Genomic DNA, 54,063 nt, shown 5'->3' on the forward strand with positions numbered 1-54,063 from the left:
CGTTGTCGCCACCGGTCTCAGCGGCCACCCCCGGGGCTGCGGTCGTAGCGTCGCCGCCGTCGCCCCACTGCCAGTCGGCCACTTCGGGGACGTCGGCACCGTGGGTGTAGGCGTAGGCGCGGGCACGCACGCGGGCGTCCTCCATCTCCTGGCGCAGCAGGGCCTGGGCGGTGCCCAGCCCCTCCACCCTGTCAATCACGTCCATCACCAGGTGATAGCGGTCGGTGTCGTTGCGCATCAGCATGTCGAACGGGGTGGTGGTGGTGCCCTCCTCCTTGTAGCCGCGCACGTGGATGCGGCCATGGCGGTCGTGGCGGTAGGCCAGGCGATGGATCAGCCACGGGTAGCCGTGGTAGGCGAACACCACCGGGATGTCCTCCCCGAAGATCCCGTCGAAGGCCCGCTGGGACAGCCCGTGCGGATGCTCCGTGTCGTCCTGAAGGCGCATCAGGTCCACCACGTTGACCACTCGCACCTTCAGGTCCGGCAGCTTCTCCCGCAGGATCTTGGCGGCAGCCATGGTCTCGATGGTCGGGATGTCCCCGGCGCAGGCGAGCACCACATCGGGCTCCTGGCCGGCCACCTCGGTGCCCGCCCATTCCCAGATGCCCAGACCGCGGGTGCAGTGGGTGATCGCGTCCTCCCGGCTCAGCCACACAGGGTTGGGCTGTTTGCCGGCCACCACCACGTTGACGTACTGCTTAGAGCGCAGGCAGTGGTCCATCGTCGACAGCAGCGTGTTGGCGTCCGGCGGCAGGTACACCCGGACCACCTCGGCCTTCTTGTTGACGATGTGATCGATGAAGCCCGGGTCCTGGTGGGAGAAGCCGTTGTGGTCCTGCCGCCACACGTGCGAGCTCAGCAGGTAGGTGAGCGAGGAGATCGGGGCGCGCCACTCGATCTCGTTGGTGATCTTCAGCCACTTGGCGTGCTGGTTCACCATCGAGTCGACGATGTGGATGAACGCCTCGTAGGAGGAGAACAGTCCGTGCCGGCCGGTCAGCAGGTACCCCTCCAGCCAGCCCTGGCACTGGTGCTCTGAGAGCATCTCCATCACCCGGCCCGTGGTGGCCAGGTGCTCGGTGTGATCGTGGTCCTCGAACTGCGCGTTCCACTGCTTGTCGGTCACCTCGTAGACGGCCTGCAGCCGGTTCGAGGCGGTCTCGTCCGGGCCGAAGATCCGGAAGGTCTCCATGTTCTGGGCGGTCACGTCCCGCAGCCAGGTGCCCAGTACCCGGGTGGGCTCGGCGATCGTCGCGCCCGGGGCCTGCACATCCACCGTGTAGTCGCGGAAATCGGGCAGCCGGAGGTCCTTGCGCAGCACCCCGCCGTTGGTGGCAGGGTTCGCCGACATCCGCAGACTGCCCTCCGGGGCCGTCGCGGCGATCTCGGCTCGCAGGGCGCCGTCCTCGTCGAAAAGCTCCTCGGGCCCATAGGAGCGCAACCAGCGGTCCAGATCCGCCAGGTGCTCATCGGTGTCGCGTGCGCTGGCCAGGGGAACCTGGTGGGAGCGCCAGGAGCCCTCGGTCTTGTGCCCGTCGATCTCCTTGGGCCCGGTCCACCCCTTCGGGCTGCGGAAGACGATCATCGGCCAGGCAGGTCGCTCAGTGGTCCTGCCCGCCTTCGCGTCCTCGGCCGCCTGCTTCTTGATCGCGGCGATCTGGTCAAGGGCCTCGTCCAGCACCTCGGCGAAACGGCGGTGCGTCTGGATCGGGTCCTCGTCATCGAAACCCCCGGTGAAGAACAGCGGCGTATGACCGTAGCCTCGCATCAGGTCGGCGAGCTCGTCGTCCCCGATGCGGGCCAGCACCGTGGGGTTGGCGATCTTGTAGCCGTTCAGGTGCAGGATCGGCAGCACCACCCCGTCGGTGTGGGGGTTGATGAACTTGTTGGAGTGCCACGAGGTCGCCAGCGGGCCGGTCTCGGCCTCGCCGTCACCGACCACGGTGAAGGCGATCTCGTCGGGCCGGTCCATCATGGCCCCGTAGGCGTGGGAGAGGGCGTACCCCAGTTCGCCGCCTTCATGGATCGAGCCCGGCGTCTCCGGGGCCACGTGGGAGGGGATACCGCCGGGGAAGGAGAACTGGGTGAACAGGCGACGCAGCCCGTCCACGTCCTGGCCGACTGCCGGGTACACCTCGGAGTAGGTGCCCTCCAGATAGCTTGCCGCCACCAGCCCGGGGCCGCCATGGCCGGGGCCGGTGATGTACATGGCCTTCAGGCCGCGCTGACGGATCGCGCGATTGGCATGGGCGTACAGGAACGTGAGCCCGGGCGTGGTGCCCCAGTGCCCCAGCAGCCGCGGCTTCACGTGCTCGCGCTGCAGAGGCTCGCGCAGCAGCGGGTTGGCCATCAGGTAGATCTGGCCGACCGAAAGGTAGTTGGCTGCGCGCCACCAGGCGTGGATCGACTCGAGCTCATTGTCACTGGGAGCCTTCGGCGCCGCATCGGGCCAGGACGGAACGGTGGACATGGTGCCTCCTCGGTGCTCGACGGTGCGAGCTGGACGATGCCGTGCCTCCACAGTAGGACGATCCGCGGGCCGCAAAAAGGGACCAGCACTGCGAAGAGGTGATCCGGGCCGTTCCGGTCGGGGCGAGCGGAAGGGGGGGGCCCCCCCCCGCCGGGGGCCGCCCGCTCAGGCTGTCAAGGCCGGTCCGGTCTGGTCAGAAGGCGGGGATCACGGAGCCGTCGGTGTAGGTGTCCAGGATGAACTGCTTGACCTCCTCGGAGTGCAGCAGCTCATCGAGCTTCACCAGGGCCTCGTTGTCCTTGTCGGCCTCGCGCACCACCACGAGGTTCGCGTAGGGGCTGTCCTCCCCCGGCTCGAGGAACAGGGCCTCCTCCTTCGGGTTGAGCCCGGCCTCCAGGGCGTAGTTGCCGTTGACGGCACCGACGGCGAAGTCACCCAGGGAGCGGGGGATCTGTGCCGCCTCCAGGGTGGTGAAGCGCAGGTTCTTGGGGTTCTCGGCGATGTCGGCGGGGGTGGCGGAGACGATGTCCACGCCCTCGGTCAGCGTGATCAGCCCGGCGGACTCGAACAGGGCCAGGCCGCGGCCGGTGTTGGCGGGGTCGTTGGCCACGGCCACCTCGGCGCCGTCGGAGATGTCGTCCAGCGAGCTCAGCGACTCGGAGTACAGGCCCATCGGCTCGATGTGCACGCCTTCGAAGGCGTGGAACTCGTAGCCCTTCTCCTCGACCTGCTGCTCGAGGAAGTTGGGGGTCTGGTAGAAGTTGGCGTCGATCTCGCCGTCGTTCAGGGCCTGGTTGGGGATCTGGTAGTCGGTGTACGGGGTGATCGACAGCTCGAGCCCGGCATCGGCGGCCAGGTTGTCCTGGACGTACTGGAGGATCTCGGCGTGGGGCTTCGGGGAGGCGCCGATGGTGATGGTGGTGACGCCGCCCTCCTCCGTGGGTCCGTCGGAGCTGGTGCCTCCCGCCCCGCAGGCGGAGAGGGTCAGCGCTGCCAGGCCGGCCGAGGAGGCGAACAGGGTGCGGCGGTCGATGCGGGTCATGGGGTCCTCCTGTGTGGGGTGTGTCGGGGTCGGGGTGCGCTCTGCGCGAGGGGCGGGAGCGCTCAGGTCGTGCGGGGGGTGGGGCGTGCAGGTGGGGCGGGCGGGGCAGGGCCCTGTCGGGTCACCGCTTCATGTCGTCGCCGTCATGTCGTCACCGGCTCACGGCACGGTGGTCGACGGCGCGCGCCAGTGCCGTGCCCGCACTCTGCAGGGCGATCACGATCAGCACCAGAATCACCACGGTCGCGATCATCACCACGTTGTCGTAGCTCTGGTAGCCCATGCGTATGGCGAGGTCGCCCAGGCCCTTCCCGCCGACGGCGCCGGCCATGGCGGTGTAGCCGATCACGGCGATCGCGGTGGTGGTGAGGGACCCGATGATGCCGGGCAGCGCCTCGGGCAGCAGCACCTGGCGGATCACCTGGAAGCGGGTGGCGCCCATCATCCGCACCGCCTCGATCTTCCCGGCGGCGACCTCCTGCAGGTTGATCTCGATCAGCCGGGCAAGGAACGGGATCGCCGAGATGGTCAGGGCGAACATGGCGGCGTTGGGGCCGGTCACCCGGCCCACCACGAAGCGCGTCACGGGGATCAGGGCGATGATCAGGATGATGAACGGGAAGGAGCGGCCCACGTTCACGGCGAAGCCCACCACGCGGTTGATCCAGCGGGTGAGGCCGTGGGGCGAGCGGGAGGTCTCGAACAGGGCGACCCCCAGCGGTACCCCCACCAGGGTGCTCAGCAGCATCGTCCCGGCGGTCATGTACAGGGTGATCAGGGTGTTGGACCACAGGCTGAAGTTCGAGTCCCAGGTGGTGAACACCGGGTTGGTGAGGATCTCGGTCATCGGCGTGCCTCCGTTGCCACCACGCCGGCCTCGCGCAGATCGGTCAGGAACTGCTGCAGCCCGGGCCGGGTGATCGGTGTGCCGTCGTGGTTGCGCAGGGCCAGCTGCACGCGCCCCACCTGCACGCCGGCGATGGTCTCGATGGTGCCGGCCACGATGGTGGCGCGGGTGCCGTAGGTGGCGGCAAGGTCGATGAGGTCCTGCGTGGTGCGCATCCGGGAGTTGCCCCCGTAGTCGCAGTCCACCATCACGTCGTCCACACCGGTGGGGGCCGGAGGCAGGGGGATCAGCTCCGAGGCCAGCGGGCCGGTGGGGTCGCTGGCCACCTCCAGCAGGCTCCCGGACTGCGCCACCGTGCCGTTCTCCAGCAGCGTCACCTCGTCGCACACCTCCCGCACCACGCTCATCTCGTGCGTGATGATCACGACCGTGATGCCCAGCCGTGAGCGCAGGTCGCGGATCAGCTGGAGGATCTGCCGGGTGGTCGAGGGGTCCAGGGCGCTGGTGGGCTCATCGCACAGCAGCACCTTGGGCTCGGCGGCGAGGCCGCGGGCGATGCCCACCCGCTGGATCTGCCCGCCGGAGAGCTGGGCGGGGTGATTGTTCTCGCGGCCCTCCAGGCCCACCAGGGAGACCAGCTCGGCGACGCGCTCGGCACGGCGCGCGGCGGGCATCCCGATGATCTCCAGCGGGTGCGCGATGTTCTTGGCGGCGGTGCGGGAGTCCAGCAGGTTGGCCTGCTGGAACACCATGCCGATTTCGCGTCGAGCCGCGCGCAGGGCGGCCCCTTCCAGCGCAGCGATGTCCGTGCCGTCGATCTCCACGCGGCCCGAGGTGGGCTTCTCCAGTCCGGTCAGGCAGCGGATCAGGGTGGACTTCCCGGCCCCTGAGCGACCCACGATGCCGTGGATCGATCCCTTCCCGATGTGCAGGTCGATCCCGCCCAGCGCGACGACGGGGTCTCCCCCGCTGGGCGCGGGGAAGACCTTGGTGAGGCCGTCCAGAGTGATCACCACGGCAGTGAATCATCGGGTGCTCCCCGGCCGGTAGCGCGCGTTCATCCAGCGACATATTCGCGGCCGGCGAGCCTCGCGGTGATGTCGCAGCTCACACAGCAGCGGGGGTGCGCTCAGGCGCCGCTGCCCTCGGCGAAGCTCGCATCGACGATCGTGGACACGTCCAGCGGCTCGCTGGAGGTGATCTGCCCGGCCTCGATCCACACCTGCTGCATGTTCTCCAGCTGGTCGGGCTGCGGCGCGAGGTCCGGCAGGTAGGAGTACATCGGGGAGGCCTTCAACACCTCGATGTCCTGCCCCAGGGTGTCGACGAGGATCTGGTAGACCTCGTCGGACTGCTGACCGTCGTCGGAGAGCTCCTGCGCGCCCTTGGTGAGGGCGGTGAAGAAGGGCTGGGCAAGGTCCGATCCGATGAAGGTCTCGGAATAGGTGACACCGGTGCCGGTCACGCCCTGGGCGGGCACCGCGAGCGGGGATCCCACTCCGGCCTCCTCGATGGAGGTGGAGAAGGGGGCCGACGGGGTGGCGGCGTCCACCGAGCCGTTGGTCAGGGCCGGCTCCTGGTCGGGGGTGGAGAGGTTGACGACCTCGACGTCGTTCAGGGTGAGGCCGCCCTCCTCGAGCATCGCCGCGAGCAGGTAGCCGCCGGTGGCGCCGGGGCCACCGGCCACCGCGATCTTGCGGCCCTCGAGGTCCGCGACGGAGCTGACGGAGCCGTCGTCGATCAGCTCCTGGCGCACCTCCAGGGCGGTGGGCGAGTTCTTCGGGTCGCCTGGGGAGATGCCCATGGAGCCCACGATCTTGAACTGCAGGCCCTGGTTGAGGGCATTGAACATGCCGGCGCTGAAGCCGGCGACCATAACGTCGAGCTGGTCGTTGGACAGCATGGGGATGCCGTCCTGGCCGGACTTCAGCGGCACCAGCTCCAGGGTGATGCCCTCCTCCTCGAAGAAGCCCTTGGCGTCGGCCACGTACAGCGGGGTGAACAGGGCCGAGGGCAGGTGGCCCACGCGCACGGTGCCGCCGGCACCGCCGCCACCACCATCGTCGGAGCCCCCGTTGCCGCCGCCGTTGCCGGAGTCCCCGGTGACGGCGGGGCCGCAGGCGGCCAGGGTGAGGCCCGCGGCTCCGGCGGGCAGGAGGGAGAGGATGGTGCGGCGTCGCATGGGGTGCTCCTTCATCGGGGCGGGGAATGGGGGTGCGGCAGTGCGGGGATAGGTCGGGGTCAGCGAGTGCGGCGCCAGGGCAGCAGCAGCTTCTCGGAGTGGACGATGAGCGAGGTGAGCACGGCGCCGATGATGCCGATCACCACCAGGCCCACGTACAGCTTCTCCGGCAGGAACAGCTGCCAGGAGTTCCAGATCAGGTAGCCCAGACCGGTGGTGGAAGCTCCGGTGAACTCGACGGCGGTCACCACCACCACGGCGGTGCCGGTCGCTGTGCGCAGCCCGGAGAACACAAAGGGCATCGCGCCGGGCAGCACCACGAAGCGGAACCGGTCGAAGCCGGTGGCGCCGTAGGCCGTGCCGGCCTCCAGCAGCTTCTTGTCGATCGCCCACACGCCGGAGACCGCGGCGATCTGCATGACGAAGAACGTGGTGATGAACACGGCGATGATCTTGGGCAGCTCGGTGGGACCGAAGATCATCAGCAGGATCGGGAAGATCGCGATCTTGGGCAGCGGGTACAGCGCGGAGAACAGCGGCCCCAGCGCTGCGTTCAGGGCGCGGGAGGAGCCCATGAGCAGTCCGACGGCGATGCCGCTGATCGCACCCAGTCCCCCGCCCACCAGCAGGCGCATCAGGGTGGGGCCGGTGTGCATCCACAGCTCGCCGCTGCGGGCCATCTCGATGCCGGCGGTGAGGATCCGGCTGGGGGGCGGGAAGAAGCGCGGGTCGATGATGAGGGCACGGGCACTGATCTCCCACAGCAGCACCAGCACGATGGGGGCGCTGATGGACAGGACGAGATCGCGGGTGCTGAGCGCTCGGGCATGCCTGCGCTGGGCCTGCGCGGCCTCCAGCGTGCGCTCCTCGCGCCGGCTGAGTGCCGCGTCAGCGGTGTCAGCCTGCGGACTGCGGGCAGGGGCCTGCTCGTGGGAGGCGCTCATGCGGTGGCCTCCTTCGTGCCGGCGCCGCCGGCCAGGGCGTCCTCACGCAGCGACTCCCAGATGTGGGAGCGCAGGCGGGTGAACTCAGGGGTGGCCTCCACGCCGATCGAGCGGGGGCGGGCGAACGGCACCTCGATGTCCTCCTTGAGGCGGCCGGGGCGGGGGGTCATCACGATCACCCGGTCGCCCAGGATGAGTGCCTCGTCGATGTCGTGGGTGACCATCAGGACCGTCTTGCGCTCCTGCTCCCACAGCGTGACCAGCTCCTCCTGCATCAGCATGCGGGTCTGGGCGTCCAGGGCGCCCAGCGGCTCGTCCATCAGCAGCAGGGGGCTGCCGGTGGCGAAGGCGCGGGCGATCGCCACGCGCTGGCGCATGCCGCCGGAGAGCTGGTGGGGGTAGGAGCGGGCGAAGTCCTGCAGGCGCACACGCCGCAGCCAGTCCTCCGCGATCCGGTCGCGCTCGGCGCGAGACGTGCCCATCATGCGCAGGCCGAAGGTGATGTTCTCCCGCACCGTCATCCAGGGGAACACGCCGTGCTCCTGGAACACGAAGGCCGAGGGGATGGGGTGCTCGGCTCCGGTGACCTCCACGGTGCCGACGGTGCGCTCCTCGAGCCCGCCCACGATCCGCAGGAAGGTGGACTTGCCGCAGCCGGAGGGGCCCACGACGCAGGTGAAGGAGCCCGGCTCCAGGGTCAGGGAGAAGTCCTCGAGCGCCCACACCGGGTCGGAGCCGGAGAAGAAGACCTTGGAGACGTCCTCGGCGACGACGGTGGCCCGGGCGGCATCGGCCTGCCGGGCCGTGTCGGAGTCCCGGCCGGCGCGGGAGTCGTCGGTGGGCGACGGAGCGGCTGCCATCGGAACTCCTCGGCAGGTCGTGACGGGATGATCGGGAGGATGACCGGGCGGGTCGATCGCCCCACTGTAGATCCGGGAAACGCCCCTGACCGCACCTGACCAGTCTGTGGACAAATATCCCAATAACCGGACAGAGGGGGTGGGGACCAATGCGGCACCGGAGCCGCGCCCATCCATGACATCTCTCATCGCCGGGTCGTGAGAAACGCACATGAGCTGGTGAAACAGCGCCCTACTGGAGAGGTGCGCGGCTCGGAAGAGTAGGGGCCATGAACACGACGAAGATGAGCCTCACCACCTCGACCCGGGCGCGCGGTTCCGGCTGCACACCGGCCACCTCGACCCCCACACCGGCCACCTCGACCGCCACACCGACCGCCCGGGAGTCCACTCGCCCCGCACGCACCAGTCCCACCGCCGATCGCGGCGTGCTGGGCGATGTCATGGGGTTCCGCCCCTCGGCGACGCTGGGCCGCGAAGTGTTCGCGATCGCGATCAACATCGTGATCGTGCTGGCCGTCGCCATCGCCGTGCAGCCCCCCGTGCTGGCCTGCGTCGTGGGCGGAGTGATCGTGGCCGTGATCCTGGCGGCGCGCCTCGCGGCCGGCTTCGCCACCGAAGGCTACGCCGAGCAGCTGAAGGGAGGGCGCTGACATGACTGCCACGACGACCGCACGGGACCTCACCACCGCGCAGGACGCCACTGTCCATGGCATCCATGGCTCGACCTCCGGCACCGCCGCACCGCGGGAGACGGTGATCCGCGTCGAGGGCCTCGAGCGCCGCTACGGCCGGGGCCGCGACAGCCATCTGGCCGTGGCCGGGATCGACCTCGAGATCCGCCGCGGCGAGCTGTTCGCCCTGCTGGGCACCAACGGCGCCGGCAAGACCTCGACCCTCGAGGTGCTGGAGGGCCTGGCCCGGCCCACCGGCGGCACCGCGAGCGTGTTCGGCCTGGACCCGTACCGGGACCGCCGCCATGTGCGCCCCCGCCAGGGCCTGATGCTGCAGACCGGCGGGTTCCCCACCGATCTCACCACGGCGGAGGCACTGCGCATGTGGACCTCCACGCTGTCGGCCCCGCGCCCGGTGAGCGAGGTGCTGGCGCAGGTGGACCTCGCCGACCGCGCCTGGACCCGCATCTCCTCCCTCTCCGGAGGGGAGGTGCGCCGCCTGGACCTGGCCTGCGCCATCGCCGGCGAACCCGAGCTGCTGTTCCTGGACGAGCCCACCACCGGGCTGGACCCCGAGTCACGCGCCCGCGCCTGGGAGCTGATCCGGGCACTCAAGGAGAACGGAACCACGATCGTGCTGACTACGCACTACCTCGATGAGGCCGAGACCCTCGCCGACGAGCTGGCGATCATGCATCGCGGACGTATCGTGCGACGCGGCACCGTCGAGGAGGTGGTGGCCGGCCACCCTGCGACCATCCGCGCGACCCTGCCGATCGACGCCCCGGCCGACGTCCCCGCTCTGCCCGTGATCCATGGCTCCAGCACCCGCGACCGCAAGGGCCGGCTGGAGATCACCACCGACCGTCTCGAGGATGACCTGCTGGCCCTGCTCAGCTGGAGCCGCGAGCAGGGCGTGGAGCTGTCCGGTCTCGACGCCCGCGCCGCGAGCCTGGAGTCCGTGTTCCTCGAGATCGCCGGATCCGGCTTGGAACCCGGCGAGACCCCGGCCGCCTGACATCCCGCCGCCCCCACGCCTGTGCGGTCAGCGCACCCGCAGGCGGTCCCACCTCCAGAAGGAACAGTCCCCATGAGCACCCCCACCCTCGACCCCGCGACCACCCCGTCCACGCCGACGGCCCAGCAGGCCGCCACCGCCCGGTCCCGAGCGACGAGCCCCCGCCGCGCCCCCCGCCTGCTGGGCCTGGCCCGCGCGGAGCTGACGCTGCTGCTGCGCAATCGCATGCAGCTGGTCACCGCGCTGCTGCTGCCCCTGTCGGTGCCGTTCCTCTACCTGCCGCTGGCGCGCCAGGGCGGCACCCGAGAGGCGATGGCCTCGGGCCTGGGCACCATGTTCGTGGTGGCGCTGCTGTTCGTCGTCTACTACAACCTGCTCAGCTCGTACGTGGCCCGCCGGCAGGACCTGGTCCTGAAGCGCCTGCGCACCGGTGAGGCCTCCGATGCGACGGTGCTGATCGCCACGGCGGTGCCGGCCCTGCTGATCGCCTTCGTGATGATCGGTGTGATGGGTGCGATCGCCGCTCCGCTGCTGGACCTGCCCCTTCCCGCTCGTCCCGGGGTGCTTGCGATCGGCCTGGTGCTGGGGGCGGCGGTGATGGTGCCGCTGGCGCTGGCCACGGCGAACATGACGCGCACCGTGGAGGCCGCCCAGGTGACCTGCCTGCCCCTGATGGCGGTGCTGGTGATCGGGGCGGGGGCCGCGATCCCGCTGCAGATGATGCCGGACTGGTTCGGCCGACTGGTCGCGCTGGTGCCCTCGGCCCCGATCACCGCGTTGGTGCGCCTGGGCTGGCTGGGTATCGATGCCGAGGGCGCTGCGCTGAGCACCGCCGAGGTGTGGACGCAGACCACCCAGCAGACCGGGATCCTGCTGGTGTGGCTGGTCCTCGGCATCCTGTTCGTGCGCAGCCACTTCCGCTGGGAGCCCCGTGGCTGACCTCCGGGTGCACGGCGGCACGAGGATGCGGCCGGTGCGCACCCGCCGCTCAGAAGGGCGGCGGCGTGCAAGACCTCATCCCTGTGCCCTCGTGCGGATCGGTGCAGTCCGGCCCGCAGTCCTCCTCGGGTTCATCCAGCAGCCCGCTGCGGAGGGCGGCCGCCATCTGCAGATCGGTGCGGTACGCCTCCCAGGACTCCTGGAGCGCCTGGGCCATCACCGGGGTGAGCAGATCCCGATTCGGGCAGATCGACACCCGCAGGCCGCTGCCGCGCAGTTCCCAGTGGGTGGTGCCATCGGGACCGCGAACCGGGTCGATCAGGCCTTCCGTCTTGAGGCGATGATGGGTGAAGCACAGCAGGTGCAGGTTCTCCACGCAGGTGGCCCCGCCGTTCTCAGGATCGGCGTGGTCGTACTCCTGGATGTGGTCGGCCTCGCTGGCATCGAGCGTGGGGCGGGTGCAGCCGGGAACGGCGCACACCGGGTGCTGCAGGCGCAGGTGTTCGAGCATTCCCGTGGCGGGACGGTACGTGGTCGCCTCGATGGGCAGGTACCGGCCGTCGACCGGATCGGTGAGGATGCGGTGCCAGACGGGCTCGCCCGCAGCCAGCCGCCTGGCCATCTCCGCCGGGATCGGGGTGAGGCCGTCCAGCACTGCCGGGGTGTCGGAATGACCGAGCAGTGTCAGGAACGGGACGGTCACCTGCATCCGGAATCGCGGCGCGGGGACCTCGACCCCGCCGGTGTCCAGCACGCTGCGGGTGAGGATCGCGTAGCGCAGCTGTGCCAGGCTCAGGGGGCTGCCGGATTCGTCGGCGGCGCCATCGATGTCGAAGGGGATCGGTGCACCGGCGGCCAGGGCCTTCCGCTGTGCGTTCTGCACGGCGCGGGCGCCGTTGTCCAGGCGGCGCGCGAGCGCGAGGATCTCCGGGACCGGGCCGGTGATGCGCAGGCAGGCGGTGCCATCGTCGATGGGGGACCGCTCCAGGGCGACATCCCGCAGATCCTGAGGGCGGGCGACCCCCTCGCCCTCGCGGACCAGCCATGCAGCCAGCAGTCGCAGCTCGCGACGGAACCGTGCGACGGGGATGGAGGCGAGGTCCCATTCAGAGACCCGCGCGTCGACCTGCGCCTTCTGCTGGGGTGTGAAGTCCCGGACGGTGCGCAGTATCCGATCGAACCATTCCACCGGGAGATCGCCGCTCTCCAGGCAAGCGAGCAGCCGGGGCAGCTGATCGACCGCGGTGCGGGCGGCGCGCAGCAGGGAACTGGCCTTGTCCCTGGTGGTGCGCAGGGCGATCCCCACCAGGAGGCCTGCTTCCTCGCGCTCCCCCGGTGGCTCGCCCGGCTCCGGCTCCGTCCACATCGGCGCGATCTCGCGCAGCAGCCGGGCGTGCTCGACGGACCTCCGGCGCTCCTGCGCGATCAGGCGGCCCGCCGCCGATGCCTGCGCCGAATCAGGGTCGATGCCGAGCCTGTCGGCCAGGGAGTCGGTGGTCAGGGGCTGGCGCGCTGTCACCCTCGCGCGCGGGGCCCGGGGCTCGTCGGGGACGCCGCGGACCCGACGCCCACGTGGAGCGCGGCGCGGCTCCTCGACCAGCCGGCCGTTCTCCCAGCGATGCACTGGCACTGCGCTCCCCTCCCTTCCGACGTCGACGTCGATCGATGTGAACCACGCTACGGAGGGGGTATGACAAACGAACCTCGCCGACCCGCTCCCCCACGACGCACGCCGTCACCGCCATGGAAGGATCGACCCATGACCACCGCCTCCCGCCCGTCTTCGGTGTTCTTCTGGTACACCGCGACCTCGGCGCTGGTCCTGGTCGCAGGCATGCCGGTGTTCGCCCTGTTCGTCAGCTGGGTGGAGCCCCCCGATCTGCCTGACCACCCCTTGTCCGCCGCCCTTTTCGTGCTGCAGACGGCCCTCTCCACCGCCGCGGCTGCGTGGTGGCTGGTGCGCTGGCGCGACGGTCTGCGCGATCGGCCGCTGCCCCGGCGGGCGCATGTGGCCGCGGCCGCGCCCGCAGTGGTGGCCCTGGTGATGCTGCTGGCGCGCGCGATCTCTCCCGCGGCGCCCGACGAGCAGGACCCCATGGTGATGATCAACCTGATCACCGTTCTGTCGGGTCTGGTCACCGTGCACATGGTGCTGCGCTGGTGGACCGCGATCCTCTCCGCTGCAGCCCTGACCGGCATCGCCGTGCTGGCCGGGCTCCCCTTGCCCGTCGCCGCCCCGATCGGATCGTTCATGCTGGCGATCGTCATCGGTCTGCGCAGCTCCCTGTGGCTGCTGGAGCTGGTGGACGGCATCGACCGCGCCCGGCAGATGGAGGGCCTGCTCGCACTGGCCGAGGAGCGCCTGCGCTTCAGCCGCGACCTGCACGACGTGATGGGCAGGGACCTCTCCTCGATCGCGGTGACCGCGGAGCTGGTCACCCAGCTGGCCGAGCGCGGTGACCCGCGCGCCGCCGAGCACGCCAGGTCCATCTCCGCGATGGCCCGCTCCTCCCTGGCCGACGTGCGCGCCCTGGTGCGCGGCTACCGCGACGTGGACCTCGCCTCTGAGCTGCAGGGCACTCTGTCGCTGCTGCGCTCGGCGGGGATCCGCACGCATCTGCGCGGCGAGGTGCAGGACGTCCCCGCCGAGCATGCGGAGGCCGCCACCTGGGTGCTGCGGGAGGCCGGCACCAACCTGCTGCGCCATGCCGACGCCACCGCGGTCACCATCGAACTGGGGGCCGGCGGGCTGACCGTCACCAACGACGGCGCTTTGGCCGTTGCGGCCGATGGGGGCCAGCCCGTCACGGAAGGTGCCCAGCCCGTCACGGAGAGCCCCCGCCCCGTCACGGAGAATGCCCGGCCCGTCACCGAGGGCACCGGTCTGCGCGGCCTGCGTGAGCGCATCGGCCCCGCGCGTGCCCTCAGCGCGCGTCGGGAGGGCGAGTCCTTCACGCTGGCCCTGCACTTCGCGCCCGGGACCGGCACCGCATCGACCCCCGGCACCATCGACCCGGCCGAGACCGCACCCACCCCGTCCGATGGAGGACCCCGATGACTCCCAGCACCCCGACCACCCCCGACAGCCCGCTGCGCGTGGTGCTGATCGACGACGAGAACCTGATCCGCTCGGCCCTGGCCACCATGCTGAGCCTGGAGGAGGACATCGACGTCGTCGCCCAGGCGTCCTCGGCAGCCGAGGGCATCCGCGCCACCTCGGAGCACACCCCGGACGTCGCCGTGGTGGACCTGCAGCTGCCCGACGGGGACGGCCTGGAGATCTGCGCGGCCATCGCGGAGCACTCCCCCGCCACACGGTGCATGATCCTCACCTCCCACGCCCGCCCCGGCTACCTCAAGCGGGCCCTCGAGCAGGGGATCCTGGGGTTCCTGCCCAAGACCACCTCGGCGCCCCAGCTGGCGGAGGCGGTGCGGGCGGTCGCCGCGGGCAGGCGGGCGATCGATCCGGAGCTGGCCGCGGAGACCATCTCCTCCGGCGACTCCCCGCTCACGCCGCGTGAATCGGACGTGCTGGAGTACGCGGCCGACGGCGCCAGCATCGACCAGATCGCCCGGCGCGCGCATCTGGCCGAGGGCACGGTGCGCAACTACCTCTCCAACGCGCAGGCGAAGCTGCAGGCGTCGAACCGGCACGAGGCCGTGGCCATCGCCCGCAGGCACGGCTGGATCTGAGCGCCGGGGGCGGGGCGACCGGCGGCCTCCCCGCCTGCGGGATCAGCCGCGTGCCGCCTGCGGGATCAGCCGCGTCCCGCCTGCGGGATCAGCCGATGAAGATGCCGTTGCCCGGCCCCAGAGGAATGTCCAGGTAGAAGAAGACCGCCAGGATCGCGGCCCAGAAGATCCAGAACGGCACCACGAAGGGCAGCATGCGGGCCATCAGGGTGCCGAAGCCGGCATCGGGCTGGTAGCGGCGCAGCATGCCCAGCAGCACGATCATGTACGGGTTCATCGGGGTGATCACCTGGGTGGCGGAGTCGCCCACGCGGAACGCGGCCTGGGTGAAGGCGGGCTCGTAGCCGATCAGCGCGAACATCGGCACGAACACCGCGGCCATGATCGCCCACATCGAGGAGCCCGAGATGATGAACAGGTTCAGGAAGCTCGCCAGCAGCATGAAGCCGACGATCGCGGGGAAGCCGGTCAGGTTCGCGCTCTCCAGGCCCGCGGCGCCGGTGACGGCGATCCAGGAGCCGATGCCGGACCAGTTGAACAGGGCGATGAACTGGCCCAGGATGAACGCCAGCACCAGGAACGGGAGCATGTCCTTCAGCGCGTTGGTCATCATCGCGACGGCATCCTTGGTGGTGCGCAGGGTGCCCACCACCCAGCCGTAGATCGCGCCGACCACCACGAAGTAGATGAACACGATGAACACGATGGAGTCCAGCAGCGGGGACTTCGGCAGGAAGCCGCCCTCCTCGTTGCGCCACGGCGAGCCGGAGGGCAGCACCGCCACCAGCAGCACCGCGGTGAGCACCACGGCCGCCAGCACCGCGATCAGCAGGCCCCTGTTCTCCTTCGGGTCGAGCTCGGCGCGCATCTGCTCGGCGTCGGCACGATCGGTGGCGTCGGAGTCGGTGGCGATCTCGTCGCGCGGGATGCCCTCACGGACGATGCGCGGCTCCAGGATGCGGTCGATGATGAAGCCGGCCACGATGCCCAGCACGATCGAGGAGGCGATGTTGAACCACCAGTTCGAGACCGGGTTCACCGGATCGAACTCGTAGCCGGGCAGGGCGCCCATCACGGAGGTGGTGATGCCGGCGAACAGCGCGTCCAAGCTGGTGGGGAACAGGTTGGTGGAGTAGCCCGCACCGGCTGCGGCGAAGCCGCCCAGCAGGCCGGCCACGGGATGACGGCCGGCTGCCTTGAACACCAGCGCGGCCAGCGGGGGCACCACCACGAAGGCGGAGTCGGCCATGATCGAGCTGACAACGCCCACCAGGCCCACCACGTACGGCAGCAGCCAGGCCGGGGAGGAGCCGAACAGCTTGCGCACCGCGGCCGAGAGCATGCCGGAGTGCTCGGCGATGCCGATCGCGAGCAGGATCGGCAGCACGGTCTTCAGCGGCGGGAACCCGACGTAGTTCTCCCCCAGGCTCGAGGTGAGCCAGGTCAGGCCCTCCCCGGTGAACAGGCCCTTGATGACCGTAGGCTCATCCGTGCCGGGCACGGTGACCGAGACGTCGGCGAGCGCCATGCCGGTGGACACCAGGCCCGTGATCAGGAACAGCACGAGGAACAGCATGAAGGGCTCGGGCAGCTTGTTGCCGAGCCTCTCGACACCGTTGAGGAGCCGGTCGCCGAGCCCGCGGGGGCCGGACGGCTGGGTGGTCGCCGTGCTCATAGGTTCTCCTGGGGGATGGGATGGGTCGGGGATGGGGGGAACCGTCGGCCCGGGGTGGGCCGGCAGGGAATGGTACGACGCCGGCGGCACCGGCCGGGTGTGTTCAGTCGAAGTAGCCGGGCACGTCGATCGCGCCGCCGGCCTCCTCGAACTCCTCGGTGACGGCCTTTGAGAGAGCGGGGTCGTGCAGCACGTCCAGCAGGGTCGCGGCCAGGCCGTAGGCACCGTCGGCCGCGGCGCTGCGGGCCAGGTCCGAGGTGGCGGCCTTCGCGAACTCGCGGGTGTGCAGGGCCGTGTCGGGGTCGGCGATGCGGATCATCGGGTGGATGCCGGGCAGGCGGAAGCTGACGTTGCCGAAGTCGGTGGAGGCGGCGAGGGTCTCGGAGACCACGCCGCGGGGCAGCGGGTCGCGGCCGCGGCGCCGCTGGGCCTCCACCCAGCGCCCGGTGAGGGTGGTGTTGGTGCGCACCGGCAGGGACGGGGGCTGCTTGTCCCAGGTGACGGTGACGCCGCAGCTGGTCATCAGGGCGGCGCCGCGGGCCACGTCCTCGATGCGCCGGGACAGGTCGCGCAGCGTCTCGGGGGCCAGGGACCGCACGTACAGGTCCAGTCGGGCCAGGTCGGGAATCACGCTGGCCCGGTCGCCGCCCTCGCGGATCACGGCGTGCACGCGGTCCGACGGCGGGATCTGCTGGCGAAGTAGTCCGATCCCCTGGTACATCAGGCTCGCGGCGTCCAGCGCGTTGCGGCCCATGAAGGGCTGGGCGGAGGCGTGGGCGGTGCGGCCGTGGAACTCGACGGTGAGGGTGCGGCGGCCCAGCCAGGCGGTGTCGGCCACATCGTGGCTGAAGGGGTGGGCCATCACGGCCATGTCGATGTCGTCCCACGCGCCGCCGGCGGCCATGACCTCCTTGCCGGAGTGGCCCTCCTCAGCGGGGGTGCCCAGGTAGACGATGCGACCGGGCACGGCCGACGGGTCCTTCTTCGCCAGCGCCGCGAGGGCCAGGAACGCCCCCAGACCCATCACGGCGATCACGTTGTGGCCGCAGCCGTGGCCGACGACCGGCAGGGCGTCGTACTCGGAGAGCACCGCGAGGGTGGGGGCGCCGGGCGCGGCAGCCGCGTCACTCTCGGCCCCGGTGGCGCCTTCCGCATCGGACGCGGCGGCCCCGCGGATCTCGGCGCGGATGGCGGTCTCGACGCCGTGGGCGCCCAGCTCGGCCTCGATGCCGTGCTTGCGCAGCACCTCGACGATGGCCCTGCTGGACCGCACCTCCGCGAAGGCGACCTCGGGGTGCTCGTACAGGTCCAGCATCAGCTCGACCAGTTCGCCGTGGACGGCCTCGACCTCTGCCTCGAGCGCGTCGTGCAGCTGGGCGGGGGCGCCGGTGTGCTCGGAGCCCGCGTGACGACGGGTGCGCATCGCCGTGCGGGTCTGCGCCTCGAGCTGATCCACGTAGTCGGAGGACGGCGGGATCGGCTCGGCAGCGGGGAAGGTCGAGAGGTCCAGGAGGTCGCGGGGGTCACGGTCGGTCATTGCCGCAGGATAACGACCGGCCGTTGCGATCCGTGCCGGATGTCCGGGATCGACCGCTTCTGCGCGGGCGGCTCGCCGCCCCCGCTCAGGCCTGCCGCGAGCGCGTCGGCCTCGGCCCGGCGCGGGACTGAGCAGGCCCATCATCCGAGGTCAGCGGCGACCCCGGCGATGACCCCGGCCAGCTGCCGGGGTGCGCTCGCCATCGGCCAGTGCCCGCTGTCGAGATCCACGAAGCGCAGGTCCCGCACTGGCTCGAGCTCGGGCAGATCGCCGGCGGCCAGCCACTGACGGGCATCCTCGGGCGAGTACTCGGGGCACACCATCGCCACCGGCACCTCGTGTCGACGCGGGTCGGTGTAGTGCACGGGGGCGCGGGTGACGGACTCGGGCACAGGGTGCATGCGGGCCTCGAGCCAGGCGCGGGCCCCGGCGTCGAGGTCGTCGCTGTCCGGCCCCGCGAATGCCTCCCAGCCGGGGAAGACGCTGACGCCGTCCGAGACCGGGGCGAAGCCCGCGTAGGCCTCTCCTTCGGGAGCGGGCATGCCGCCGATCATCACCACCGCGGCGACGTCGTCCACACGGCGGTCCGCCACCATCCAGGCGAGGGTGGAGGCCGCGGAGTGCCCCACTACCAGCACCCGGTCGTCGGCGGCGTCGATCGGGGCGAGGGCAGCCTCGAGCTGGTCGTCGAGGCCGGCGGCTGCCGCCGCGGGGGCCGCGCCGGGTGTGGCGGCACCCTGGCCGGGCAGGGTGAGGGGGAAGGGCCGGTGCAGGGCTTCGCGCAGCGGTCCCAGCACGGGCTCCCAGACGGAGCCGTCGAGCCACAGCCCGGGCAGCAGGATGATGTCCATGGAGGAAGTGTGCACCCCTTGACCAGCGGACGCCAGGGGCTCACGCTGGCTCCGCCGGCCCGACCAGTCGCGCCCATCCACCAGGAGCGGCCATGAACGAGGACGGTCCCCTCGCCACCGGCGTTCGCGATGCCGACGGCATGCGCGATTCCGGCGGGTGCGCTGTGCTCCTGACCGTCATCGGCGTGCGCGTGCCCGCAGTCAGCGCTTGCGCCGCGCGCGGAAGAAATCCCGCAGCAGGTCACCGCACTCCTGCCCTCGCACGCCCACGGTGACCTCGGCGCGGTGGTTCAGCCGGGGCTCGCGCAGCAGGTCGTAGAGGGATCCGGCGGCCCCGGCCTTCGGGTCCATCGCCCCGATGACCACGCGCTGGATACGGGCGAGCACGATCGCACCCGCACACATGGTGCACGGCTCGAGGGTGACCACGAGTGTGCAGCCGGTGAGGTTCCATCGCCCGGTCGCCCGGGCGGCCTCCCGCAGGGCCAGGATCTCGGCGTGAGCCGTCGGGTCCTCATCGGCCTCCCGGCGGTTGCCGGCTGCGGCCAGCACCTCACCGCCCGGTCCCAGCACGAGCGCGCCGATGGGGACGTCGGCGGGCTCGCGTGCGGCAGCGGCGCGGGCCTCGTCGATCGCCAGGCCCATCAGGTCGTCGTCGGTCACGGGCTCATTGTCCCGGTTCGTGGAGCGCACTGTCGCTGCTAACCCGCATCGCGCACAGCGACCAGGGCACTCACCAGATCCGTCGCAGTCCGCTGACCTGGTCGAACATGCGGTCCGAGCTGACCAGAGGGCATCCCCTGCGCAGCGCTTGAGACGCGAGCATGCGGTCGAACGGATCACGGTGCGCCCACGCCATGGTGCCTGCCAGGAGGGAGTCTGCACTGCTCACGGGAAGCTCTCGCGCCAACCACCGTTCGAGGTTGCGGACGTAGTCCAGGACGAGGTGCTCACCGCCGGGCAGCTTGCCAATGCGCACCTTCGTGGCCAGCTCCCACGCCGTTGCCGCGCTGACCAGGACGACGACATCGGGGTCGGCAAGAACCTCCGTGGCCGCGGAGGAGAGTCGCTCCGGCTGCGACAACCCCCAAATCAGCACATGGGTATCGACCAGCAGCTCCACTCACGCCTCCCACGCCGTGAGCTCATCCTCCGGCAGCTCGTCGAAGAAGCTCTCGGGGAGTGTGTAGGAGATGAACCCGAAGGGACGGGCCTCCAGATCAGAGCGCAGCGGTGCCAGGCGGGCGACCTGCCGGTCCCCCCGGGCGATCGTCACCTCGGCACCGCTCTCCACCTCCCGCAGCAGTGCAGACAGCTGCGTCTTCGCGTCCTGCACCTTCACCACGCGAGGGGCATCGTGATCTGCCGTGGCACCGGAACTCTCCGTTGCCCCCTTCTGCACTGCCCCACCCTGGACCCTCATCCTCCAAGGCTAAAAGCTCGAACCACCCTGGTCAACCGATCTGGTCAACTGCGGAATGCACACCCGCGGGAACTGGGCGACGAAGGGCGGTGCCCCACCGGACGCATCCGATGGGGCACCGCAGCAGGAAGGGCACAGCAGGTCAGGGGCGCATGCCCAACTCGAGCTCGTTCACGATCATTCCCACATGGGTGTAGTAGTTCAGCGCACCGAACAGCAGCAGGAACAGGCCCGCCGTTACAAGGAGAGCCACCACGAGCTTGGCCAGGCCCGGCACGACGGCCTGCTCGGTCGCAGCCGCGGCACGCGCGGCCTCGGCGTCGGACTCACGATCCGCAGCGCCGTCGGCGTCGGTCGCATGGGCACCGGCGGCGCGCTTGCCCGTGGAGGAGGCCTGGGTCACCACATGGGGGTAGCGGTGCGCATTGGCGTCGACCACGCCGTGCATGGCGAAGGGGAACAGCGCCGCGGCGATGCCGATGATCCCGTACAGGCCGGAGATGATCGCGGCCTCGAACCAGGGCCACTTGGCGAAGTAGCCGGAGATCGGCTCCCACTCGGGGGCGGCGAACAGGGTGTAGATGTTACCCACGAACAGGATGGCGATGCAGGCCAGGCCCATGCCCACGATGAACGGGGTGAGCGGGCGCAGTGTCTCGAAGAAGTCCCGCAGGGGGTTGGTGGAGGCGCGCAGCTCGTCGCGGCGGCGCCACAGGAAGAAGGCCAGTGCGGCCATCAGCAGGCCGAAGGCCAGGGCGGGCTCGCCGAAGATGATGTTGTCGAAGGGGAGCTCCTCCAGCGGCCACACCAGGGTCATGTGCAGGCCGGTGGTGATGAGCACGGCGGCCAGCACGCCGAAGCTGAGGGCCCAGCCGTCGTAGGCGACGGGGCGGAGGGCGCCGTCGGCCGCGGGCCTGCGCATGCCCAGCAGTTCCCGCAGGAAGAGGACCAGAGTGAGCAGGCCGGCGCCCGCGGCGATGGCCATGATGGTGTTGTAGATGATCACTCAATCAACATACCCGCGGCGGGTTCTCGGTAGGTCCGACGGTGGTGTCTGATCGCTCAACAGCGCGGCGCGAGACCCCGCCGTCTGCAGGAGCCCCGCGCCGCCAGCGACCGTCGGTCCCGATCAGCTGCGGATCGAGCGGGTCAGCGCCGCTCCGGCACCGAGGATCATCAGCACGCCCAGGGCGATCACCCAGCCGACGTTGTGGACGAGCAGATCCGGAAGCACGGCCGCACCGTAGAAGGAGGCCGGGATCGCATCGGTCACGGGCCCCTCACCGAGCTGCAGCATGCCGGAGCGAACGGCATCGACGGCGGTGGCGGCCATGATCAGCGCGGCCAGCACGATCGTGGTCAGCAGACCGGCGGTGCGCAGGCCGTCGAAGGCGGGGGCAGGGCGGGCGCTCGGGGCGGTCTTCGTGGTGGGGGTGGTCATCGTCTTCCCTTCCTCTCAGGGGGCGTCGTTCGTCCGTACGGGAATCACTCTTCCGCGACTGCGGCCGTCCGGGCAGAGCGCTCTGTCACCACTGTCCCCTCACATATGTCACCGGTACCTCGGATCCGCTGCCGCTTGAGGACCCTCCGCGTCCTCGCATCCCCCAGGCCTCCGGTAGATTCGGGGCCATGCGCGTCCTCGAGATCGACCACCCGCTCGTCGCCCACAAACTGACGGTGCTGCGCGACCGCTCCACGCACTCCTCCGTGTTCCGCCAGCTCGCCGACGAACTGGTGACGCTGCTGGCCTACGAGGCCACCCGCAACGTGGCCGTGGCCCCGGTGCAGATCGAGACCCCGGTGACCGAGATGACCGGCACCAAGCTGTCCCGTCCCAAGCCCATGGTGGTGCCGATCCTGCGCGCGGGCCTGGGCATGCTGGACGGGCTCACCCGCCTGCTGCCCACCGCCGAGGTGGGCTTCCTGGGCATGGTGCGCAACGAGCAGACCCTCGAGGTCACCACCTACGCCAACCGCCTGCCCGAGGACCTCTCCGGCCGCCAGTGCTTCGTGCTGGACCCGATGCTGGCCACCGGCCACACCCTGATCGCCGCGTGCGAGTACATCCACGAGCGGGGCGCCCGGGACATCACGTGCGTGACCCTGCTGGCCGCCCCGGAGGGGCTGAAGGCCATGCAGGAAGCGGTGGATCCGTCCATCGACCTCACCATCGTCACCGCCGCGATCGACGAGAAGCTCAACGAGAAGGGCTACATCGTCCCCGGTCTGGGCGATGCAGGCGACCGCCTCTTCGGCGTGGTCGACTGACACCCCCGCTCGGACCCAGCCCCTGTCCCGCTCCGCGATCCTGCGCCGCGCCGCCGGCGGTGTCGCGCCGGGCGGGCGCCTGGTGCTGCGCCGCTGCAGCTGATCCGCCCGGGCTCCGATTCGCCCTGCCTCCGTTTCGCACCGTCTCCGTTTCACAGTGTGAACACTGTCTTGCCCTTCAAGCGTCCCGGGTGCATGATCGCCGCATGACATCGATCGCCGTTCGCGTCGAGGCCGCCATCCGGGTGGCCTCCGCCATGATGCGCTCGATGATGATGATGATGATGCAGATGATGCAGCGTCAGCCGAGCCTCTGAGCGCTCGAGACACCTCCGGGGTCGGCTGACAGGAGCCGGCCGGAAGGCGCGGGTTCCAGGTGCCACCGGGAGCACACCCCACAGATCCGCCACCGTGCGTCGATCACCGGGATCCCGGGTCCACCATCCGCCGCGCCCACCGCGCCGCACCCCGGAGAACTTGCATCATGACCATCGCACTGGACCGCACCACCTCTCACCCCCTGCCCACCCGTGGGGCGACCGCCTCCCACGACCTGCGCCTGTCGACCCCCTCTTCCCCGCGCACCGACCGCGGCGGCCGGCCCTCCCCGGCGCCCGCCCACGCCCGGGCCCTGCCCTCCGGCGAGAACGGCGTGACCATCACCGTCTCGGTCACCCTGCCCTCCGGCACCGGTGACGTCGAGGCCGCCCTGCTGGCCGACAACCTGCGCGCTCAGGCCACCCGCCTCACCTCGGCCCGCCGCGGGCTCACCACGGTGACGGTGACCAGCCCGCGCCCCTTCGTGGCCGCGCCCCGCAGCGAGAAGGCGCTGCCTCCCACTCGTCAGCAGGCCGCGATCAGCCCGCTGCGCCCGCGCCGCACCGGCACCGTCTCCCCCACCTCCCCGGCCCGTCGGGATGCGGAGAACGCACGCCGACGCGCCTTCGCGGCGACCGCCGTCAGCCCCTCGAGCCCCTCCGCCCCGGGGGACAGCGCCCTGGTGCTGGACCTGTACGGCAGGCGCGTGCGGATCGACGGCCAGGACGTGGACCTCACCTACAAGGAGTTCGAGCTGCTGGCCCACCTGGCGCGCAATGCCCGTCGAACCGTCTCCCGCGAGGAGCTCATGACCACCGTGTGGTCCGACGCCCCCGCCGAGACCGGTGAGCGCACCGTGGACGTGCACGTACGGCGGCTGCGCACCAAGCTGGGCCGCTACCGCAAGCTGGTCTCCACCGTGCGCGGTACCGGGTACCGCCTGGACCCGGGCAGCGACGTGGCCATCCTGGGCTGAGGCTCAGGAGCGCCCCTGCTCAGCGGCTCTCCTGCTCAGGGGCCGTCCTGGCCGTCCAGCAGCACCGCGCCCCCGACGCGCGCCAGGTCACGGCCGGTGATGAGGAAGCGGTGGTACTCCTCGGTGGGTACGAAGTCGAAGAGGCCGGTGCGCTCGCTGCCGTCCCGCAGGGTGATGCTCCACCGCCCGCGGGTGCCCCCGACGTTCATCACGGTGGCGCGCGATCCCTCGGGCAGGGCGTCCAGCGGGGTCTCCGCCGCACGCAGCAGGTCGATGCGGTCGATCTGCTGCCAGGGGATCGTGGGCCCGTCGGCCGCGGTGGCCCCGGTGTGGTCCAGGCGCAGGTGCGGGTCGCCTGATCGCAGCGCCTTCTGGCCGCGGCGGGGGCGGGACCACAGTGCCCGCGTCCCGGCGGCCAGGACCACGGCGGGGATCAGCAGAAGCAGGCCCCAGCGGGTGCCGAACCAGCCGATGTACAGCGCGGCGGAGGCGAAGAACGCGCCGATCAGCAGCAGGAGCAGCGCTGGTCCGCGGGACAGCCGACGCACGGCGTCGACCCGACCGGCCTCGGGGCTCAGGGAGACGTTCACCCCGCCATGGTCTCAGGCGCAACCGCCTCGTCTCAGGCGCGGCGCATCCCCCTGGAACGGGACGAGCGGCCCGGAGCTCTGCGCCGACAGTGTCGGGGGCTCACGGACCGCTCGTCATGCCTGTCGTCCGTCAGGGGTGGGTGCGGGCGAACAGGCTGGACGGGCTGCCAAAGGTGGGGGGAACCTGGCGTAGTGCCCGTCCGGCCGCTCCCCGTGAGGGGGGTCTCGAGAAGCGGCACATCTATGAAGTTGTCAGGTGCATGAAACCCGCGGTTTCAGGAGCACGACGGGGACACTATCAGGCCCACCGGGAAGTTTCGCCTTCAAGCACTGTCTACCCCACCACACCTCTGGATCCGGCTCTCATGCATGCGGTGCGCACCCGTTCCTCAGCCGCAGCCACAGATCGCGCGAGGATCGTGCGAGCACTGCGCACACGGTCGAGTCTAGACCGCAGGGCCCCGGCTGTAAACGCTCACGGGACGATTGTTCCCGCAGGTAGAAGCGGGGCTGACGATCCTCCACCGGGGTCTCGAGCGCGGCAAGGGATGGTCAATTCTCCGCCAAGCACGGCGCGCCTTCCCCACCGCGCCGCCATATCCCCCGGGTAGAGGTCAGCGGGTGCGCCATCTCTTTGCTCACCGGCGGTGCCGTGGCTCACCAGCGCAGGGTGAGTGCAGTCGCATCGTCGTGGATCTTGCGGGGACGCCGCGCGGGATCGAGAGCGCGCTCAGCGGCCCGCAGCTGCTCGAGCAGTTCCTCCGGCGCGGTGAGCAGGGTCTCGCTGAGAGAAGCGGGCGTGTGCAGGCCCAGCCGGTCGATCGCACGCGTGATGCCATCGCTGACCAGGTGCACGGCCCGCAGGTCCGCGAGGGGCACGCTGCCGGTGAGGGCCTCGTCGGCGGCCTCCGGCTCGTGCCGGGCCAGCCAGAAGCCGCCGGGGGCGTTGCGCATCGCCTCGACGGAGGGCCCCGAGTGGTCGGCGAGGACCAGATGGTCGACCCGGTCGTCGGTGATGCGGCGCACGGTGCCGTCGCGGTGGTGCAGCAGCAGGGAGGAGTCGCACAGCACCAGGTGCTCGAGCCGGTCCTCGCACCGGCGCACGGCCACCACGGTGGCCGACGGCGACCCGGCGTCCAGATCGCACTGATCGGCGTGCAGGTCCCGCACCGCGGTGATGGCATCGGCGAGGGCCTCGCGCAGGGTGCGTGCGGGATCGCAGGCGCGCAGCAGCAGGTGAGCGGCCAGGGTGTGGGAGTACCAGGCCACCGAGTGGTGGCAGCCAGCACGGAACCGCTGCGGGACCCCGGCCCCGTCGAGCACCACGGCGACCTCGCCCAGCACACCGGCGGCGTCCTCGTCGGCGCCCGGGAGGGCCTCGTCGGTGAGCAGATGAGCGCGCACGCTGCCACTGTAGGTGCACGAATGCCGCAGGTCGACCGTAGAGTGGTGCGGTCACCGAGCACACCGCATCGGGGACGGATCCGGGCCCACGCGGGCCGCAGTCGTGGAAGGGACCGATCGATGATCGCGCAGGCGCGCATCACCTCCGACACCCGTGCGAGCGTGCACCTCGACAACGAGGTGGTGGAGGTCGAGGGAGCCGATCTGTCCGAGCTGCGGGCGAACGTGAAGCAGGTGTTCATCACCGCCTCGCAGATCGAGGGCTCCGCCCTGGACGTGGTGATCCTCGAGCCCGGGGCGCGTCACTTCCTGCGGGTGGAGCCCAACGGGCAGATCTCCCCGCGCGAGGCGGGCCCTGAGGACGAGGACCTGCCTCCGCTCCCCACCGGCGAGCGCCCCTCCTCCTCCCTTCAGCCCTCCGGGGGCGCAGCCGCCGCGCCCTCCGGTCGGCCCGGTGACCCCACGGCCTCCCCCTGGGACGCCCCGTCCTCGGCGCTCACGCACACCGGGGAACTGCCGGTGGCACGCACGCATCGCGCGGGCCGCCGTCGTGCGCACGGCGCCCACGCCTCGGCGCACTCCGCAGCGTCGGTCGCCTCCGCGCCGTCCGCGAGCTCGGCGACCTCCGCGGTCTCGGCCGCCTCCGCCGCGCCCGCGCCGAGCTCCACCCCGGGCTCGCCCCCGTCGGCTCCGTCGGCGCCTTCCGCGCCGTCGAGCGCCGGGGAGACGTGGCGTGCCCGCACGGCCGACGACGATGCCGCCGAGGCCGGAACGGCCGGGCCCCGCACGAGTGAGCCGGTGCGGCAGCGACCCGACGACGAGGGCCGCCCCACCCTGAAGGACCTGCAGGCCACCACGGCCCGCAAGCCCAAGGCGAAGGCCGCCAAGGGCTGGCAGGGCTTCCTCACCCGCGCCACCGGCGGCGTGATCTCCCCGCGCCCCGGCAGGCGTGAGCAGTACGAGATCGACCGCCTGGAGCGGATCCGCCGCCCCCTGGACGGCCCGCGCAACATCGTGGTGGTGAACCTCAAGGGCGGCGCCCACAAGACCACCGCCTCACTGATGATCGCGGCCACGCTGGGCGTGACCCGCGGCGGCAACGTGCTGGCCTGGGACAACAACGAGACCCGCGGCACCCTGGGCTGGCGGGGCATCCCCACTGATCACACCCGCACCGCCGTGGACCTGCTGCACGACCTGGACCGCATGAAGGCCCCGCAGGCCAGCGCCGCGGACCTGGATCCGTTCATGCGGCCGCAGGGAGCGATGCGCTTCGACATCCTGGCCTCCGACGAGGACCCGGGATCGGCTGCCTCGATCGACGCCGAGGCGTTCACCGAGCTGAACGACACCCTCTCCCGCTTCTACCGGATCAAGGTGATCGACACCGGCAACAACGTGCGGGCGTCGAACTGGATGGCTGCGGTGCGCAGTGCCGACCAGCTGGTGATCATCTCCACCGTGCGCGAGGACACCTTCAACGCCGCCGCCTGGATGATCGACGAGCTGCGGGCCACCGGCCTGCAGACGCAGGTGGAGCACGCCGTGACGATCCTCTCCCACTCCTCGAAGGGGAAGTTCGACCCGGTGCTGCGCACCCGCCTGATGAACCACTTCGGTGCGCACACCCGCGCGGTCACCGAGGTGCCCTACGAGCACCAGTTCGTGGACGGCTCCCACCTGGACTGGAACCGTGTCTCCTCCGCCACCAAGGAGGCATGGCTGGACGCCACCGCCCTGATCATCGACGGCATGTGAGCACCCGCGCACGTGTGCGGCCATGCCGCGCGTCGTCCACAGCGACGGCGGCAGGCCGCCCGATGTCGGTGCCGCGATCTAGTCTGAGCAGATGCCCACCCGCCGCCTGCACCTCGTCGTCGACGACGACCTCGGCCCCGCGCTGTGGGTACGGGAGCAGGTCGCTCCGGGGCGCTCGCGCGCGCTCAGCGAGCTCGCACCCGTGCAAGCACAGTCCCCGCACGCTCTCGCCGAGGTGCTCGCGGCGGCCCCGGCCACACTGCGGCACCGGGTGCGGATCCCCGGGGCCCCCGGCACCCCTGATCGCCGCGTCCCGGCCCTGCCCCTGGACGGGCCGGCGCTGATCGACCTGGTCGCGGCAGTGAGTGAGGGCTTGGGCGAGCGCTTCGGCGCCGATGCCGTCGAACAGCTGTCACAGCTGGTCACCGAGGGTGCGGCGGTGCGGCTGGCCTCCGAGGGCCCGGCCTCCGAGCTCACCGTGATGCCGGATCTGCTGGCCGCGACAGTGCTGGACGTCGAGGCGCGCGCGCTGGTGGCGGCGCGGGACCTGCGGGTCGATGTGCAGTGGCATCACGGGCGGGCGCTGCTGCAGTGGCAGGCTCCCACCGAGCGTCGCCCGAGTCTGCTGCACGCCCTGGTCGACGCCCATGCCCGGCAGGCCTTCGCCGCGCACCTCGCGCAGTGCTCCCCCACCCCTGCAGCCCCCGGCGCGGACCGGTACGGCGTGCTGGCAGCGCTGGCCGGGGAGACGGAGCTGGAGGCCGAGGTGCCCGAGCAGCGAGCGATCGCGAGGGCGTTCGCGGCGTACCGCGACTCGGGCCGCATAGGGGTGCAGCTGACCTCCACCGACAGCGAGCTGGTGGTGCGCCTGCACGAACCCCCGGTGGGCACGGCCTGGCCGCTGCAGACGTGCCTGCGGCAGAGCGACGGCACCGTGCTCCCGGTGGCCGATCTTCGTGCGGTGGGCGACGTGACCGCGGCGGGGGCGGCGGAGGCCACCGCCGAGGTGATGCGCCTGGCTCCCACGGTGCGGCAGGCCGCGATGGACGACACCGGCGTGGACTGGCTGCTGACCACCGCCGAGGCCGGCACGTTCCTGGCCCACGACGCCCCGGGGCTGGAGCAGGCGGGTGTGACGGTGCTGCTGCCGCGCGACTGGACCAAGCAGGCGGCCACCCTGCGGCCCCAGGTCACCGAGGAGCCCGCCGGGGAGCGCGAGTCCTCCGTGGGACTGGGACAGGTGACCCAGTTCCGCTGGCGGATGGCCGTGGGCGAGACGGACCTGACCGACGAGGAGATGGCCGAGATCCTGGCCGCACAGTCGGAGCTGGTGCAGCTGCGCGGCCGGTGGGTGCGGCTGGATGCGACCACCCTGCGCGCCGCAGAACGGTTCCTGGACGAGTTCACCGATCGCGCCAAGCGCTTCCGGCGCCTGGCGGCCGAGCGGGCGGCTCGCCTCGCGGGCCTTCCGGAGCCGGAGGGGGGCGCGGCCGCCGAGGACCCCGGCGCCCCCGGCGCACCCGCGTCCGGGAAGGCCGGTGCGTCGGCCGCTGACGATCACCCGATGCCGGTGCTCACGTCCCTGTTCCCGGTGCCGGACACGGTGCCCGGATCACTGAGCGGGGTGCTGCCGTGGGCCGAACTGTTCTCCCTGGTGCTGTCCCCGCACGCCGCGGAGCTGCACCTGGGGGCAGCGGCTCTGCAGGATGCCGACAGGGCCGGCATCGCGCGCCTGCTGCCCGGCGGGCCCGGACCCCGCACCCTCCCCCAGCCGACGACCCTGCAGGCCACCCTGCGGCCCTACCAGCAGGCGGGACTGGACTGGATGTGGGAGCTGCACCAGCTGGGGCTGGGCGGGATCCTCGCCGATGACATGGGCCTGGGCAAGACCATGCAGGTCCTCGCCCTGCTGTGCCGCGAGCGAGAGCAGGAGCCGGGGCGCAGCGGGCGCACGAGCCGCGGTGAGTCCCACCCCGTCGGCCCCACCCTGCTGGTGTGCCCGATGTCGGTGGTGGGCGCCTGGCAGCGGGAGGCGCGGGCCTTCGCCCCTCACCTGGCGGTGCACGTCCACCACGGCGGGGATCGCATCCGCGATGAGTCCTTCGTCGCCGGCGCGGCCGACATGGACCTGGTGATCACCACCTACGCCCTGCTGGCGAGGGACCTGCCCGTGCTGCAGCGGGTGGACTGGCATCGCGTGGTGTACGACGAGGCGCAGCACTTGAAGAACGCCCACACGCAGGTGAGCCAGGCGGCACGGAGGCTGCGGCCCCCGCACCGCCTGGCCCTGACCGGCACCCCGGTGGAGAACCGTCTGGAGGACCTCCACTCGTTGATGGAGGTGGTGGAGCCGGGACTGCTGGGCAAGGCCGCCGATTTCAGCGAGCACGTGGCCTCCCCGATCTCCAAGGAGGCCGATCCCGGGGCGCTGGCCCGGCTGAAGCTGGTGACCTCCCCGTTCGTGCTGCGCCGCGTGAAGACGGACCGGGCGATCATCGCGGACCTGCCGGAGAAGCGGGAGCTGACCCGCACCGTCACCCTCACCCCAGAGCAGGCCGGCCTGTACCAGGCACTGGTGGAGGATCTGAAGGACCAGCTGGACACCGCCACCCAGAAGCAGCGGCGCTCGGTGGTGGTCTCGACCCTGACCCGGCTGAAGCAGGTGTGCAACCATCCCGCGCACTACCTGGGGGACGGCTCCCCGATGCTGCGGGAGGGGCACCACCGCTCCGGGAAGCTCGAGCTGGTGGACGACCTGTTGGAGACGGCCTTCGCCGATGGCGAGAAGGTGCTGCTGTTCACGCAGTTCACCACCTTCGGGCACCTGCTGGTGCCGTACTGGACCGAGCGCTTCGGGCTGCCGGTGCCGTTCCTGCACGGCGGGGTGGCGAAGAAGGACCGCGACCAGATGGTGGCACAGTTCCAGGCGCAGCGGGACCAGCCCGGGCTGATGCTGCTGAGCCTGCGCGCCGGCGGCACGGGTCTGACCCTCACTGCCGCCAACCACGTCGTGCACCTGGACCGCTGGTGGAACCCGGCGGTGGAGAACCAGGCCACCGACCGGGCGTTCCGCATCGGGCAGCGGCGGGACGTGCAGGTGCACAAGCTGGTCAGCGCAGGCACCATCGAGGAGCGCATCGACACCGTGCTGCTGGACAAGCAGTCCCTGGCCGATCTCACCATCGCCCCCGGTGAGGACTGGCTCGCCCAGCTGGACGACGACTCCCTGCTGGAGCTGCTGTCGCTGTCGGAGGAGGAGAAGGGCGGTGGTCCGGGGTGAACATCCAGCTGCGGTCCCGGCGCGGGCCGATCGGAAAGGGCTGGCACGCGGTCGCCCTGCGCAATGCCATGGAGACCATCCTCGGGGTGGGCAGGGCCTCGGGCGGTCGGGCGGATGCCCGCTCGGGCCGCGTGGCCTGGATCGATGTCACCACCGGCACGGCCCGCGGCGCGGTGCAGGACTCCGACGGGGAGCTGTACCGCCCGCAGCTGGACCTGCCGGCGTTCTCCGCTGCGGACACAGAGGCGTTCCTGGTCGTGGCTCGCGCCCACCCCGGGTTGCCGGCCACCATGGCCGCCGGGGAGTACCCGCAGCTGGTGGAGAAGGAGCTGTCCGCGCATGAGGTGTCCCTGCTGCCGCGCGGCCCCTCCGAGCTGTCCCATGACTGCTCCTGCCTGGACTGGCCCGGGCCCTGCCGTCACGTCGCGGCGCTGGCGTACGTGCTGGTCGAGGCGGTGGACGAGAAGCCGCTGCTGCTGCTCACCCTGCGCGGACTGCGCATCGAGGACCTGGTGGCCCCCGTGAACACGGGTCCGGTCCCGGCTGACGACGCATCGGCACCGGAATCCGACGGGCCCGGCTCGGGCGACGCCGCTGCCCCCGACGGTTCGGGCGACGCCGCTGCCCCCGACGGTTCGGGCGACGCCGCCGCTCCCGCTGGTTCGGGCGACGCAGGTCCTGCCCGCCGCTCCCCCGGCTTCGACCCCCGACGAGCGGATCCCGCCCTGGTGGCCGAGGTGATGGGCGAGCACGTCGCCGCGGTGATCGCAGCGTTCTACCGGGACGGATCACCCGGGGACGTCGACACCCATCCGGACGGCCGCGCGTAGTTCCCGAGAAAACAGTCGTCGACCGCGCACTGGCGGCGGTCGTCGTTTCCTGCGGGCGGCACCCTCCCGTCGGCTCGCAGCCCACGGCTGTGCTGTGCACCCGCCGCCCCGCCGCGATTGCGGCCATGCCGGCTCCCTGGTCCACCCGATACGGTAACAGGCATGCAGCACACAGCACCCGGCCCCGCCGCTCCCGCCCCCGCCGTTCCCCAGCAGGCCATCGACGAGATCGCCAAACTGTACGAGAAGACCATCACCGACCATCAGATCGCCGGCGTGACCTGGGCGATCGTCGGGGGTCACGGTCACGACGAGGCGGTGCTGGCACACGGTGCGGCCGGGCACCGCGAGCTGGAGGACGGCGAGCCCACCCCGGGCTCCACACCGATGGGGCGCGGCAGCATCTCCCGCATCGCCTCGCTGACCAAGTCCTTCACCGCCGCGACCATCCTGGCGCTGCGCGACGAGGGCAGGCTGCGCCTGGACGATCCCGTCGAGCAGCACCTGCCGGAGGCCGCCGGCGCCTTCGACTCCCCCGCCGATGCCCGCCCCGTCACCCTGCGCGACCTGCTGTCGATGAACTCCGGCCTGGTCACCGACAACCCGTGGGGTGACCGCCAGGAGTCGATGACCCGCGAGGCCTTCGCCCAGCTGCTGCAGGGCGGCCTGGGCCGCTCGAACACCCCCGGCACCCGCTACGAGTACTCCAACACCGGCTTCGCGATGCTGGGCCGGGTGATCGACGAGATCACCGGTCGGGACTACACCGTCGAGATCCACGAGCGCTTCCTGGACCCGCTGGGCATGGTGGACACCGCATTCGAGACCTCCGGCCTGGACCTCGCGCGCCTGGCCACGGGCCACCGCCTCAACGAGCGCAGCGACGCCACGCGCTTCGAGGCGGTGCCCTTCGACCAGCCCGGTGTGTACGGGGCGATGGCGGGCCTGTACTCCACCGTGGACGACATCGCCACCTGGGTGCGGTTCCTCGCTGCGGCCGATGCTCCTGACGCCGCGGGCCGCTCCCAGGACCTGCTGTCCACCGGATCACGGCGCGAGATGCAGCAGATCCATCGTCACCATGTGCTGCCGCCCCTGCCCGCAGGCACGGACGGCACCTCCCCCGGATTCGACCGCATCCGCGGCTACGGCTACGGCCTGGCGGTGGACGTGCTGCCGGACCTCGGGGAGCTGGTCTCCCACTCCGGTGGGTACCCGGGGTACGGGGCGTTCATGCAGTGGCACCGCGACTCCGGTGTGGGTGTGGTGGCGCTGGCCAACAGCAAGTACGCACCGCTGGGAGTGCTGTCGGTGCAGGCACTGCAGATCCTCGCGAAGCACGAGCCGCGCCTGCTGGCCGACCGCATCCCCACCCCGGCCCCGCGCACCCTGCAGGCTGCCGGTGCGGCCCTGGACTGGCTGCGAGGAGCGGGCGACGCGCTGGCCGACACCTGGTTCGCCGACAACATGGACCTGGACATCTCCCGCGCCGAGCGGCGCCGCCGCCTGGAGCAGGCCCTCGAGCAAGCAGGCCTGGTGCTGGGCGCGCTGGGCTCCCTCACCCCCGAGGGCGCCGTGCCTCTCAGCCAGACCCACCTGCGCTGGACCGTTCCCGGCGCGCAGCAGGAGGAGGAGTCGTCCGAGCCCACCCAGGCTCCGCGTCGGCCGGGCGCTCCTGGCGACCAGGCCAAGCACGGATCAGCGGACGGTGCACGTGACGGTGGGGACGGGGCGAAGGATCTGCGGATCGACCTGCAGATGGACCCGCGGCGCGAGGCCCTGGTCCAGGGGCTGGACACCGTGGCGGTGCCGCGCGCCTGAGGGCGGGTCCTCAGCCGAAGGCGGGGCCGTCGGCGGTGGGCGCGCAGGAGAGGTAGTGGCCGTCCTCGGTCAGCCCGATCACGCCCACGTCCTCCGGGACGCATTCCTGGCCCACGGTGACCAGGGCGTACGCCGAGTCGATGCTGCTGGTGGCCCCGGCGTTGCCGGAGCCGTCGAAGATCATCACCAGCACCACCGCCACGATGATCCCCAGGACCACTGCGGCGATCGCCCCCAGCGCCACCGCCATCAACGTGCTGCGGTTGCGGCCGGCATCGGGTCCGGTGCCGGTGAGCGTGCTGGTGATGGTGCCGGTGATGCCCTGGGAGCGGGTGCCCTGCTGCGTGCTCGTGCGGGTGCCGACAGCAGTGGGGGTGCCCACGCGCGAGGAGCCCTGCGGGCCGTGGCCGCCCGGCGCGGTGCCCTGCGGCCCGCCGCCGTGACCACCGGTGGCGCGCCCCCCGGGACCGCTCGTCGGACCGCCGGCCCGCTGCGGGCCCGTCTGCGGGGAGGCGGATCCGGCGGAGAACCCCTGCTGGACGCGCCCTGCGCGGATCGCCTCCATCGAGGAGGCGGAGACCCCGGGAGCGGGGCGCTCAGGCCTGCGCGCACCCGGAGCGTTCGGGGGCAGCGGCGGCAGCGTGTCGGTGAACTCCAGCGGGGTGCCGTCGGCCAGGGTGAGGGGGTAGCCCCGCGGTACGCGCGGCAGATCCCGGCGCACGCTCTGGGCGTCCTGGTAGCGCTCCTCGGGCTGGGCCGCGAGCAGCTTGCGGATCACGGCCGACAGCTTCGGTGTGACTCCGCGCAGGTACTGGTTGAGCTCATCGGGCCGGAAGGCGCCGTCGTGCAGCTTGATGGGGCCGTTCAGCGCCACCAGCGCCACCACGCCCGCGGCGTACAGGTCGTGGGAGGGCGTGGGCTCGGCCATCGCGAACAGCTCCGGGGCCATGTAGCCGGGGGTCCCGTTGACCATGCCCACGTGGGTGAAGCGCACATCGGTCTCGTGCACGGCGATGCCGAAGTCGGCCAGGCGCGAATGCGGCCAGGCCCGGCCTCTGGGTTCGAACATGATGTTGGCGGGCTTGACGTCGCGATGGATCCAGCCCTCGGAATGGATGTGGGCCAGGCCGTCCAGCAACTGCTCCATCACCACCACCACGGCGGGCTCGGCGAGCTTGTCCTGCTTCTTGACCACCGACTCGAGGGTGCCGCCGGAGACCAGCGGCATCGCGATCACCACGTGCTCGTCCTCGGCACCCCAGCCGTAGGGGGTCAGCAGGTGGGGGTGGTCGAAACTGACGCCCTTCTCCCGCACGAACCGCATGAGGTCCGCGGAGTCGCGCTGGCGCAGCACCTTGGCCGCGCAGATCTCCTGCGTCTTCTGATCCCAGGCACGCCAGACGGACCCGGATCCCCCCTTGGCGATCAGGTCTATCAGCGCGAAGCGCCCGACGATCACGTCTGCCATAGCCCGGCCAGCATATCCGCGATGCGGACCGGCCGTTATGCTGACGGTGTCGGGGACGGGCTGCAGAGCACGAAGGGGGGACCCGTGATCGCTCCGGAGCTGCTGATCGCCGCCCCTCTGGGGGACGACTCCTTCTGGGATCCGGTGAAGGCGAACTGGTCGCTGTTCGGGATCCTGCTGGCCGGCACCGCGGTGCTGACCATCGCCTTCGTGGTGTGGCTGGTGATCCAGCCCGAGGAGCCCGATCACGACACCAAGGAGCTGGTGGACCGCGCCGTGGACCGCGACCACGACCGGGCCCGCACCATCTCGCGCCGCATGGACGCCGATGCGGGCCGGGCCGACACCTCCGAGCCCGAGCTGCGATGACACCGGGGCCTCCCCGGCCCGGGACGCCGCCCACGGGGTCGCTCCCGGCCGGGCGCGCCGCACGTGCACTGCTGCCCCGGCGCCGTCTCACCGCGACGGTGCTGGGGATCGGCCTGCTGGCTCCCGCCGCCTGCTCCCCCGGCGCCCAGCCCGTGGCCACCGACCCCGAGCTGGCGCGCGATCCACTGGCCACCGTCGATCAGTCCGCCTGGGACGCCCACGAGGCGGGTGCGCTCACGGGCCTGCCGATCGAGGGCGACCTCGCCGACTTCGCGAGCTGGGAGGAGGCGGGCCTGGACGACTCCTCCGTCGCCTCGACGCGGCAGCAGCTGGTGGACTTCCTGGGCACCGTCTACCTGAGCCCGTCGAGCTTCGCGGGGCTCTCCGATGCCGAGACCCGCTCCCGGGTCGACGAGGTGACCCCGGACTTCTGGAAGGACGATCTCGCCGAGGCCTGGGACGAAGGGAACCGCCACTTCTACGCCTTCGCCCTGGCCGATCCCTTCGCACCGGTGGGGGCACCGCGGATCGCCGCGAACTGGTACCGGGCCGAGGACGGCTCGGTCCCGCAGCTGATGACCACCGGTACCTTCGCCCACACGGTGATCGACACGAGCTCGCGCGAGGTGGGGGTGGTCGCCCAGCGCTTCGCCATGCGGGTGGACCTCGGGGCTCAGGGGGAGGCGGTGCGCGGCATGCACCAGGTGACCCTGCACGGGCTCGACCTGTGCGCCACCGGGGAGGCCGGCGGCCTTCACGTACCCGCCATCAGCACCGCTCGCGCGCATCAGGCCGTGCAGAGCGCCACCATGGACCAGGTGATCGCCTCCCCACGGGTACCGCGCACCGCACTGGACAGCGGCTCCGAGGATGCCCGGCAGGGCGATCGGGAGACCGTCCTGTTCTGCGACTGAGCCTCCCGGTTCGGCGACGGGGACGCGCACCCCGACCGGACTTCGTCGGCTGTTCACCTGGCCGTGGCCGCCCGGTCACCGCGGGATTCCACGTGGGAAATCCTGTCCTCGTACGTTCGTGCTGCTGCCGGCGCGGGACGAGGAGGGGGGTGCACCGTGGACCAGGGCCGCACCCTTGTGATCGCTGTCGATGGGCTCGATGCCGCCGACCTGGCCGACGGGCCGCTCACCGATCCGGGATCGCCGCTGCGCGACGCCCTGCTCCGCCATGCCGTTCCTCTGGAGATCCGAACCGGCGGTCCCTCCGAGCCCTCACCGGCCCTGGTGAGCCTGATGACCGGCGCCTCGGTGGGGCACACCGGTGTGGCGATGGAGCTCGCCTTCGATCCGGCCGAGCCGGCCGTGGGGGGCGTGTGGTACCACGACGACCTGCGGATCCCCACCCTGCTGGAAGTGGCGCGGTCCCGGGGGGCCGTGACCTGCGCGCTCCAGTGGCCGGCCACAGCCGGGAGCGGGGTTGACCTGTGCCTGCCCCTGGTGGAGGACCTGCGCCGCTATCGCGACCGCTGGAGCATGGCCGAGCAGACCAGCTCCCCGCGGATGGTGGCCGAGCACCTGCGGCACCGGCGGGAGGCCGGGCTGCACCTGTCCCAGATCGAGCCCGACTCCCTGGTGGGGCAGGTGAGTGAGGAGGCTCTGTCCGGCGGCCGGGTGGACCTGGCGATGGTCCGGCTCAGCGGGCTGGGTCGGGCACGGCGCCGCGAGGGGTGCACCTCCTCCGCCGCGAGGCGGGCCCTGGCGGTCACGGTGGAGGCCCTGGACCGTCTGGTGGTCGCGTTCGCCGCCACCGAGGAGGATCGGATCGTGCTGGTGCCGGGGCGTCCCCTGGTGCCCGTGGAGCTGCTGGTCCACCCCAATGCCGTGCTGGAGCGCCATGGCCTGGTGCGCACCGACGGCCCGCGGCTGGCCGGCTTCCGGGCACTGGTGTGGCCCGACGGCCCGCGCGGGGTGCTCCACGTGCGGCGCGGCGAGAGTCCCTCCGTCGGCCGTGCGGCGATGGAGGCCCTCGCCGAGGTCGCCGCGCACTACCGGCTGAGGCTGCGGCCGGTCGACGACGGGGTGGGGGCCACCGCTCAGACCGACGTGATCGCGGTGCTGGAGGGGACCCCGGGCACCGTGTTCGGCCTGTCCCCCACGCACCGTCCCCTGGTCGAGGGCGATGACCCGTACTACGCGGGGCCGCGTGCCGTGGCCGATCCCGCCGCGTCCACCACGGTGCTGGGGAGCGGTCCGGGCCTGCCCGGCACGAGGGTGGAGGGCGGCTGGGCCGATCTGGGCGTGACCCTGGCGGAGTCGATGGGGCTCGTCCTTCCCGCGGCGACGGCCTCCGGGATGCGCCCGGCCGCACTCGCCCAGGCCTGAGACCCCGGTCAGCGGATCCGGCGCAGCAGATCCATCAGCGCGTCCCATCCGCGCTGCACCGGGCCGACGGTCTCCTCGGCGAGGCGGTCGCGCAGGTCCTCGAGCGCGGGGGCATGGCGGGCGATGTGGTGGTCGCCGTCGTGGACCGCGTCGTCCACGTCCCCTCCCTGCACCTCTCGCGGGGACACGGCGAGCGCGAGGGCGATGTCCACCCGGTCGGTGCCATCGGCGTCCAGCACCACCTCGATGGCGTCGACATCGGGCAGGCCGTCCTCCGCGAGGTCCCGTCGCAGCATCGCGAAGGCCTCGTCGAGCGCGGCGGCCCGGCCCTGATCGGCGCGGACCGCCTGACGCAGCGGCACCGCCACGAGGTTCCCGTCGACGTCCGCCACGGAGGAGATCACCTCGTGCTCACCGGCGGGCCGGCCCTGGTCGTGCAGGGCGATCCTCTGCACCACCAGGCGCAGCACGCCGCTGGGGGCGCAGGGGCCGAGCACGTCCCGCAGCCGCCCCGGAGCGGCGGTGCGGCCCTGCCACAGCACGTACTGTCCGGGGGCAGGTTCCTGGCTGGTCACGGGCACATGGTAGCTGGCCGTCCGATGTCTCAGTCGGTGGGTTCGCAGCTCGTCGTACAGGGCCGTGCGGTGGGTGAGCGCCTCCTGGTCGTGCACCAGGACGCGGTAGTAGTCGTTGAGCTTCTGGTTACGCATTGTTCGTGTCGCAAAGTTCTGCTTATACATGCAGGTCCCAGGCCATAAGAACCCACTTCATCGGCGATCACGGTTTCGCAGGAGCGGTGCTGCGCGTTTCCTGTCATGATGAGAAGTCCGTTCACCGCCGCGCACCGCGCCCCGCCCTCGAAGGAGACACCCGTGCCCCTGGCTCAGAGCCTGGATGCGATCACCGTGGATCACCTGCGCTCGACCGGGGCGCTCAAGTGGAGCCTGCCCGATGAGGTCACCGGCGCCTTCGTGGCGGAGATGGACTACGGCACCTCGCCAGCGATCGTGGCCGCCCTGGAACAGGCGGTGCAGGTGGGATGCTTCGGCTACCCCACCCCGGAGCTGGCCCAGGAGCTCCAGGAGGCCACCGCCCGACGGCTCGCCGGCGCGCACGGCTGGGAGGTGGCACCCGAGGACGTCCACCCCGTCCCGGACGTGATCTCGGTGCTCGAGAAGGCGATCACGCTGACCACGGACCCGGCCACGCCGGTGGTGGTCCCCACCCCGGCCTACATGAACTTCTTCAACACCATCCGGGGCCTGGGCCGCGAGGTCATCGAGGTGCCCATGGTGCTCGACGAACAGGGCCTGTTCCGTATGGACCTGCCCGCCATCCGGGCGGCCATCACCGGCAGCGGGGCGCAGCTGGTGACGCTGTGCAACCCCCACAACCCCACCGGGCGGGTCTTCACGCGCCGGGAGCTCGCGGAGCTCTCCGAGGTGATCGAGCAGACCGGTGCCCGGGTGTTCGCCGACGAGATCTGGGCGCCCCTGGTGTTCTCGGGCCACACCCACCTCCCCTACGCCTCCCTGAGCCCCCGCACGGCCGCGCACACGATCACGGCCGTGGCCGCGTCGAAGGGCTGGAACATCCCCGGGCTCAAGTGCGCCCAGGCGGTGCTGAGCAGCGACAGGGATCGGGAGGCGTGGGCGCGGATCCAGCCGCCGAGCTGGCACCGGGTCGCCCCGTTGGGCATGGTGGGCACCATCGCGGCCTACCGCGATCGCTCGGGGTGGATCGAGGAGGTCACCGCGTACATCGAGGACTGCACCGCGATGGTGGCCGATGCCCTGGCCCGGAGTGCGCCGGCCGCGCGGATGAGCAGGCCCCAGGCGACCTACGTGTGCTGGATCGACCTGAGCGCCCTCGAGGTGCCCGCCCCGGCCTCCGCACACCTCCAGCAGGCCGCTCGCCTGCTGCCCACGGACGGCGCTTCCTGCGGGGAGGTGGGGCGCGACCACATCCGGCTGATCGCCGCGATGCCGCGCCCTGTGCTGCGCGAGTCCCTGGAGCGCATGACCCGGGAGCTGGCGCTCAGATCCCGCTGAGCTCGCCCGGGAGCACGGAGGAGCCGCTCAGCAGCAGCTCGGCGTCCGTGACGGTGCCGGTCAGGATCTTGGCGCGCGAGGAGAGGATCGATGTGCGGGTGATCTCGCGCGCGCGCTCCACGGAGTGACGGGTGAGCGCCGGGGCGCTCAGGCGCGGGGTATGGCCCGCTCGAGGTCGAGGGCTCGGCGCACCGCGCTGATCTGGGAGCGGCGGGCGGCCTGGGCCACCGGGCCCACCTGCTGCAGGGGGTAGCTGTGCCCGCCCTCGACGGCCTCGTGGATCTCGAGCTCCACCCCGGCGGCGCGCAGCTTCTCACTGAGCCTCCGTGAATCGGCCAGCAGCGGGTCGCTGCCGCCGACGCTCAGGTGCACGGGCGGCAGCCCCTCCATGGGGCCGCGCAGCGGGTTCAGGCGCGGGTCGTCGCGATCAGCGCCGTCGGCGTACAGCTCGGCGGCCTCACGCAGCTCGGGCCGCAGCAGCCGCTCCTCGGTGAGGTCCAGCCAGGGGGTGGTGAGCATCAGCAGGGCGGGCTGGGCGCCCCCGTGCTCGCGTAGCGCCTGGGCCACGGCGAGCGCGAGGCCGCCGCCGGCACCGTCGCCGGAGAGCACCCAGTGGCCCGGCCGCACCTCGGCCTTGCGGGTCAGGGACAGGACCGCCTGGAGGGCGTCGTCGAAGGCGTGCGGGAAGGGGTGGCGCGGAGGCACGCGGTAGTGCACCATTGCGGCGGCCACGTCGGAGCGTCGCCGCACGTCCTCCAGCCACTCCCAGGTCTTCTGGTCCGCACCGCGCAGGAAGGCACCGCCGTGCAGGTGCACGATGGCCGCGCCACCCGCGCCACCCGCGCGATCCGGGTCGATCCAGGTGGTGGGCACGTGGTGGTGCCGTCGGCGCTCCACCAGGCGGCGGTCCACGAGGTCGCGAGCCGGCTTGGACGGTCCCTGGGCCCACAGATGGCTAAGCGCGCGCACGATGCTCATGCCCTGCATCCTCCCATGTCCGCCGCCGCCGCGCCCGGACGGAACTACCATCAGCCATGGCCACTCACCAGCTCCGCCTCAGCCGCCAGATCCCCGCCACCGCCGAGCAGGTGTGGGCGGTGATCGCCGACATCGAAGCCGCGCCCCACACCCTCCGCGACGTGCTCGCGGTGGACCTGCAGACCCAGGGTCCCTACGGCGTGGGCACCCGCTGGATCGAGACGCGGAAGATGTTCGGCTTCGAGGGCAGCCAGGAGATGCAGGTGGTCGAGGCCGATGCACCCCGCCGCACCGTCGTGGTGGCCGAGGCCGGCGGTGCCGACTACCGCACGGAGTTCATCCTCTCCCCGATCTCCGGCTCGCCGGATGCGACCCAGTTGACGATGGTGTTCACCGCCGTCCCGCAGTCCCGCGGCGGCCTGAAGGGGAAGCTGATGGGTGTGATGGCGAAGGTCGGATTGAAGGCCACCCGCAGGGCGATGGAGCAGGACCTCGAGGACATCGCCGCGGCGGCCGCCCGGCGCTGATCAGCGGCGTCAGCGCCGTCGGCCCTGATCAGTGCTCGCAGCGCTGAGCAGGGTTATGAGCGCGCCGCGCGCCCCATCTCGTCGTCGACGAAGGCGGGCCTGGCGGCGCGGAAGCCGACCACACCCAGGGCGAGTCCGGTCACGGCCATCATCGTGAGCATGGTGTGCGCGGAGCCGGTGGCGTCCAGCACCACTCCCGCGGTGATCGAGCCGGCGGCGGCGATCAGGTACCCCACCGGCTGCACCATCCCGGACAGCCTCGCGGTCACCAGCGGGTCGCGGCTCCGGGCGGGGATGAGCGCGATCGCGGTGGGGAAGGCGAAGCCGCCGACGCCCAGCACGGCCGCCCACAGCAGTGCGCCTGCGGCGGGGGCCAGGATCAGTCCGATGTACCCGGCGGCGGTCAGCAGGCCCATGCCCAGGGCGATCAGCGGCAGGTGGCGGGAGCGCTCGATCACCGTGGGCATGACGAGCCCGCCCAGGATGCCCCAGGCCGCGACGGATCCGGTCACGAGGCCGGCATCGGCCGCGCTCATGCCGCCCTGGGTGAGGATCTGGGGCAGCAGGCCGAACTGCGTGTAGGCGTTCATGGACTGCAGACCGAACATCGCGGTGAGCGCCACCGCGGTGGGCGAGCGCAGGACGGAGGTTCGCAGCTCGCCCTGGGCGGCGTCGGGGGGGAAGTCGTGGCCGGTGCGGGCCAGCACGATCGTCCACACCACCACCGGCACCACGGCCAGCAGGCCCCAGAACCGCAGCGAGTCCTGCCAGCCCAGGGCCTCGTCCGTGATCAGGGGGACGGCGAAGGCGGAACCGCTGGCCCCGCCCACGCCCAGCAGGGTCGAGTACAGGGTCATCAGCGCCACGGTGCGGCGCCCGCCGTACTGCTTGATCCACGCCGGGACGATCACGTTGCCCAGCGCCGGTCCCACCAGGGCCAGCAGCGACAGCAGCGTGAACATCACGAAGGTGCTCGCCTGGGGGCGCAGCAGCAGGCCGGCCACCACCAGCACGAAGGACGCCACCACGGTGCCGGTCAGACCCACCCGCTTGGAGATCGGCACCGCCAGCGCACCCAGCACCCCGAAGGCCAGGCACGGCAGCGCGGTCAGCAGGCCCATCGCGAGCCCGCCCTGGCCGTGGAAGGCCACCACGTCCTCCAGCAGCGGGCCCAGGGACGTGGCACCGGGCCGCAGGTTCAGCGACACGGTGGCCACCGCGATCACGGCCAGCACGGCACCGATGGCGGGTGCTCCGGCAGCGGGGCCGCCCCGCCGTTCGGACCGGTGCGTGCGCGTCAGCCGACGCGGGCGCTCAGCCCTGGGCATGCGCTCGGGCCGGGGCGGGTGCTCAGCGCTGGGCATGTGCTCTGGCCGGGGCGGGTGCTCAGCGCTGGGCATGTGCTCTGGCCGGGCGGGGTCCTCGAGCCTAACCGGGGGCTCAGGCCGGGGCGCAGGGGTATCGGTCACCGCTCCCTTCTACACCCCACCGGCCGGTGTCTCCACATCGGAGGGCACACATCACCGAGCCGCCCGCCCTGCTCAGCCGCCCGCCCTGCTCGGCCGCCCTGCTCGGCCGCCCTGCTCGGCCGCCCACCCTGCTCGGCCGCCCGCGCTGCTCAGCCGCCCGCCCTGCTCGGCCGCCCGCCCTGCTCGGCCGCCCGCCCTCTCCGGCGGTTACGGGTGGGTACGTTCCAGGATCTGGAAGCGGGCGGCACAGTGCGGTCGCCGGGAACCGCCCCGCCACCGCGTACTGTCGTCCCATGGCCAGGACGATCTACGTGACCGGGGAGGCGAAGTCGCCGAGCAACAATCCGATCACCTCCCAGTACGGGTTGTTCTTCGTGGGCCTCGTGGTCGACACTGAGACCCACGCCATCCTCCGGGCCGACTGCACCGCGGCGCTCGCTCTCACCGTGGAGTTCGTGCGCGGGCTGCTCGAGGGCAGGAGTCTGCTGGAGGAAGACGCGCTGGTGGAGACCATCATCGATCGGTACCACGGGTCCTCTCAGCGGGCCATGACCGCCGCCGTGCGGAGCGCCGCTGCGAAGTACCGCGACCTGGTCGACGGCTCTGCCAGGACAACTGCATAACCTGTCGCTCGCCGTCAGCCCGGTACCTGACCGCACCGGATCCCGTCGGAAGCGCCCGGACAGGGCATCGACGCGCCGCCCCTCGTGGGCAGGCGCGAGGCGTGTCGCCGTCGGCGGCCACGCTGGTCGCCGCACCCCAGGAGGGCGGCCGTCCGCGATGCCCGTGCCGCCCCGCGGCAGGTCCGGTGCGCTTCCGATTTCTCTTTGCCCGGTCAGCGGGGTGTCGGCCCTTCCCGAAGGAGAACCGTTGATCACCGACGGCCTGCTCATGCTCGGCGTCCTGCTGGGCCTCTCATGCCTGCTCATCGTGCTGGAACGCACCACGGGCTGGAAGTTCTTCACGTTCGTGCCGGGCATGGTGCTGATGTACCTGCTCTGCGCCACCCTGAACTCCCTGGGCATGTTCGGCGACGCCGAGGAGACCCGCGCCCCCATAGCCGCGGTGAAGGACGTCGCCCTGCCGGCGATGATCTTCCTGTTCCTGTTCGGCTGCGACATCCGCAGGATCATCAAGCTGGGCCCGAAGCTGCTGCTGACCATGTTCGTGGCCGCCGCCTCACTCGCCGTGGGCATGGTGGCGGTGTACGCCGTGTTCCAGAGCGCCCTGCACGAGGAGTCCTGGAAGGCCCTGGGCGCCCTGCTGGCCTCCTGGACCGGCGGCAGCGCCAACATGGTCGCGGTGCAGGACATCCTCCAGGCACCGGAGAACATCTTCGGCTACGCCCTGATCACCGACACCATCGTGTACTCGGTATGGCTGATGGCGATGTTCTCCTCGGTGGCGGTCTCCGATCGCTTCAACCGCTTCACCAAGGCCAACACCTCCTATCTGGACTCCCACGCCGGCGCCGACCTCGCTGAGGAGAAGCGGGAGATCACCGTGACCTCCCTGGCGATCGTTGCCTTCGGCTCGATCTTCGTCTCCACCGTGGCGATCTGGATCGGTGGTCAGCTGCCCGAGCTGGGCGACGTGGTCAACGGCACCGCCTGGACCATCCTCATCGTGTCGCTGCTGGGCCTGATCGTGGCGCACACACCGCTGGGCAAGGTGGCCGGCTCGATGGAGGTGGGCACCCTTATGCTGTTCATCGTGATCGGCCAGATCGCCTCCGGCTCCGACTTCTCCGCCCTCACCCAGGCACCGCTGTACCTGCTGATCGGCTTCCTGGTGCTGCTGGTGCACGCCGTGATCATGGTGATCTACGCGAAGCTCACCCGCACCGAGCTGTTCTCGCTGGCCGTGGCCTCCACCGCGAACATCGGCGGTATCGCTTCCGCACCCGTCGTGGCCAGTGCCTTCAACCGGCAGCTGGTGCCGGTGGGCGTGCTGTTCGCGCTGATCGGCTCCTTCGCGGGCACGTGGATCGGCCTGGGTGCCGCTCAGCTGATGAGCATGCTGTGACCGGCCGCCCCGCTCCCCGCACCCCCGGCGGCACGCCTGAGCCCGCCTTGCTCGTCAGCGCCGCGGCGCTGGAGCTGGAGGTGGCGGCAGTGCGCATGCATCGCCACGCCGCTCCCCTGCTGCGTCCCTTCGTCACCGCCGCTCGGCGCACCGAGGCCGTGGAGTACCTGGCCATCGAGGTGGAGCTGCGCGCCGGAGTGATCGGGCAGGGAACCGCGGCCGACACCAAGCCCGTCACCGGGGAGGACCTGGCCTCGATCACCACTGCGGTGGAGGGACCGATCACCGCCGCCCTCACCGGGGCCCGTGGCACCATCGCCGAGCTGAGCGCCCTGCTGGCGCAATCGGTCCAGAGGGCCAGCAGTGCGCGCGCCGCGGTGGACGTGGCTCTGCACGACGCCTGGGGCAAGGCCGCAGGCCGCCCCCTGGTGGAACTGCTGGGTGGTGCGGTGCACACCCGCATCGAGTCGGACATGACCGTCTCCCTCGAGGAGCCGGAGGTGATGGCCCAGCACGCCCGCGCGGCCGCTGCTGAGGGCTACCGGGTGCTGAAGATCAAGCTGGGCAGGGACGTGGAGGAGGACCGTCGGCGCTTGGATGCCGTGCTCGAAGCGGTCCCCGGGGCCCGCCTGCGATTGGACGCCAACCAGGGCTGGAGCGTGCAGCAGGCCATCGAGATCATCGGCGCCTTCGAGGCCGACGGACTCCCCGTGGACCTCGTGGAGCAGCCCGTCGCGGCCGCCGACCTGGAGGGCATGGCGCAGGTGCGCCGCGCCGTCAGCACCCCGATCATGGCGGACGAGTCCGTATGGACCGCCGCCGATGCCCGCCGCATCGCAGAGCTCGGCGCCGCCGACATGCTCAACTTCAAACTGGCCAAGACCGGCGGAATCCCCGAGGCGATGGCCATCGCCGATGTGGCCCAGCACGCAGGCCTCACCTGCATGGTGGGGGCGATGATGGAGCCGAGCATCACGATCACGGGCGCCGCGCACGTGGCGCTGGCGCACCCGGCGATCACCATGGTGGACCTGGACTCCCCCGACTGGCTCACCACCCGCCACCCTTCCGGCGGCTACAAGGTCCAGGAGGGCTGGCTGGCGCTGACCGGCGGGCCCGGCCTGGGCATGGAGCTGCTGCGCCCCGACCAGGACCCGCCCCGGTAGGCCCGCACCGTCCCTGAGGAGAGACCGATGAACGCTTCGAATCCCACCCCTGACCCCAGCAGCCGCGCGGGCCACGCCGCGGGATCCGTCCCCCGCCCCGGGGATACCGCATTCGTCCAGGTCGCCGTGGCCACCGTGTGGGTGCGGCCGGGCCTGGACCGTGCGGGGATCGATGATCCCTCGCTGACCGTACCGGTGGACCTGGATGCCTGGAACTCCGCCATGGACGAGACCGAGACGCTGCGCTGGCTGACCGGCCGCCTGGAGACCCAGGCCCTGCTGGGTGCTCGTGTGATCGTCGATGAGGTCGACGGGCAGTGGGCACGCATCGTCGTCACCGATCAGCTCTCCCCGCGTGATCCCCGCGGTTACCCGGGGTGGGTGCCCCTGGCCCAGCTGAGTGTCGACCCGGGCTTCGCGCAGGCTGCGGCATCGTCCCCGACGGCGACGGTCACCGCCTCCCGCTCCCGTCTCATGGAGGACGCCGAGGGGACATCCCCCGGGATCGAGGTCTCCTTCGGGACCGTGCTGCCAGTGCTGAGGCGCACGGGGGCTGCGGTGGAGCTGGCGGTCCCCGGAGGCGGTACCCAGTACCTGCCCGAGGCCGACGTGGTGGTCCGGGAGCCGGGTGAGGTGCCCCCCACCCCGACGGTGGAGGAGGTGATCGCCACCGGTGAGCGCTTCCTGGGGCTGCGGTACCTGTGGTCGGGCATGAGTGCGTGGGGCTTCGACTGCTCGGGTTTCACCCACTCGGTGTTCCGTCACCACGGGATCACGATCCCCCGCGACGCCGGCCCGCAGCTGAACGGCTCCGGCTTCCCCCGGGTGGAGCGCGAGGACCTGCGCCGCGGCGATCTGGTGTTCTTCTCCGAGGGGCCCGGCAGCCCGGAGATCCGGCACGTGGCCCTGTACCTGGGCGATGACCTGATCATCCACGCCCCCAATGCCCCACGCACGATCGCTGTCGAGTCGCTCAGCGGGTACGACGTCAAGGGCGAGTACGCCGGGGCGGTGCGGGTGATCCAGCAGTGAGTTGAGGGCGGGTGGATGCCTGCGCGATCGGGAAGGAGTCCTCCACGGCGCGCACCTTCCGCCCCCGCTCCGGCAGAGTGTCCGTGCCAGCAGCGAGCGTTCCTGGTGAAGCAGTGGTCAGCGGGCCAGGTCCGGCAGCAGTTCCCGAACCCGTGCTCGGATCACCTCGTCAGCCTCGGCCTTGACCATGCCCGCGGTCATCACGGCCAGGTAGCGCACCTCGGGCCCGTCGGGATCCCCGATGAACGCCACGTCATGCCGGTAGCCGTCCACCCAACCGGACTTCGAGCCCACCGGCACCTCGGGCCGCAGGGCGCTGGAGATGATGGTGATGCGCTGGGCGGACATCGCTTCGCGGGTGAGCACGCGGTGATCGGGCTGCAGGTTCGAGGAGGTGCCCACCATGGCGCGCACGGTGCGCACCAGGTCCGCAGGGGTGGTCTCGAGGGTTAACCCCTGGTCGATGGCGGCCGCGTCGCCGATCAGTCGCTCCGCGCGGGTGGCGGTCAGGCCCAGCCCGTCGATGGCGGTGGCCACGGCCGGCAGCCCCACGAGCTCGATGAGGTGATCGGTGCCCTCGTTGCTGGAACGGTCGATCATCCGCACCGCGAGCTCGCGCACCGTGATCGGCTGCCCGTCGGCAGGGTGCGTGGGGTCCAGGTGGTCGCCGAACAGAGTGAACGGAGCACCGTCGACCCCGGTGAAGGTGCGCCTGGCCGGCTCGGTGCGGTCCAGGTCGAGGTGCCCGGCATCGACTGCGTTCAGCACTGCCATCAGCACATGGAGCTTGATGGTGCTGGCCGCGTAGAAGGGGCGGTCCGGGTCCTGGCTGTGGAGGAGGGAACCGTCGGCCCCGGCGAAGGCGATCGCAACGTGACGCTCGGTGGGCGGGGCGGCGGTGCTCAGGCTCATCCCCCCACACTAGCCGGGCGGTCAGGGGCTGCGCGCCACCGGTCAGTACCCCGAGCCCCGCGGCCCCGCCGTAGAATCGCGGCCATGAGGCCACTGCAGCAGCGCATCATCGACGAGACCGGCGTGAAGCCCACCATCGACCCCGCCGCGGAGATCGAGTCCCGCATCCAGTTCCTGGTGGACTACCTCGCGGCGACCCGCGCGAAGGGCTACGTGCTGGGCATCTCCGGGGGCGTGGACTCCACGGCCGCGGGGCGCCTCGCGCAGCTCGCGGTGGAGCGCGTGCGGGAGCAGGGCGGTGAAGCCCTGTTCGTGGGCGTGCGCCTGCCCTACGGGGTCCAGCACGACGAGGACGACGCCCAGGCGGCCCTCGACTTCATCGCCGCGGACCGCGAGGTCACCATCAACGTCTCCGGCGGGGTGGACGGCCTGTCCGAGGCGTACGCCGCGGGAATGGGCGAGGAGCTCACCGACTTCACCAAGGGCAACGCCAAGGCCCGGCTGCGGATGAGCACCCAGTACGCGATCGGCGGCGACCTGGGCCTGTTGGTGCTCGGCACCGACCAGGCGGCCGAGAACATCACCGGGTTCTTCACCAAGTTCGGCGACGGCGGCGCAGACCTGCTGCCCCTGTCGGGCCTGAACAAGCGCCAGGTACGGAGCCTGCTCCAGGAGCTCGGTGCTGCGGAGAGGCTGTGGGAGAAGGTCCCCACCGCGGACCTGCTGGACGGCACCCCCGGCCAGACCGACGAGGCCGAGCTGGGGCTGCGCTACGAGGACATCGACGACTACCTCGAGGGTCGCGAGATCGACCAGGCCGCCGCCGAGAAGCTCGAGACGATCTTCCTGCGCACCCGCCACAAGCGCGCCCTGCCGGTCACGGTGCACGACACCTGGTGGCGGGAGTGACCTGGAGTCAGTCCAGAATGTTGCTGTAGTACCGGTAGGCGTGGTACTCGGGCGGGCTTGAGCTGGCGCTCTCGATCACCTGGTCACGGGTGATGGACTCGTTGAAGCCGGGGGTGGGCAGCGGCTCCGGATCGTGCGCTGGAGCCCGGTCCGCGGTCCCACACGGGCCGACGGCGCGCACCGCTCCGGAGAGCTGTGCGCGCCGTCGGGGCGTGCTCGCGGACCAGCCGTGGCGTGCGCTGCGGTGTCCTGGCGGGGAGCCCGACGTCGGGACCCCTCCTCCAACCGCGGCGGTGGATCAGCGGTGGCCGGGCCGCGGAAGGATCACTTGGAGAAGCCGTCCTTCAGGTTCTTGGCGGCATCCTTGACGCTCTCGCCGGCCTGGCGGGTGTTCGCCTCGGCCTGGTCGCCACGGCCCTCGGCCTCGAGGGAGTGGTTGTCGGTGGCGTCACCGACGCCTGCCTTGGCCTTGCCGGAGGCCTCCTGGGCCTTGTTCTTGATCTTGTCGCCGAGGTTCATGTGCATTTCCCTTCGTCGGATCGTGCCCCGCGGGGCAGCCACGGTGCGGGTGCTCCGTGACGGTGGGGAGAACCTAGCGCACCGGCCTGACATGCGCATCCAGTCTTCCGAAAGACCGGGGAAGCAGCACGGGGCTGCGTTGCCTCTCAGTCGTGCGAGCGCCGCTGCGGGATCCCGGCACCCCACAGTGCGGCCGCGATGAGCAGCGGTTGGCCGAACAGGCGGGCCAGCCGCTTGGCGTCGGTGTCCAATCCGAAGGCGTCCACCTCCTCCAGGTACTGCGAGACGTTGCCGGGGAACACCGCGACGTAGAACGCGGCCAGCGCGACCCCCGTGAGCCGCCGATAGCGCGGCAGTGCGGTCAAGGACGCTCCCAGGGCGACCTCGACGACACCGGATCCCAGCACCACGATGTCCTCGGGGAAGTGCTGCCAGGAGGGGACCTGGGCGCGGAACTCGTCCCGGGCGAAGGTCAGGTGGGAGACCCCCGCGAAGGTCATGAACGCTCCCAGCCCGATCCGGGTCAGGTTCTGGGAGGTGGTGGCAGGTACGCGGCGCAGAAGGGATCTCATCGGTTCAGCGTACGGCTAAGGACTGCACGTCCCCGGAACGCCCGGTCGGCCCCAGGCGGCCCGGCCGCCCGGCTAGTACCGTCGAGGCATGAAGCCGATCCCCCCGTACGGGGCCCAGCACCGCGGGACGGTCACCTTCCGCGGCGGGGCCACCTGGGGCATGACGATCAGCGGGTCCTCCTTCGTCTCCGAGGAGGACGCGCAGCGCCTGATCGACCTGCACGACCGCGCGACCCGGTCCACCTCCGGGCTACCACAGGCCTGACCCCGAGCACTCACCCATCCACGTCGTCGAAGGAGCACATCATGGCCATTGCCACCGTCAACCCCGCCACCGGGGACACCGAGAAGACGTTCACCGCCCACGACGAGGCCGAGGTGGAGCGTCGCATCGCCCAGGCGCACGCCGCCCACGAGGAGCTGCGCGCCACCAGCTTCGCCCAGCGCGCCCAGTGGGCTCGCGCCACCGCGGACGTGCTGGAGGGCGACGTGGACGAGCTGGCCCGCATCGTCACCGTGGAGATGGGCAAGCCCATCGAGCAGTCCCGCGCCGAGATCACCAAGTCCGCGAACGCGCTGCGGTTCTACGCCGAGCACGCCGAGGGGTTTTTGGCGGACGAGGTGCTGGAGGACCCATCGGCCGTCGGCGCCTCACGGGCCTATGCGCGGTACCGGCCGCTGGGGCTGGTGCTGGCGGTGATGCCGTGGAACTTCCCTGTGTGGCAGGTGATCCGCTTCGCGGCACCGGCGCTGATGGCGGGCAACACCGGGGTGCTCAAGCACGCCTCGAACGTGCCGCAGACGGCCCTGTACCTCGACGAGCTGTTCGAGCGCGGAGGTTTCCCGGCCGGCGTGTTCCGCACCCTGCTGATCGGGTCGAAGCAGGTCGATGCGGTGATCCGCGACGCGCGGGTGAAGGCCGTGACGCTCACCGGGTCCGAGCCCGCCGGTCAGGCCGTCGCCGCGACCGCCGGTGAGGAGATCAAGACGACGGTGCTGGAGCTGGGCGGATCGGACCCGTTCATCGTGATGCCCAGCGCGGATCTGGACGCCGCCGTGGACACCGCCGTGGATGCACGGATGATGAACAACGGCCAGTCCTGCATCGCAGCCAAGCGGTTCATCATCCACGCCGACGTGTACGAGCAGTTCGCCGAGCGCTTCACGGAGAAGGTGCGACAGCTGCGGGTGGGCGACCCGCTGGATGCACAGGTGGATGTGGGGCCGCTGGCCAGCCAGGGCGGGGTGGACGATCTCGCGGAGCTGGTGGACGACGCCGTCGCCACGGGAGCCTCGGTGCTGGTGGGAGGCCCGGATGCAGTCGCGGACCTGCCCGGCGAGGGGTTCTACTACCCGCCGACGGTGATCGCCGATCTGCCCGAACGGGCCCGTATGACGCGCGAGGAGACCTTCGGTCCGGTCGCGGCGCTGTACAAGGTGGCCGATGCCCGGGAGGCGGTGCGGGTCGCGAACGCGACCAGCTTCGGCCTGTCCTCCTCCGTGTGGACCACCGATGCCCAGGAGCAGGAGTACTTCGTGCAGGAGGTCCAGGCCGGCGGGGTGTTCGTCAACGGGATGACGGTCTCGAACCCGGCACTGCCCTTCGGGGGGATCAAGCGCTCCGGCTACGGCCGTGAGCTGTCCGCGGCGGGGATCCGCGAGTTCTGCAACCTCACCACCGTGTGGGTGGCCTGATGCTCGTCCAACGGGCCCGCGGCGTGCTTCCCCGCATCTGGCGCTCCATGCCCTGGGTGCAGTGGCGGCTGCTGCGCCTGACCCAGCCCACCTTCCTGGTGGCGGTGTGCGCGCTGCTGAGAACCGAGGACGATGAGTTCCTGCTGGTGCGGAACACGTTCTGGCCGACGGGACAGCAGTGGGGCATGCCTTCCGGTTACCTCGAGCCGAACGAGTCCCTGGCCGAATGCGTCACCCGCGAGCTGCACGAGGAGATCGGCGGCGGTGTGGTGGAGGACATCCGGGTGCTGGACATGAGCACCGGCCACCGGATGCGGGTGGAGATCCTGCTCGAGGGCACCGTGCGGGACCTGCCCTCTCGCGACGAGCACGAATCCGTCGAGGTGTCGGACCACCGCCTGGCCACCATGGACACCCTGCCCGAGGATCTGCACGACGGGCACCGGGAGAAGCTGGAGGCGCACCTGCGGGAGGGGTGAGGGCACACTCGGCCGGCCGCACTCCTACAAGTACGCCCCTGCAGGTGCGCGGCCAGCGCACCCGATCATCGCTCGTGACTTCGGCGGCGCGGGACCAGGGGTGATAGGCGCATCAGCGAGCGCACGAGCGTGGCCGGGGTGAGCGCACGGGAGCGGTCGATCAGCGCCTCCAGCTCCTCTGCTGCAGCCATCACCGCCTGGGGACCCTCGGTGCTGACCAGGGTGAGTACGCGCCGGGCGGCCGCGGGATGGGAGTCCAGCAGGCTGTGGCCGGCGCCGCGCAGGGGCACCAGGTGGCTGTGCGGAGCGAGTTCGGTGATCCGTTCGGCCACCGACCGCGGGGTGCGCAGGTCCCGCTCCCCGGAGAGGAGGATGACCGGCATCGTGAATCCTCGGATCGTCGACGGCAGGTCGTAGGGCTCGCCCTCGAAGGGCGGGAAGCGTTGCGCGAGATCAGCGAAGGATGCCCCGGGATCGAAGGGCAGCCCGTCGGGCTCCGGGGCGTAGTTCAGTTCGCGGAAGGCGATCACCCCCACCAGGTCGAACTCCATCAGGAAGGGTCGACGCTCTCCGGTGTCCATGGGCTCCAGGGCGGCGATGCTCTTCCACGCGAAGCCCCCGGTGCCACGGCGCACCTGGTCGAGCAGACGCTCCAGCACCACGGGGCCGCAGTATTCGTAGACGATGCGAGCCACGACATCGGCCTCGGATCGGTGGACGGTGCCGTCGGCCACCAGCGCCCGGAGCTTGCCCGCGGCTCGCGCGGTGTCCTGCCCGGATCCGTGCAGCAGCCGGTCCCGGGAGGCAGCTCGTACGTCCAGGTGGTCCTGCGCTGTGAGCATTGCCGAGTCCAGCAGCAGGCAGGCGACGCGGTCCGGGTGCTCAACGGCGAAGGCCTGAGCGAGATAGGTGCCGTAGGAGCTTCCGTACACCGCGGCGCTCCGGATGTTCTCCGCGTCGAGCACGGCAGCGATGTCCTCGACGACGAACCGCATGCGCATGTCGTCCGCGCCGAGGTCGGCGCCGGTGGCGTCGCGCCGGGACAGGCCCACGCCACGGTGCTCGATCATCAGCAGATCGATGCTGTTGCGGCGCGCCCAGCTGCGCAGCCCGCCGTACAGCGTCGCGGTGCCGAGACCCGGCCCGCCGGGGATCACCACGACGGTGGGACGGCCGGGGAAGGGACCGGTGCGCATGTACGTCAGTGGAAAGGTCGACCCGGAGGCAGTGGGTGTGTCAACGGACCGGGTGCGGTGCCGGCGGCGCAAGCGGGCAGCTCGCGCCTCGTAGCGGCCTCGATCATGCCCCGTCCGTGCCCTCCTGCGGTTCCGTCCGTTCCCCATGCGGGGAAGGTACCGGCGCGCAGACCGTACGCGCCCCCGACTTTCGGTGGATCCTGTCCGACGAGGGGCGGGAGGCCGCGAACGGGAGTGGCCCCAGGGGGAGGCCAACGGCGAGAGCGAGGGTGGGGGGTGAGGGCGCACGCGGCCGGCCAGGGGATCCGTCCTCGATCCCGGCAGGCGTCAGTCTCCGATCAGCGCCTCGGGCACCAGGCGGCGGCCGTCCACATCGGCCAGCAGCGCGGCGTCGATCTTCTCGCCGGCCCGCACGATGGTGAGGCTGCCGCGGTTCTCCAGGATCACCAGCTCAGCGTCCTCCACGCGGTGGATCCCGGCTCGGCGCAACATGGCCATCAGGTGCTCGGGCTGGAGGTGGCGGCGCTTCAGGTGCGCAGCGATCACCTGACCGTTCACCATCACCACCGTGGGCTGCGGTCCCTTCAGGTGCAGCACCTTCGAGGCCCCCTCATGGATCCGGCCCATCAGCGACTCGAGCAGCATCAGGGTGCCGATCGCGATCAAGGCCCCCACCAGGGTGGGCGAGTTGCCCAGCATGGCGCGAGCCGCGATCGCCCCGAACAGCGCCACCAGGGTGAAGCTCAGCACCGAGGGGGCCGACATCAGCCGCGGCCCCAGCAGCTGCATCACCAGCGTGTACACGAGGTACAGCACGGTGGTGGAGATGACGACGCCCAGGGCTCCCCAGCCGTCGACGCCGATCTGGAACCACAGGGGGTGTGGGCTGACCCCGTTTCGTAGGTCCAGTCGTTATGAGAGTCGTCCTGTTGCCCGCGGTCGCGGGCAGGGAGACTG

Annotated in this window: 53 protein-coding genes; 24 read left to right on the top strand and 29 right to left on the bottom strand. The window is 71.4% G+C overall.

The window, feature by feature from the left end; genetic code table 11:
• The 7 genes from M3B01_RS05020 to M3B01_RS05050 all read right to left on the bottom strand — a co-directional run.
• Positions 1 to 2,473 (bottom strand): phosphoketolase (locus tag M3B01_RS05020; protein WP_259789933.1); only part of this gene is annotated, 2,473 nt, incomplete at its 3' end.
• A gap of 193 nt (positions 2,474 to 2,666) precedes the next feature.
• Entirely contained in the window at positions 2,667 to 3,515 is an 849-nt protein-coding gene (locus tag M3B01_RS05025; RefSeq protein ID WP_259789934.1) for a MetQ/NlpA family ABC transporter substrate-binding protein, read from the bottom strand.
• Between the two features lie 151 nt (positions 3,516 to 3,666).
• Positions 3,667 to 4,362 carry a methionine ABC transporter permease gene (locus M3B01_RS05030; protein ID WP_259789935.1) on the bottom strand — a complete coding sequence of 232 codons (696 nt, stop codon included), beginning with the start codon at positions 4,360 to 4,362 and terminating at the stop codon, positions 3,667 to 3,669.
• Positions 4,359 to 5,375 (bottom strand): methionine ABC transporter ATP-binding protein, encoded by a 1,017-nt coding sequence (locus M3B01_RS05035; RefSeq protein WP_259789937.1) that lies wholly within the window; start codon positions 5,373 to 5,375, stop codon positions 4,359 to 4,361. The genes M3B01_RS05030 and M3B01_RS05035 overlap by 4 nt, the downstream gene beginning before the upstream one ends.
• A gap of 116 nt (positions 5,376 to 5,491) precedes the next feature.
• The gene (locus M3B01_RS05040) at positions 5,492 to 6,544 is read right to left on the bottom strand and encodes an ABC transporter substrate-binding protein (RefSeq protein WP_259789939.1); all 1,053 of its coding nucleotides are present in this window, start codon (positions 6,542 to 6,544) and stop codon (positions 5,492 to 5,494) included.
• Positions 6,545 to 6,603: 59 nt separating this feature from the next.
• Complete coding sequence (locus tag M3B01_RS05045; RefSeq protein WP_259789941.1) at positions 6,604 to 7,488, bottom strand: ABC transporter permease; 885 nt, start codon at positions 7,486 to 7,488, stop codon at positions 6,604 to 6,606.
• The gene (locus M3B01_RS05050; RefSeq protein ID WP_259789943.1) at positions 7,485 to 8,348 is read right to left on the bottom strand and encodes an ABC transporter ATP-binding protein; all 864 of its coding nucleotides are present in this window, start codon (positions 8,346 to 8,348) and stop codon (positions 7,485 to 7,487) included. Before M3B01_RS05050 ends, M3B01_RS05045 begins: the two co-directional genes overlap by 4 nt.
• Positions 8,349 to 8,617: 269 nt before the next feature.
• Here M3B01_RS05050 and M3B01_RS05055 point away from each other — a divergent pair, with 269 nt between their 5' ends.
• From M3B01_RS05055 to M3B01_RS05065, 3 genes are all read left to right on the top strand, one after another.
• A complete protein-coding gene (locus tag M3B01_RS05055) occupies positions 8,618 to 9,001 on the top strand; it encodes a hypothetical protein (RefSeq protein ID WP_259789946.1) in 384 nt (127 codons plus the stop codon).
• 1 nt (position 9,002) lies between these two features.
• Positions 9,003 to 10,040, top strand: a complete 1,038-nt coding sequence (locus tag M3B01_RS05060; RefSeq protein ID WP_259789947.1) for an ABC transporter ATP-binding protein — start codon at positions 9,003 to 9,005, stop codon at positions 10,038 to 10,040.
• Positions 10,041 to 10,112: 72 nt separating this feature from the next.
• Positions 10,113 to 10,979 (top strand): ABC transporter permease, encoded by an 867-nt coding sequence (locus M3B01_RS05065; protein WP_259789948.1) that lies wholly within the window; start codon positions 10,113 to 10,115, stop codon positions 10,977 to 10,979.
• 49 nt (positions 10,980 to 11,028) lie between these two features.
• Here M3B01_RS05065 and M3B01_RS05070 read toward each other — a convergent pair whose 3' ends face one another.
• Positions 11,029 to 12,609, bottom strand: a complete 1,581-nt coding sequence (locus M3B01_RS05070) for an HNH endonuclease signature motif containing protein (protein ID WP_259789949.1) — start codon at positions 12,607 to 12,609, stop codon at positions 11,029 to 11,031.
• A 129-nt stretch (positions 12,610 to 12,738) separates the two neighbouring features.
• Here M3B01_RS05070 and M3B01_RS05075 point away from each other — a divergent pair, with 129 nt between their 5' ends.
• Both M3B01_RS05075 and M3B01_RS05080 read left to right on the top strand, forming a co-directional pair.
• Positions 12,739 to 14,037 (top strand): sensor histidine kinase, encoded by a 1,299-nt coding sequence (locus M3B01_RS05075; protein WP_259789951.1) that lies wholly within the window; start codon positions 12,739 to 12,741, stop codon positions 14,035 to 14,037.
• On the top strand, positions 14,034 to 14,672 hold the full coding sequence (locus tag M3B01_RS05080; protein ID WP_259789952.1) for a response regulator transcription factor: 639 nt from the start codon (positions 14,034 to 14,036) through the stop codon (positions 14,670 to 14,672). The genes M3B01_RS05075 and M3B01_RS05080 overlap by 4 nt, the downstream gene beginning before the upstream one ends.
• Before the next feature lie 88 nt (positions 14,673 to 14,760).
• On the opposite strand, the gene M3B01_RS05085 is transcribed toward M3B01_RS05080, so the two are convergent.
• The 8 genes from M3B01_RS05085 to M3B01_RS05120 all read right to left on the bottom strand — a co-directional run bounded on the left by M3B01_RS05085 (position 14,761) and on the right by M3B01_RS05120 (position 21,599).
• Positions 14,761 to 16,347, bottom strand: a complete 1,587-nt coding sequence (locus M3B01_RS05085; protein WP_259789954.1) for an AbgT family transporter — start codon at positions 16,345 to 16,347, stop codon at positions 14,761 to 14,763.
• Positions 16,348 to 16,450: 103 nt separating this feature from the next.
• On the bottom strand, positions 16,451 to 17,884 hold the full coding sequence (locus M3B01_RS05090) for a M20 family metallopeptidase (RefSeq protein ID WP_193865675.1): 1,434 nt from the start codon (positions 17,882 to 17,884) through the stop codon (positions 16,451 to 16,453).
• A 140-nt stretch (positions 17,885 to 18,024) separates the two neighbouring features.
• A complete protein-coding gene (locus M3B01_RS05095) occupies positions 18,025 to 18,735 on the bottom strand; it encodes an alpha/beta fold hydrolase (protein ID WP_193865676.1) in 711 nt (236 codons plus the stop codon).
• Between the two features lie 201 nt (positions 18,736 to 18,936).
• Positions 18,937 to 19,398: a nucleoside deaminase gene (locus tag M3B01_RS05100; protein ID WP_348981910.1), complete on the bottom strand. Its 462-nt coding sequence runs from the start codon at positions 19,396 to 19,398 to the stop codon at positions 18,937 to 18,939.
• Between the two features lie 70 nt (positions 19,399 to 19,468).
• The gene (locus M3B01_RS05105) at positions 19,469 to 19,858 is read right to left on the bottom strand and encodes a type II toxin-antitoxin system VapC family toxin (RefSeq protein WP_193865677.1); all 390 of its coding nucleotides are present in this window, start codon (positions 19,856 to 19,858) and stop codon (positions 19,469 to 19,471) included.
• Complete coding sequence (locus M3B01_RS05110) at positions 19,859 to 20,158, bottom strand: type II toxin-antitoxin system Phd/YefM family antitoxin (RefSeq protein ID WP_193865678.1); 300 nt, start codon at positions 20,156 to 20,158, stop codon at positions 19,859 to 19,861.
• Between the two features lie 142 nt (positions 20,159 to 20,300).
• The gene (locus tag M3B01_RS05115; protein WP_259789960.1) at positions 20,301 to 21,164 is read right to left on the bottom strand and encodes a DUF981 domain-containing protein; all 864 of its coding nucleotides are present in this window, start codon (positions 21,162 to 21,164) and stop codon (positions 20,301 to 20,303) included.
• Between the two features lie 123 nt (positions 21,165 to 21,287).
• Positions 21,288 to 21,599 carry a hypothetical protein gene (locus M3B01_RS05120; protein WP_193865680.1) on the bottom strand — a complete coding sequence of 104 codons (312 nt, stop codon included), beginning with the start codon at positions 21,597 to 21,599 and terminating at the stop codon, positions 21,288 to 21,290.
• A gap of 188 nt (positions 21,600 to 21,787) precedes the next feature.
• Here M3B01_RS05120 and upp point away from each other — a divergent pair, with 188 nt between their 5' ends.
• Both upp and M3B01_RS05130 read left to right on the top strand, forming a co-directional pair.
• Complete coding sequence (gene upp / locus M3B01_RS05125; protein WP_193865681.1) at positions 21,788 to 22,426, top strand: uracil phosphoribosyltransferase; 639 nt, start codon at positions 21,788 to 21,790, stop codon at positions 22,424 to 22,426.
• Positions 22,427 to 22,910: 484 nt separating this feature from the next.
• A complete protein-coding gene (locus tag M3B01_RS05130) occupies positions 22,911 to 23,720 on the top strand; it encodes a winged helix-turn-helix domain-containing protein (protein ID WP_259789962.1) in 810 nt (269 codons plus the stop codon).
• Between the two features lie 35 nt (positions 23,721 to 23,755).
• Here M3B01_RS05130 and M3B01_RS05135 read toward each other — a convergent pair whose 3' ends face one another.
• Together M3B01_RS05135 and M3B01_RS05140 are read right to left on the bottom strand one after the other, a co-directional pair.
• Complete coding sequence (locus M3B01_RS05135; protein WP_259789964.1) at positions 23,756 to 24,310, bottom strand: hypothetical protein; 555 nt, start codon at positions 24,308 to 24,310, stop codon at positions 23,756 to 23,758.
• A 657-nt stretch (positions 24,311 to 24,967) separates the two neighbouring features.
• The gene (locus tag M3B01_RS05140; RefSeq protein WP_259789966.1) at positions 24,968 to 25,714 is read right to left on the bottom strand and encodes a protein phosphatase 2C domain-containing protein; all 747 of its coding nucleotides are present in this window, start codon (positions 25,712 to 25,714) and stop codon (positions 24,968 to 24,970) included.
• A 120-nt stretch (positions 25,715 to 25,834) separates the two neighbouring features.
• Here M3B01_RS05140 and M3B01_RS05145 point away from each other — a divergent pair, with 120 nt between their 5' ends.
• From M3B01_RS05145 to M3B01_RS05160, 4 genes are all read left to right on the top strand, one after another.
• Positions 25,835 to 27,472 carry a chromosome partitioning protein gene (locus M3B01_RS05145; RefSeq protein ID WP_259789968.1) on the top strand — a complete coding sequence of 546 codons (1,638 nt, stop codon included), beginning with the start codon at positions 25,835 to 25,837 and terminating at the stop codon, positions 27,470 to 27,472.
• A 91-nt stretch (positions 27,473 to 27,563) separates the two neighbouring features.
• Positions 27,564 to 30,752 (top strand): DEAD/DEAH box helicase, encoded by a 3,189-nt coding sequence (locus M3B01_RS05150; protein WP_259789970.1) that lies wholly within the window; start codon positions 27,564 to 27,566, stop codon positions 30,750 to 30,752.
• The gene (locus M3B01_RS05155; RefSeq protein ID WP_259789971.1) at positions 30,749 to 31,582 is read left to right on the top strand and encodes an SWIM zinc finger family protein; all 834 of its coding nucleotides are present in this window, start codon (positions 30,749 to 30,751) and stop codon (positions 31,580 to 31,582) included. The genes M3B01_RS05150 and M3B01_RS05155 overlap by 4 nt, the downstream gene beginning before the upstream one ends.
• A 162-nt stretch (positions 31,583 to 31,744) precedes the next feature.
• Positions 31,745 to 33,403: a serine hydrolase gene (locus M3B01_RS05160; RefSeq protein WP_259789974.1), complete on the top strand. Its 1,659-nt coding sequence runs from the start codon at positions 31,745 to 31,747 to the stop codon at positions 33,401 to 33,403.
• A 10-nt stretch (positions 33,404 to 33,413) separates the two neighbouring features.
• On the opposite strand, the gene M3B01_RS05165 is transcribed toward M3B01_RS05160, so the two are convergent.
• Positions 33,414 to 34,871: a serine/threonine protein kinase gene (locus M3B01_RS05165; protein WP_259789976.1), complete on the bottom strand. Its 1,458-nt coding sequence runs from the start codon at positions 34,869 to 34,871 to the stop codon at positions 33,414 to 33,416.
• Positions 34,872 to 34,955: 84 nt separating this feature from the next.
• Between M3B01_RS05165 and M3B01_RS05170 the strand changes: the two genes are divergently transcribed.
• The 3 genes from M3B01_RS05170 (at position 34,956) to M3B01_RS05180 (ending at position 37,576) form a co-directional block, all read left to right on the top strand.
• A complete protein-coding gene (locus M3B01_RS05170) occupies positions 34,956 to 35,240 on the top strand; it encodes a hypothetical protein (protein WP_193865687.1) in 285 nt (94 codons plus the stop codon).
• Positions 35,237 to 36,154, top strand: coding sequence for a hypothetical protein (locus M3B01_RS05175; protein WP_259789978.1), 918 nt, complete (start codon positions 35,237 to 35,239; stop codon positions 36,152 to 36,154). Before M3B01_RS05170 ends, M3B01_RS05175 begins: the two co-directional genes overlap by 4 nt.
• Before the next feature lie 156 nt (positions 36,155 to 36,310).
• Positions 36,311 to 37,576: an alkaline phosphatase family protein gene (locus M3B01_RS05180; RefSeq protein ID WP_259789980.1), complete on the top strand. Its 1,266-nt coding sequence runs from the start codon at positions 36,311 to 36,313 to the stop codon at positions 37,574 to 37,576.
• Between the two features lie 8 nt (positions 37,577 to 37,584).
• Here the strand turns inward: M3B01_RS05180 and M3B01_RS05185 are convergent, their stop codons facing one another.
• Positions 37,585 to 38,286, bottom strand: coding sequence for a hypothetical protein (locus M3B01_RS05185; RefSeq protein WP_259789982.1), 702 nt, complete (start codon positions 38,284 to 38,286; stop codon positions 37,585 to 37,587).
• A 108-nt stretch (positions 38,287 to 38,394) separates the two neighbouring features.
• Here M3B01_RS05185 and M3B01_RS05190 point away from each other — a divergent pair, with 108 nt between their 5' ends.
• The gene (locus M3B01_RS05190) at positions 38,395 to 39,627 is read left to right on the top strand and encodes a MalY/PatB family protein (protein ID WP_259789983.1); all 1,233 of its coding nucleotides are present in this window, start codon (positions 38,395 to 38,397) and stop codon (positions 39,625 to 39,627) included.
• On the opposite strand, the gene M3B01_RS05195 is transcribed toward M3B01_RS05190, so the two are convergent.
• Both M3B01_RS05195 and M3B01_RS05200 read right to left on the bottom strand, forming a co-directional pair.
• Positions 39,614 to 39,748 carry a hypothetical protein gene (locus tag M3B01_RS05195; protein ID WP_259789984.1) on the bottom strand — a complete coding sequence of 45 codons (135 nt, stop codon included), beginning with the start codon at positions 39,746 to 39,748 and terminating at the stop codon, positions 39,614 to 39,616. The genes M3B01_RS05190 and M3B01_RS05195 overlap by 14 nt on opposite strands.
• Positions 39,749 to 39,774: 26 nt before the next feature.
• Positions 39,775 to 40,605: an alpha/beta hydrolase fold domain-containing protein gene (locus M3B01_RS05200; protein WP_193865693.1), complete on the bottom strand. Its 831-nt coding sequence runs from the start codon at positions 40,603 to 40,605 to the stop codon at positions 39,775 to 39,777.
• A gap of 56 nt (positions 40,606 to 40,661) precedes the next feature.
• Between M3B01_RS05200 and M3B01_RS05205 the strand changes: the two genes are divergently transcribed.
• Complete coding sequence (locus tag M3B01_RS05205; RefSeq protein ID WP_259789986.1) at positions 40,662 to 41,132, top strand: SRPBCC family protein; 471 nt, start codon at positions 40,662 to 40,664, stop codon at positions 41,130 to 41,132.
• A gap of 53 nt (positions 41,133 to 41,185) precedes the next feature.
• Here M3B01_RS05205 and M3B01_RS05210 read toward each other — a convergent pair whose 3' ends face one another.
• Positions 41,186 to 42,367, bottom strand: coding sequence for an MFS transporter (locus tag M3B01_RS05210; RefSeq protein WP_259789987.1), 1,182 nt, complete (start codon positions 42,365 to 42,367; stop codon positions 41,186 to 41,188).
• A gap of 527 nt (positions 42,368 to 42,894) precedes the next feature.
• On the opposite strand from M3B01_RS05210, the gene M3B01_RS05215 reads away from it, so the two are divergent.
• From M3B01_RS05215 to M3B01_RS05230, 4 genes are all read left to right on the top strand, one after another.
• Positions 42,895 to 43,224: a DUF3870 domain-containing protein gene (locus M3B01_RS05215; RefSeq protein ID WP_259789989.1), complete on the top strand. Its 330-nt coding sequence runs from the start codon at positions 42,895 to 42,897 to the stop codon at positions 43,222 to 43,224.
• A gap of 247 nt (positions 43,225 to 43,471) precedes the next feature.
• Complete coding sequence (locus M3B01_RS05220) at positions 43,472 to 44,626, top strand: DUF819 domain-containing protein (RefSeq protein WP_259789990.1); 1,155 nt, start codon at positions 43,472 to 43,474, stop codon at positions 44,624 to 44,626.
• Complete coding sequence (locus M3B01_RS05225) at positions 44,623 to 45,792, top strand: dipeptide epimerase (RefSeq protein WP_259789991.1); 1,170 nt, start codon at positions 44,623 to 44,625, stop codon at positions 45,790 to 45,792. The genes M3B01_RS05220 and M3B01_RS05225 overlap by 4 nt, the downstream gene beginning before the upstream one ends.
• A gap of 27 nt (positions 45,793 to 45,819) precedes the next feature.
• On the top strand, positions 45,820 to 46,824 hold the full coding sequence (locus M3B01_RS05230; protein ID WP_259789992.1) for a C40 family peptidase: 1,005 nt from the start codon (positions 45,820 to 45,822) through the stop codon (positions 46,822 to 46,824).
• Positions 46,825 to 46,941: 117 nt separating this feature from the next.
• Here the strand turns inward: M3B01_RS05230 and M3B01_RS05235 are convergent, their stop codons facing one another.
• Entirely contained in the window at positions 46,942 to 47,736 is a 795-nt protein-coding gene (locus M3B01_RS05235) for a serine hydrolase (RefSeq protein WP_259789994.1), read from the bottom strand.
• A gap of 84 nt (positions 47,737 to 47,820) precedes the next feature.
• Between M3B01_RS05235 and nadE the strand changes: the two genes are divergently transcribed.
• A complete protein-coding gene (nadE, locus tag M3B01_RS05240) occupies positions 47,821 to 48,645 on the top strand; it encodes an ammonia-dependent NAD(+) synthetase (RefSeq protein ID WP_259789996.1) in 825 nt (274 codons plus the stop codon).
• A 7-nt stretch (positions 48,646 to 48,652) separates the two neighbouring features.
• Here the strand turns inward: nadE and M3B01_RS05245 are convergent, their stop codons facing one another.
• From M3B01_RS05245 to M3B01_RS05255, 3 genes are all read right to left on the bottom strand, one after another.
• A complete protein-coding gene (locus tag M3B01_RS05245; protein WP_259789998.1) occupies positions 48,653 to 48,826 on the bottom strand; it encodes a hypothetical protein in 174 nt (57 codons plus the stop codon).
• A 143-nt stretch (positions 48,827 to 48,969) separates the two neighbouring features.
• Positions 48,970 to 49,164, bottom strand: coding sequence for a CsbD family protein (locus M3B01_RS05250; protein WP_259789999.1), 195 nt, complete (start codon positions 49,162 to 49,164; stop codon positions 48,970 to 48,972).
• A 146-nt stretch (positions 49,165 to 49,310) separates the two neighbouring features.
• On the bottom strand, positions 49,311 to 49,736 hold the full coding sequence (locus M3B01_RS05255) for a hypothetical protein (protein WP_259790001.1): 426 nt from the start codon (positions 49,734 to 49,736) through the stop codon (positions 49,311 to 49,313).
• An 88-nt stretch (positions 49,737 to 49,824) separates the two neighbouring features.
• Between M3B01_RS05255 and M3B01_RS05260 the strand changes: the two genes are divergently transcribed.
• The 3 genes from M3B01_RS05260 to M3B01_RS05270 are packed head-to-tail and all read left to right on the top strand — an operon-like array spanning position 49,825 to position 51,910.
• Entirely contained in the window at positions 49,825 to 50,001 is a 177-nt protein-coding gene (locus tag M3B01_RS05260) for a hypothetical protein (protein WP_259790003.1), read from the top strand.
• A gap of 41 nt (positions 50,002 to 50,042) precedes the next feature.
• The gene (locus tag M3B01_RS05265) at positions 50,043 to 51,431 is read left to right on the top strand and encodes an NADP-dependent succinic semialdehyde dehydrogenase (protein ID WP_259790005.1); all 1,389 of its coding nucleotides are present in this window, start codon (positions 50,043 to 50,045) and stop codon (positions 51,429 to 51,431) included.
• Positions 51,431 to 51,910 carry an NUDIX hydrolase gene (locus M3B01_RS05270; RefSeq protein ID WP_259790007.1) on the top strand — a complete coding sequence of 160 codons (480 nt, stop codon included), beginning with the start codon at positions 51,431 to 51,433 and terminating at the stop codon, positions 51,908 to 51,910. The genes M3B01_RS05265 and M3B01_RS05270 overlap by 1 nt, the downstream gene beginning before the upstream one ends.
• 65 nt (positions 51,911 to 51,975) lie before the next feature.
• Here the strand turns inward: M3B01_RS05270 and M3B01_RS05275 are convergent, their stop codons facing one another.
• Positions 51,976 to 53,106 (bottom strand): alpha/beta fold hydrolase, encoded by a 1,131-nt coding sequence (locus tag M3B01_RS05275; protein WP_259790009.1) that lies wholly within the window; start codon positions 53,104 to 53,106, stop codon positions 51,976 to 51,978.
• Between the two features lie 327 nt (positions 53,107 to 53,433).
• Entirely contained in the window at positions 53,434 to 53,922 is a 489-nt protein-coding gene (locus tag M3B01_RS05280; protein ID WP_259790011.1) for a DUF421 domain-containing protein, read from the bottom strand.
• Between the last annotated feature and the right edge of the window lie 141 nt (positions 53,923 to 54,063).

Source organism: Brachybacterium sp. p3-SID957 (genome assembly GCF_025144775.1).
GTDB classification, from domain to species: Bacteria; Actinomycetota; Actinomycetes; order Actinomycetales; family Dermabacteraceae; genus Brachybacterium; species Brachybacterium epidermidis.

What these genes read in the sequence shown, in the direction of transcription:
- M3B01_RS05025 (WP_259789934.1), bottom strand. Translation starts at nt 3,515, where the DNA reads ATGACCCGCATCGACCGCCGCACCCTGTTCGCCTCCTCGGCCGGCCTG.
- M3B01_RS05030 (WP_259789935.1), bottom strand. Translation starts at nt 4,362, where the DNA reads ATGACCGAGATCCTCACCAACCCGGTGTTCACCACCTGGGACTCGAAC.
- M3B01_RS05040 (WP_259789939.1), bottom strand. Translation starts at nt 6,544, where the DNA reads ATGCGACGCCGCACCATCCTCTCCCTCCTGCCCGCCGGAGCCGCGGGC.
- M3B01_RS05045 (WP_259789941.1), bottom strand. Translation starts at nt 7,488, where the DNA reads ATGAGCGCCTCCCACGAGCAGGCCCCTGCCCGCAGTCCGCAGGCTGAC.
- M3B01_RS05050 (WP_259789943.1), bottom strand. Translation starts at nt 8,348, where the DNA reads ATGGCAGCCGCTCCGTCGCCCACCGACGACTCCCGCGCCGGCCGGGAC.
- M3B01_RS05055 (WP_259789946.1), top strand. Translation starts at nt 8,618, where the DNA reads ATGAACACGACGAAGATGAGCCTCACCACCTCGACCCGGGCGCGCGGT.
- M3B01_RS05060 (WP_259789947.1), top strand. Translation starts at nt 9,003, where the DNA reads ATGACTGCCACGACGACCGCACGGGACCTCACCACCGCGCAGGACGCC.
- M3B01_RS05065 (WP_259789948.1), top strand. Translation starts at nt 10,113, where the DNA reads ATGAGCACCCCCACCCTCGACCCCGCGACCACCCCGTCCACGCCGACG.
- M3B01_RS05075 (WP_259789951.1), top strand. Translation starts at nt 12,739, where the DNA reads ATGACCACCGCCTCCCGCCCGTCTTCGGTGTTCTTCTGGTACACCGCG.
- M3B01_RS05080 (WP_259789952.1), top strand. Translation starts at nt 14,034, where the DNA reads ATGACTCCCAGCACCCCGACCACCCCCGACAGCCCGCTGCGCGTGGTG.
- M3B01_RS05085 (WP_259789954.1), bottom strand. Translation starts at nt 16,347, where the DNA reads ATGAGCACGGCGACCACCCAGCCGTCCGGCCCCCGCGGGCTCGGCGAC.
- M3B01_RS05090 (WP_193865675.1), bottom strand. Translation starts at nt 17,884, where the DNA reads ATGACCGACCGTGACCCCCGCGACCTCCTGGACCTCTCGACCTTCCCC.
- M3B01_RS05095 (WP_193865676.1), bottom strand. Translation starts at nt 18,735, where the DNA reads ATGGACATCATCCTGCTGCCCGGGCTGTGGCTCGACGGCTCCGTCTGG.
- M3B01_RS05110 (WP_193865678.1), bottom strand. Translation starts at nt 20,158, where the DNA reads ATGAGGGTCCAGGGTGGGGCAGTGCAGAAGGGGGCAACGGAGAGTTCC.
- M3B01_RS05120 (WP_193865680.1), bottom strand. Translation starts at nt 21,599, where the DNA reads ATGACCACCCCCACCACGAAGACCGCCCCGAGCGCCCGCCCTGCCCCC.
- upp (WP_193865681.1), top strand. Translation starts at nt 21,788, where the DNA reads ATGCGCGTCCTCGAGATCGACCACCCGCTCGTCGCCCACAAACTGACG.
- M3B01_RS05130 (WP_259789962.1), top strand. Translation starts at nt 22,911, where the DNA reads ATGACCATCGCACTGGACCGCACCACCTCTCACCCCCTGCCCACCCGT.
- M3B01_RS05145 (WP_259789968.1), top strand. Translation starts at nt 25,835, where the DNA reads ATGATCGCGCAGGCGCGCATCACCTCCGACACCCGTGCGAGCGTGCAC.
- M3B01_RS05150 (WP_259789970.1), top strand. Translation starts at nt 27,564, where the DNA reads ATGCCCACCCGCCGCCTGCACCTCGTCGTCGACGACGACCTCGGCCCC.
- M3B01_RS05160 (WP_259789974.1), top strand. Translation starts at nt 31,745, where the DNA reads ATGCAGCACACAGCACCCGGCCCCGCCGCTCCCGCCCCCGCCGTTCCC.
- M3B01_RS05165 (WP_259789976.1), bottom strand. Translation starts at nt 34,871, where the DNA reads ATGGCAGACGTGATCGTCGGGCGCTTCGCGCTGATAGACCTGATCGCC.
- M3B01_RS05175 (WP_259789978.1), top strand. Translation starts at nt 35,237, where the DNA reads ATGACACCGGGGCCTCCCCGGCCCGGGACGCCGCCCACGGGGTCGCTC.
- M3B01_RS05185 (WP_259789982.1), bottom strand. Translation starts at nt 38,286, where the DNA reads ATGCGTAACCAGAAGCTCAACGACTACTACCGCGTCCTGGTGCACGAC.
- M3B01_RS05190 (WP_259789983.1), top strand. Translation starts at nt 38,395, where the DNA reads ATGAGAAGTCCGTTCACCGCCGCGCACCGCGCCCCGCCCTCGAAGGAG.
- M3B01_RS05200 (WP_193865693.1), bottom strand. Translation starts at nt 40,605, where the DNA reads ATGAGCATCGTGCGCGCGCTTAGCCATCTGTGGGCCCAGGGACCGTCC.
- M3B01_RS05205 (WP_259789986.1), top strand. Translation starts at nt 40,662, where the DNA reads ATGGCCACTCACCAGCTCCGCCTCAGCCGCCAGATCCCCGCCACCGCC.
- M3B01_RS05215 (WP_259789989.1), top strand. Translation starts at nt 42,895, where the DNA reads ATGGCCAGGACGATCTACGTGACCGGGGAGGCGAAGTCGCCGAGCAAC.
- M3B01_RS05230 (WP_259789992.1), top strand. Translation starts at nt 45,820, where the DNA reads ATGAACGCTTCGAATCCCACCCCTGACCCCAGCAGCCGCGCGGGCCAC.
- M3B01_RS05235 (WP_259789994.1), bottom strand. Translation starts at nt 47,736, where the DNA reads ATGAGCCTGAGCACCGCCGCCCCGCCCACCGAGCGTCACGTTGCGATC.
- nadE (WP_259789996.1), top strand. Translation starts at nt 47,821, where the DNA reads ATGAGGCCACTGCAGCAGCGCATCATCGACGAGACCGGCGTGAAGCCC.
- M3B01_RS05250 (WP_259789999.1), bottom strand. Translation starts at nt 49,164, where the DNA reads ATGAACCTCGGCGACAAGATCAAGAACAAGGCCCAGGAGGCCTCCGGC.
- M3B01_RS05255 (WP_259790001.1), bottom strand. Translation starts at nt 49,736, where the DNA reads ATGAGATCCCTTCTGCGCCGCGTACCTGCCACCACCTCCCAGAACCTG.
- M3B01_RS05260 (WP_259790003.1), top strand. Translation starts at nt 49,825, where the DNA reads ATGAAGCCGATCCCCCCGTACGGGGCCCAGCACCGCGGGACGGTCACC.
- M3B01_RS05265 (WP_259790005.1), top strand. Translation starts at nt 50,043, where the DNA reads ATGGCCATTGCCACCGTCAACCCCGCCACCGGGGACACCGAGAAGACG.
- M3B01_RS05270 (WP_259790007.1), top strand. Translation starts at nt 51,431, where the DNA reads ATGCTCGTCCAACGGGCCCGCGGCGTGCTTCCCCGCATCTGGCGCTCC.
- M3B01_RS05275 (WP_259790009.1), bottom strand. Translation starts at nt 53,106, where the DNA reads ATGCGCACCGGTCCCTTCCCCGGCCGTCCCACCGTCGTGGTGATCCCC.